The 57671-nt window shown below is 53.1% G+C and carries 50 protein-coding genes, 2 tRNA genes, 2 rRNA genes and 1 riboswitch (2 of these 55 cut by a window edge); of the genes, 25 read left to right on the forward strand and 29 right to left on the reverse strand.

Annotated features, from left to right (window positions below):
• From M2305_RS09035 to M2305_RS09060, 5 genes are all read left to right on the forward strand, one after another.
• Window positions 1–2367 (forward strand): 23S ribosomal RNA (locus M2305_RS09035) (it extends 370 nt beyond the left edge of the window).
• Window positions 2368–2447: 80 nt separating this feature from the next.
• Window positions 2448–2562 (forward strand): 5S ribosomal RNA (gene rrf / locus M2305_RS09040).
• A 48-nt stretch (window positions 2563–2610) separates the two neighbouring features.
• Window positions 2611–2687 (forward strand) — tRNA-Met (locus M2305_RS09045).
• A gap of 301 nt (window positions 2688–2988) precedes the next feature.
• Window positions 2989–4662 (forward strand): hypothetical protein, encoded by a 1674-nt coding sequence (locus M2305_RS09055; RefSeq protein ID WP_264649168.1) that lies wholly within the window; start codon window positions 2989–2991, stop codon window positions 4660–4662.
• Between the two features lie 10 nt (window positions 4663–4672).
• On the forward strand, window positions 4673–5032 hold the full coding sequence (locus tag M2305_RS09060; RefSeq protein ID WP_264649169.1) for an ArsC family reductase: 360 nt from the start codon (window positions 4673–4675) through the stop codon (window positions 5030–5032).
• A 9-nt stretch (window positions 5033–5041) separates the two neighbouring features.
• Here M2305_RS09060 and M2305_RS09065 read toward each other — a convergent pair whose 3' ends face one another.
• Window positions 5042–5947, reverse strand: coding sequence for a helix-turn-helix domain-containing protein (locus M2305_RS09065; protein WP_046900841.1), 906 nt, complete (start codon window positions 5945–5947; stop codon window positions 5042–5044).
• Between the two features lie 407 nt (window positions 5948–6354).
• Here M2305_RS09065 and M2305_RS09070 point away from each other — a divergent pair, with 407 nt between their 5' ends.
• Window positions 6355–8826, forward strand: coding sequence for a membrane-bound PQQ-dependent dehydrogenase, glucose/quinate/shikimate family (locus M2305_RS09070; protein ID WP_264649170.1), 2472 nt, complete (start codon window positions 6355–6357; stop codon window positions 8824–8826).
• Window positions 8827–8900: 74 nt separating this feature from the next.
• Window positions 8901–9791, forward strand: a complete 891-nt coding sequence (locus tag M2305_RS09075) for a transporter (protein WP_086633956.1) — start codon at window positions 8901–8903, stop codon at window positions 9789–9791.
• Window positions 9792–9839: 48 nt separating this feature from the next.
• On the opposite strand, the gene M2305_RS09080 is transcribed toward M2305_RS09075, so the two are convergent.
• Window positions 9840–10739, reverse strand: coding sequence for a delta(1)-pyrroline-2-carboxylate reductase family protein (locus M2305_RS09080; RefSeq protein WP_264649171.1), 900 nt, complete (start codon window positions 10737–10739; stop codon window positions 9840–9842).
• A gap of 83 nt (window positions 10740–10822) precedes the next feature.
• Window positions 10823–12298, reverse strand: coding sequence for an aminotransferase class V-fold PLP-dependent enzyme (locus M2305_RS09085; protein WP_264649172.1), 1476 nt, complete (start codon window positions 12296–12298; stop codon window positions 10823–10825).
• A gap of 112 nt (window positions 12299–12410) precedes the next feature.
• Here M2305_RS09085 and M2305_RS09090 point away from each other — a divergent pair, with 112 nt between their 5' ends.
• Window positions 12411–12872, forward strand: a complete 462-nt coding sequence (locus M2305_RS09090; RefSeq protein ID WP_086633959.1) for an Lrp/AsnC family transcriptional regulator — start codon at window positions 12411–12413, stop codon at window positions 12870–12872.
• Window positions 12873–12895: 23 nt separating this feature from the next.
• Entirely contained in the window at window positions 12896–14209 is a 1314-nt protein-coding gene (locus tag M2305_RS09095; protein ID WP_264649173.1) for an amino acid permease, read from the forward strand.
• Here M2305_RS09095 and M2305_RS09100 read toward each other — a convergent pair.
• On the reverse strand, window positions 14191–14589 hold the full coding sequence (locus tag M2305_RS09100) for a DUF4186 domain-containing protein (RefSeq protein ID WP_264649174.1): 399 nt from the start codon (window positions 14587–14589) through the stop codon (window positions 14191–14193). The two genes, M2305_RS09095 and M2305_RS09100, sit on opposite strands and share 19 nt — an antisense overlap.
• A gap of 93 nt (window positions 14590–14682) precedes the next feature.
• Between M2305_RS09100 and M2305_RS09105 the strand changes: the two genes are divergently transcribed.
• Window positions 14683–15720 carry an exodeoxyribonuclease VII large subunit gene (locus tag M2305_RS09105; RefSeq protein WP_099213066.1) on the forward strand — a complete coding sequence of 346 codons (1038 nt, stop codon included), beginning with the start codon at window positions 14683–14685 and terminating at the stop codon, window positions 15718–15720.
• Between the two features lie 3 nt (window positions 15721–15723).
• Here the strand turns inward: M2305_RS09105 and M2305_RS09110 are convergent, their stop codons facing one another.
• Both M2305_RS09110 and M2305_RS09115 read right to left on the reverse strand, forming a co-directional pair.
• On the reverse strand, window positions 15724–17166 hold the full coding sequence (locus tag M2305_RS09110; protein WP_264649175.1) for a glycosyltransferase family 2 protein: 1443 nt from the start codon (window positions 17164–17166) through the stop codon (window positions 15724–15726).
• Window positions 17167–17193: 27 nt separating this feature from the next.
• Window positions 17194–17730 carry a hypothetical protein gene (locus M2305_RS09115; RefSeq protein ID WP_233126168.1) on the reverse strand — a complete coding sequence of 179 codons (537 nt, stop codon included), beginning with the start codon at window positions 17728–17730 and terminating at the stop codon, window positions 17194–17196.
• A gap of 105 nt (window positions 17731–17835) precedes the next feature.
• Here M2305_RS09115 and gap point away from each other — a divergent pair, with 105 nt between their 5' ends.
• Both gap and M2305_RS09125 read left to right on the forward strand, forming a co-directional pair.
• Window positions 17836–18855, forward strand: coding sequence for a type I glyceraldehyde-3-phosphate dehydrogenase (gene gap, locus M2305_RS09120; protein ID WP_086633965.1), 1020 nt, complete (start codon window positions 17836–17838; stop codon window positions 18853–18855).
• 3 nt (window positions 18856–18858) lie between these two features.
• On the forward strand, window positions 18859–20073 hold the full coding sequence (locus M2305_RS09125) for a phosphoglycerate kinase (RefSeq protein WP_046900852.1): 1215 nt from the start codon (window positions 18859–18861) through the stop codon (window positions 20071–20073).
• Between the two features lie 49 nt (window positions 20074–20122).
• Here the strand turns inward: M2305_RS09125 and M2305_RS09130 are convergent, their stop codons facing one another.
• Window positions 20123–20311 carry a helix-turn-helix transcriptional regulator gene (locus M2305_RS09130; RefSeq protein ID WP_264649176.1) on the reverse strand — a complete coding sequence of 63 codons (189 nt, stop codon included), beginning with the start codon at window positions 20309–20311 and terminating at the stop codon, window positions 20123–20125.
• On the reverse strand, window positions 20308–20688 hold the full coding sequence (locus M2305_RS09135; RefSeq protein ID WP_064275136.1) for a hypothetical protein: 381 nt from the start codon (window positions 20686–20688) through the stop codon (window positions 20308–20310). The genes M2305_RS09130 and M2305_RS09135 overlap by 4 nt, the downstream gene beginning before the upstream one ends.
• A gap of 197 nt (window positions 20689–20885) precedes the next feature.
• Between M2305_RS09135 and M2305_RS09140 the strand changes: the two genes are divergently transcribed.
• Entirely contained in the window at window positions 20886–21338 is a 453-nt protein-coding gene (locus M2305_RS09140; protein WP_264649177.1) for a hypothetical protein, read from the forward strand.
• A gap of 4 nt (window positions 21339–21342) precedes the next feature.
• On the opposite strand, the gene M2305_RS09145 is transcribed toward M2305_RS09140, so the two are convergent.
• The 3 genes from M2305_RS09145 to M2305_RS09155 all read right to left on the reverse strand — a co-directional run bounded on the left by M2305_RS09145 (window position 21343) and on the right by M2305_RS09155 (window position 25056).
• A complete protein-coding gene (locus M2305_RS09145) occupies window positions 21343–22779 on the reverse strand; it encodes an ArnT family glycosyltransferase (RefSeq protein ID WP_264649178.1) in 1437 nt (478 codons plus the stop codon).
• Window positions 22780–22951: 172 nt separating this feature from the next.
• Complete coding sequence (rpoH, locus tag M2305_RS09150) at window positions 22952–23845, reverse strand: RNA polymerase sigma factor RpoH (RefSeq protein WP_046900857.1); 894 nt, start codon at window positions 23843–23845, stop codon at window positions 22952–22954.
• A gap of 224 nt (window positions 23846–24069) precedes the next feature.
• Complete coding sequence (locus M2305_RS09155) at window positions 24070–25056, reverse strand: RluA family pseudouridine synthase (RefSeq protein ID WP_264649179.1); 987 nt, start codon at window positions 25054–25056, stop codon at window positions 24070–24072.
• On the opposite strand from M2305_RS09155, the gene M2305_RS09160 reads away from it, so the two are divergent.
• Together M2305_RS09160 and M2305_RS09165 are read left to right on the forward strand one after the other, a co-directional pair.
• Entirely contained in the window at window positions 25055–25423 is a 369-nt protein-coding gene (locus M2305_RS09160) for a DUF6476 family protein (protein WP_264649180.1), read from the forward strand. The two genes, M2305_RS09155 and M2305_RS09160, sit on opposite strands and share 2 nt — an antisense overlap.
• A gap of 68 nt (window positions 25424–25491) precedes the next feature.
• Window positions 25492–25968 (forward strand): TspO/MBR family protein, encoded by a 477-nt coding sequence (locus tag M2305_RS09165; RefSeq protein WP_264649181.1) that lies wholly within the window; start codon window positions 25492–25494, stop codon window positions 25966–25968.
• Here the strand turns inward: M2305_RS09165 and M2305_RS09170 are convergent.
• On the reverse strand, window positions 25941–26273 hold the full coding sequence (locus M2305_RS09170; protein ID WP_046900860.1) for an ArsR/SmtB family transcription factor: 333 nt from the start codon (window positions 26271–26273) through the stop codon (window positions 25941–25943). The two genes, M2305_RS09165 and M2305_RS09170, sit on opposite strands and share 28 nt — an antisense overlap.
• 95 nt (window positions 26274–26368) lie before the next feature.
• Here M2305_RS09170 and M2305_RS09175 point away from each other — a divergent pair, with 95 nt between their 5' ends.
• Entirely contained in the window at window positions 26369–27442 is a 1074-nt protein-coding gene (locus M2305_RS09175) for an alkene reductase (protein WP_086633970.1), read from the forward strand.
• Window positions 27443–27500: 58 nt separating this feature from the next.
• Here the strand turns inward: M2305_RS09175 and M2305_RS09180 are convergent, their stop codons facing one another.
• Complete coding sequence (locus M2305_RS09180) at window positions 27501–29429, reverse strand: Hint domain-containing protein (RefSeq protein ID WP_264649182.1); 1929 nt, start codon at window positions 29427–29429, stop codon at window positions 27501–27503.
• Window positions 29430–29734: 305 nt separating this feature from the next.
• Window positions 29735–30541: a 23S rRNA (guanosine(2251)-2'-O)-methyltransferase RlmB gene (gene rlmB / locus M2305_RS09185; RefSeq protein ID WP_244974466.1), complete on the reverse strand. Its 807-nt coding sequence runs from the start codon at window positions 30539–30541 to the stop codon at window positions 29735–29737.
• Between the two features lie 70 nt (window positions 30542–30611).
• Here rlmB and M2305_RS09190 point away from each other — a divergent pair.
• From M2305_RS09190 to M2305_RS09200, 3 genes are all read left to right on the forward strand, one after another.
• Window positions 30612–30697: transfer RNA gene (locus M2305_RS09190), tRNA-Tyr, on the forward strand.
• Between the two features lie 135 nt (window positions 30698–30832).
• Entirely contained in the window at window positions 30833–32386 is a 1554-nt protein-coding gene (locus M2305_RS09195; RefSeq protein WP_249206773.1) for a hypothetical protein, read from the forward strand.
• 220 nt (window positions 32387–32606) lie between these two features.
• The gene (locus M2305_RS09200; RefSeq protein ID WP_264649183.1) at window positions 32607–33167 is read left to right on the forward strand and encodes a nucleotide-binding protein; all 561 of its coding nucleotides are present in this window, start codon (window positions 32607–32609) and stop codon (window positions 33165–33167) included.
• On the opposite strand, the gene M2305_RS09205 is transcribed toward M2305_RS09200, so the two are convergent.
• Together M2305_RS09205 and M2305_RS09210 are read right to left on the reverse strand one after the other, a co-directional pair.
• Window positions 33160–34563, reverse strand: a complete 1404-nt coding sequence (locus M2305_RS09205; RefSeq protein WP_211499338.1) for a hypothetical protein — start codon at window positions 34561–34563, stop codon at window positions 33160–33162. The two genes, M2305_RS09200 and M2305_RS09205, sit on opposite strands and share 8 nt — an antisense overlap.
• A 398-nt stretch (window positions 34564–34961) precedes the next feature.
• Window positions 34962–35672 (reverse strand): HNH endonuclease signature motif containing protein, encoded by a 711-nt coding sequence (locus M2305_RS09210; RefSeq protein WP_063903336.1) that lies wholly within the window; start codon window positions 35670–35672, stop codon window positions 34962–34964.
• A 462-nt stretch (window positions 35673–36134) separates the two neighbouring features.
• Between M2305_RS09210 and M2305_RS09215 the strand changes: the two genes are divergently transcribed.
• Window positions 36135–36857 (forward strand): recombinase family protein, encoded by a 723-nt coding sequence (locus M2305_RS09215; protein WP_249206772.1) that lies wholly within the window; start codon window positions 36135–36137, stop codon window positions 36855–36857.
• A 147-nt stretch (window positions 36858–37004) separates the two neighbouring features.
• Here M2305_RS09215 and M2305_RS09220 read toward each other — a convergent pair whose 3' ends face one another.
• Window positions 37005–37238, reverse strand: a complete 234-nt coding sequence (locus M2305_RS09220) for a hypothetical protein (protein WP_211499337.1) — start codon at window positions 37236–37238, stop codon at window positions 37005–37007.
• 437 nt (window positions 37239–37675) lie between these two features.
• Here M2305_RS09220 and M2305_RS09225 point away from each other — a divergent pair, with 437 nt between their 5' ends.
• Entirely contained in the window at window positions 37676–39505 is a 1830-nt protein-coding gene (locus tag M2305_RS09225; protein WP_338085670.1) for a site-specific integrase, read from the forward strand.
• A gap of 35 nt (window positions 39506–39540) precedes the next feature.
• Here the strand turns inward: M2305_RS09225 and M2305_RS09230 are convergent, their stop codons facing one another.
• The 3 genes from M2305_RS09230 to M2305_RS09240 all read right to left on the reverse strand — a co-directional run bounded on the left by M2305_RS09230 (window position 39541) and on the right by M2305_RS09240 (window position 42339).
• Window positions 39541–41034: a hypothetical protein gene (locus tag M2305_RS09230; RefSeq protein ID WP_264649185.1), complete on the reverse strand. Its 1494-nt coding sequence runs from the start codon at window positions 41032–41034 to the stop codon at window positions 39541–39543.
• 77 nt (window positions 41035–41111) lie between these two features.
• Complete coding sequence (locus M2305_RS09235; protein WP_264649186.1) at window positions 41112–41705, reverse strand: hypothetical protein; 594 nt, start codon at window positions 41703–41705, stop codon at window positions 41112–41114.
• A gap of 145 nt (window positions 41706–41850) precedes the next feature.
• The gene (locus M2305_RS09240; RefSeq protein ID WP_456306140.1) at window positions 41851–42339 is read right to left on the reverse strand and encodes a recombinase family protein; all 489 of its coding nucleotides are present in this window, start codon (window positions 42337–42339) and stop codon (window positions 41851–41853) included.
• 180 nt (window positions 42340–42519) lie between these two features.
• On the opposite strand from M2305_RS09240, the gene M2305_RS09245 reads away from it, so the two are divergent.
• Window positions 42520–44757 (forward strand): nSTAND3 domain-containing NTPase, encoded by a 2238-nt coding sequence (locus tag M2305_RS09245; protein WP_264649187.1) that lies wholly within the window; start codon window positions 42520–42522, stop codon window positions 44755–44757.
• A gap of 200 nt (window positions 44758–44957) precedes the next feature.
• On the opposite strand, the gene M2305_RS09250 is transcribed toward M2305_RS09245, so the two are convergent.
• Entirely contained in the window at window positions 44958–45707 is a 750-nt protein-coding gene (locus M2305_RS09250) for an HNH endonuclease (protein ID WP_264649188.1), read from the reverse strand.
• Window positions 45708–46347: 640 nt separating this feature from the next.
• On the opposite strand from M2305_RS09250, the gene M2305_RS09255 reads away from it, so the two are divergent.
• Complete coding sequence (locus tag M2305_RS09255) at window positions 46348–46599, forward strand: hypothetical protein (protein ID WP_264649189.1); 252 nt, start codon at window positions 46348–46350, stop codon at window positions 46597–46599.
• A gap of 118 nt (window positions 46600–46717) precedes the next feature.
• Here M2305_RS09255 and M2305_RS09260 read toward each other — a convergent pair whose 3' ends face one another.
• The 4 genes from M2305_RS09260 to M2305_RS09275 all read right to left on the reverse strand — a co-directional run bounded on the left by M2305_RS09260 (window position 46718) and on the right by M2305_RS09275 (window position 50895).
• Window positions 46718–47836 carry an SMP-30/gluconolactonase/LRE family protein gene (locus M2305_RS09260; protein ID WP_264649190.1) on the reverse strand — a complete coding sequence of 373 codons (1119 nt, stop codon included), beginning with the start codon at window positions 47834–47836 and terminating at the stop codon, window positions 46718–46720.
• A gap of 109 nt (window positions 47837–47945) precedes the next feature.
• Entirely contained in the window at window positions 47946–49169 is a 1224-nt protein-coding gene (locus tag M2305_RS09265; RefSeq protein ID WP_264649191.1) for a DUF2075 domain-containing protein, read from the reverse strand.
• The gene (gene ybaK / locus M2305_RS09270) at window positions 49153–49632 is read right to left on the reverse strand and encodes a Cys-tRNA(Pro) deacylase (protein ID WP_064275129.1); all 480 of its coding nucleotides are present in this window, start codon (window positions 49630–49632) and stop codon (window positions 49153–49155) included. Before ybaK ends, M2305_RS09265 begins: the two co-directional genes overlap by 17 nt.
• Window positions 49633–49836: 204 nt before the next feature.
• Window positions 49837–50895 carry a purine-nucleoside phosphorylase gene (locus M2305_RS09275; protein WP_264649192.1) on the reverse strand — a complete coding sequence of 353 codons (1059 nt, stop codon included), beginning with the start codon at window positions 50893–50895 and terminating at the stop codon, window positions 49837–49839.
• A 377-nt stretch (window positions 50896–51272) separates the two neighbouring features.
• Here M2305_RS09275 and M2305_RS09280 point away from each other — a divergent pair, with 377 nt between their 5' ends.
• Window positions 51273–53657 (forward strand): TonB-dependent receptor, encoded by a 2385-nt coding sequence (locus tag M2305_RS09280; RefSeq protein ID WP_264649958.1) that lies wholly within the window; start codon window positions 51273–51275, stop codon window positions 53655–53657.
• 106 nt (window positions 53658–53763) lie between these two features.
• Window positions 53764–53845, forward strand: a riboswitch (Fluoride riboswitch).
• Between the two features lie 36 nt (window positions 53846–53881).
• Window positions 53882–55198: a voltage-gated chloride channel family protein gene (locus M2305_RS09285; RefSeq protein WP_264649193.1), complete on the forward strand. Its 1317-nt coding sequence runs from the start codon at window positions 53882–53884 to the stop codon at window positions 55196–55198.
• A gap of 2 nt (window positions 55199–55200) precedes the next feature.
• Here the strand turns inward: M2305_RS09285 and M2305_RS09290 are convergent, their stop codons facing one another.
• The 4 genes in view from M2305_RS09290 to M2305_RS09305 are tightly spaced (each overlapping or abutting the next) and all read right to left on the reverse strand, a layout consistent with a single transcriptional unit that may run on beyond the window.
• Window positions 55201–55494: a hypothetical protein gene (locus M2305_RS09290; protein ID WP_264649194.1), complete on the reverse strand. Its 294-nt coding sequence runs from the start codon at window positions 55492–55494 to the stop codon at window positions 55201–55203.
• On the reverse strand, window positions 55491–56954 hold the full coding sequence (locus M2305_RS09295; RefSeq protein ID WP_264649195.1) for a PepSY-associated TM helix domain-containing protein: 1464 nt from the start codon (window positions 56952–56954) through the stop codon (window positions 55491–55493). The genes M2305_RS09290 and M2305_RS09295 overlap by 4 nt, the downstream gene beginning before the upstream one ends.
• Window positions 56951–57274: a hypothetical protein gene (locus M2305_RS09300; protein WP_264649196.1), complete on the reverse strand. Its 324-nt coding sequence runs from the start codon at window positions 57272–57274 to the stop codon at window positions 56951–56953. Before M2305_RS09300 ends, M2305_RS09295 begins: the two co-directional genes overlap by 4 nt.
• Window positions 57228–57671, reverse strand: the end of a protein-coding gene (locus M2305_RS09305) for a TonB-dependent siderophore receptor (protein ID WP_264649197.1). Its footprint extends 1737 nt past the window's final position; the window shows 444 of its 2181 coding nt (coding positions 1738–2181); its start codon lies off the right edge, out of view; the stop codon is at window positions 57228–57230. The genes M2305_RS09300 and M2305_RS09305 overlap by 47 nt, the downstream gene beginning before the upstream one ends.

The following is a 57671-nucleotide window of genomic DNA, read 5'->3' on the forward strand; positions in this document are numbered from 1 at the left end:
AAACCCTGTCTGAACATGGGGGGACCACCCTCCAAGCCTAAATACTCCTTAGTGACCGATAGTGAACAAGTACCGTGAGGGAAAGGTGAAAAGCACCCCGATAAGGGGAGTGAAAGAGACCTGAAACCGGACGCCTACAAGCAGTCGGAGCCTCTTATGGGGTGACGGCGTACCTTTTGTATAATGGGTCAGCGAGTTTCTGTTTGCAGCGAGCTTAAGCCGTTAGGTGTAGGCGTAGCGAAAGCGAGTCTGAATAGGGCGAATGAGTTGCTGGCAGAAGACCCGAAACCGAGTGATCTAGCCATGGCCAGGCTGAAGGTGCGGTAACACGCACTGGAGGGCCGAACCCACGCCTGTTGAAAAAGTCGGGGATGAGCTGTGGCTAGGGGTGAAAGGCCAATCAAACTCGGAGATAGCTGGTTCTCCGCGAAATCTATTGAGGTAGATCGTCGGGTGTTTACCCTGGGGGGTAGAGCACTGGATGGGCTAGGGGGGCCCAAAGCCTTACCAAACCTAACCAAACTCCGAATACCCAGGAGTATAGCCCGGCAGACAGACAGTGGGTGCTAAGGTCCATTGTCGAGAGGGAAACAGCCCAGACCACCAGCTAAGGCCCCTAAATCGTGGCTAAGTGGGAAAGGATGTGGGGATTCCAAAACAACCAGGAGGTTGGCTTAGAAGCAGCCATCCTTTAAAGAAAGCGTAATAGCTCACTGGTCTATTAGAAACCCTGCGCCGAAAATGTAACGGGGCTCAAGCCACGTGCCGAAGCTGTGGGTGCATTCTTATGAATGCGCGGTAGCGGAGCGTTCCGTAAGTCTGCGAAGGAGGCGGGGTGACCCCCTCTGGAGATATCGGAAGTGCGAATGCTGACATGAGTAGCGACAAACAGTGCGAGAAACACTGTCGCCGAAAGTCCAAGGGTTCCTGCGCAAGGTTAATCCACGCAGGGTGAGCCGGCCCCTAAGGCGAGGGCGAGAGCCGTAGTCGATGGGAACTAGGTGAATATTCCTAGGCCTGCCAGAAGTGACGAATGAGAAATGTTGTCTGTCCTTATCGGATTGAACAGGCTTTTCGACCATTCCAGGAAATAGCTCTGGCGTATAGACCGTACCCGAAACCGACACAGGTGGACTGGTAGAGAATACCAAGGCGCTTGAGAGAACGATGCTGAAGGAACTAGGCAAATTGCTCGTGTAACTTCGGGATAAACGAGACCCAATCGTGGGCAACCATGGTTGGGTGGCACAGACCAGGGGGTAGCGACTGTTTAGTAAAAACACAGGGCTCTGCGAAATCGTGAGATGACGTATAGGGCCTGACGCCTGCCCGGTGCCGGAAGGTTAAGAGGAGATGTGCAAGCATTGAATTGAAGCCCCGGTAAACGGCGGCCGTAACTATAACGGTCCTAAGGTAGCGAAATTCCTTGTCGGGTAAGTTCCGACCTGCACGAATGGCGTAACGACTTCCCCACTGTCTCCAGCATCGACTCAGCGAAATTGAATTCCCCGTGAAGATGCGGGGTACCCGCGGTCAGACGGAAAGACCCTATGAACCTTTACTGCAGCTTTGCAGTGGCATCAGGAAAATCCTGTGTAGGATAGGTCGGAGGCTTTGAAGCCGGGGCGCCAGCACCGGTGGAGCCACCCTTGAAATACGACCCTGAATTTTTCTGATGTCTAACCGAGACCAGTAAGCCTGGTCCGGGACCCTGCATGGTGGGCAGTTTGACTGGGGCGGTCGCCTCCCAAAGTGTAACGGAGGCGCGCGATGGTGGGCTCAGGCCGGTCGGAAACCGGCTGTCGAGTGCAATGGCATAAGCCCGCCTGACTGCGAGAATGACAGTTCGAGCAGAGACGAAAGTCGGCCATAGTGATCCGGTGGTCCCACGTGGACGGGCCATCGCTCAACGGATAAAAGGTACTCTAGGGATAACAGGCTGATCTCCCCCAAGAGTCCACATCGACGGGGAGGTTTGGCACCTCGATGTCGGCTCATCACATCCTGGGGCTGGAGCAGGTCCCAAGGGTTCGGCTGTTCGCCGATTAAAGTGGTACGTGAGCTGGGTTTAGAACGTCGTGAGACAGTTCGGTCCCTATCTGCCGTGGGTGTAAGAGACTTGAGAGGATTTGTCCCTAGTACGAGAGGACCGGGATGAACATACCTCTGGTGCACCGGTTGTCACGCCAGTGGCACAGCCGGGTAGCTAAGTGTGGACGGGATAACCGCTGAAAGCATCTAAGCGGGAAACCCACCTCAAAACGAGGTCTCATAGAGCCGTGACAGACCATCACGTTGATAGGCCGGGTGTGAAAGTGCAGTAATGCATGCAGCTAACCGGTCCTAATCGCTCATACTTCTCACATCAAACACATGCACAGAAATCAGCCACACTCATAAAACACCAACCTCCACCCACTCTCAAAAAGACTGGGTGGGCTAGAAGACCTGGTGGCCATTGCGAGGGCCCTACACCCGATCCCTTCCCGAACTCGGCCGTGAAATCCCTCAGCGCCTATGATACTGCACCTCAAGGTGCGGAAAAGTCGGTCGCCGCCAGGTCCCCTAGCCCACTCACCACTCCCACAATACCAACATCACCAATACCACCGCGGGGTGGAGCAGCCCGGTAGCTCGTCAGGCTCATAACCTGAAGGCCGTAGGTTCAAATCCTACCCCCGCAACCATCTGAACTTGCGATGCGAACGCATCACGAACCCTAGTCCGGAAACGGCCTGGGGTTTTGGTTTGTTCACCCGACGCAACCGTCAGATGGCCGACCAGATCCCCACAACATCGATTTGTAGCCCCTTGTCGGACGGCGGGAGAACAATCGCCTTGGTCGCTTCCTAGCGCTTCTCTTCCAGTTCGGATAAGCTGTCAGAACCTTTATTGAGCTGTCTAATTCATCAAAAATGAAAAAAATATTAAAAATTTGGCATATGAAATTATAGGTTTATTTTTGAATGTGAAGAGGGTGAGGTAATAATGAAAAATGCAATGTATTCAATCTATACGTTTGAAAGTTATCATGGGAAAGAAGTCTTTGCTGATCCTACAACTGGACGGCTCATGCAAGGAGAGGGTCAAGAATACCCTCTTATTTTAATTGAACTTCACAATTTTCCTAATGCGGGAATAATTTTTTCACCTGATCCTTCGGTTAAAGATCTTTCATTCCCAAATTCTGAAGTAATTCCAAATTTTATTTCTGTAAATATTCAGTCATATGAAGAGTTTGGAGTGTGTGCATTTCAAGAAATTCGAACGGGAAATTATCTTCGTGCTGTAAATTCAAGTAATACTATTGATAATTTTGCAGCAGAAAACAGAAATTGGGAAAAATTTTCTCTTTATAGGAAAAAAGAAAATTTCATTAATGCTGAAAATAAAGTTATTTCTATAATAAATAAAATCATCGAAGATTATACAGGCTGTATTGAAATAATAAATTCCTCAAATGATATAGAATTTTTAAAAAATATTTTTAGCGTAATTATAAGAAATACCATTTGTTTGAATAAAATAATTGAAAATAAAGAAAAAATAAATGACCAAAAAAAATATAAATTGCTAAATGAAGTGAATAATGAAAATATTTTCTTTAAATATTATAATGAATTTAAAAATAAAAATGCAATTAACGCATTTATTAATTCTAGTTTTGGTGTAAAAAGTAATGTAATAAAAGAAATTTTTGGAACATATAATAAAGATATACCAATATCTTTTTCTACATTAGAATCTTTAAATAATACTCTACTATTGAATAATAAAAATATTCAGTCAGGGTTAAGTTTTCTTTCCTTTCCAGTAGGTCTGGTAAGTGGTGATAATTCATGCGTTTTGGGGAAGGATGGACATGTTTTTCTGACTGAAGGTTCTAATCGACTCCGTGAGCTTTGTCTGATGGATAACAATGCCCCTGAAGCTCATGATATCTCGGAGAAGTGGTTAGGCCTGATTAGAGAAAGAAAAGAAAAAATTTTACGTCGAGGTAATAAATTTATTCAGGTAATTGTTCCTGAAAAAGTAAGCGCGATGCCGGATTATTTTGTGGGAGATTTTTTTGGTCCTACAGCTTATTTAAAGAACATAGAAGATAACGACATATACGAATATATAAGTTGTCTTGACATATTTTCAAATATAAACACTCAGGATGCTTATAAAAGGGTTGACACTCATCTGCAGCCATTAGGAGCATTTGCTATATTTAATGCCATTTCCGAAAAATTTTTCGGTCAAACATTTCCGACACCTCAGTTTTCTCGACAAAGAATAAGTGGAGGCGATTTGAGTTATCGTTTCTTTGGTCATGGCGTCAGAGAAGTCATTTATGAAGCAGAGATGAGTGAAGAGACTCGTTTTAGAAAATTAGTAGAAAATATCCTTCCACGGCCTGGAGCTCACAATGGGCAACGGAATGTCTGGAGAAATAGTCAGGCTCCCTTAGACTTAAAAGTTGTGGCTTTCGGGAATTCATTTTTTGGATCTGGGTTAGATCAATGTTGCCTGGGATGGTGGTTTTCTCACTTCTGTAAAGAATTTCATCATTTTTGGTCTCCTGAAATTGATTATGATTATTTGGATGCAGTAAATCCTGATTTCGTCATTTGTCAGACAGCCGAAAGATTTTTAGGTCGGGTACCACAAGCTTAAGGGAAATAGCATGAGTAATTCGATCATATTGTATGGCATCAAAGCCTGCGACTCTATGAAAAGAGCCCAGCTCTGGTTGACTAATCACGGTATTGATTACGCATTCCATGACTACAAGAAGAGTGCGATCTCAAGGACGGTTCTTGAAGGCTGGGTCGGTCAGGTTGGTTGGGAGATATTGCTCAACAAGGCTGGCACGACGTTTCGCAAGCTGCCACCAGAGCAAAAGGAAGATATGACCCAGGAGAAAGCTATCAACTTGATGCTTGCTCAACCTTCCATGATCAAACGACCTGTTCTGGAACGTGAGGGCAAGATCGTGTGTGTAGGTTTCAAGCCTGCCGAGTACGAAGAGATATTTGCGAGCTAAACTCCATGCTTACGGCATGAGGTTTAGCATCTTGATTTTGCGATGAAGCGTAGAGCGGCTGATGCCAAGCGTCCGAGCTGCTGCGCTGACATTGCCCTGCGTGGTGGCTAGGGCTGAGCGGATGACATGGACCTCGGCTTTTCGGAAACTCAGCTCATCTTCTGAGTCCAGAAAGTTCATCAGAGCAGGCAGGTGCTCCAGTTCGCCTTCCGGCCAGTGCATGCGTTCCCGGCTCGCATGCGTGGCGCCTTGCACATGTCCATCAGTATTCAGCGCAACCAGCGGTGTTGAACTCGCTGTCGCCAGACCCAGCGTAATGATCGTCTCGTTGGGAAAAAATTCCCGGAACAGCCTTTCTTCGATCTTACGAGCTGTGGTCGTCATGGTCTCCATCAGCAGACCTGCAAATGGAAGGATATCGTTCCCCGCAAAGGAACAGATGTTCAGAACACCTGCCAGTTTTCCACTAGCATTATAAAGAGGGGCCGCAATGCCGGTCAGGCCCCGGAAGCATAGCCGCCAGTGTTGGCTTTGAAGCACCATGACAGGCTTCTTTTCCTGAAGGCATGTTCCGATGCTGTTGGTGCCGGCATTCGCTTCGTCCCAGAGTGCACCAGCCTGAAAACCCCACCGACGGCATCCTGTCAGATCGTCACGGCTGGTCTGGCGTGACAGTACAACGCCGTTTGCATCAGCCAGCATCACGGTAAAGCCGAGCGCCATCACCATCGTATGCAGGCGCTCCATTTCTGGCAGGGCATGCTGGATCAGGAGGCGCGTGCGGTTGCTGATAAAACGCAACTCCGGCTGGCTCAGAAGACGTGTTTCCCACCGTTCTGCCGGATCAAGATTATAGCTGGTGGAGCACCGGATCCATGACTCGGACAGACCGGTTTGTGGCGTAATGCCGGTCATGAGTGTCTCTCGATTTTCAGATGTGTCTCAGAACTGCGACAGGTGGCGACGATGTAGTCACAATCGGGTGAAAGAGCTTCGATCATGGATAGCGTCGCGCGGGTTGTGGAAGGAACAAGGCAGTCAGAGTGCGTGACTGACTGGTGCCCGTATCTTTCAGACGAAAGTTTCGTCCACCGGTAGCTCTCACCTTTCTGTTGTAACGCTCTTGGCGAGGGGTTGGATGCATGGATGAGAAACAAGCTTTTCAAGACAATCATCCGGCCGGCAGGGACAGACCTGCGCAGCAGTTTTCTGCCCTCGCACAGTCATATGGGGGACGGATCATATCCTGCTCCTTAAGCGATTAAGAGAGACAAAATATTTCAGAAAAAGTGGTTTTCCATATTTTTGAAAAACGAGGTGTCATGTCTTCTTCTCTCCAGAGGGTGCTGTCTCCAGTAACCTCTATCCTGCTCGCGCTTGTTGGGCTGTTCCTGCTGGGTGGGGGTGGTTACCTGCTCGTGCTCGGTGGGTCCTGGTTCTATGCGCTGGCTGGTCTCGTCATGCTTGCGGCGGCTGCCGTCAGCCTGAAGAACCCGTCTCAGGCAGGCCGTATTTATGCAGGTCTGCTGCTGGTTGCCACGATCTGGTCTGTTGTTGAAGTCGGCTTCAACATCTGGGGACTGGAAGTTCGTCTGTTCACTCTGGTCGGCATCGCCTGCTGGATGCTTCTGCCATGGGTCTGGCGCTCGAATGCGTCTTGGGCTGCGGATAAGCGGGAACTGGCTGGTTCTGCCGCCATCGCCGTTGTGGCGATCGTTGCAAGCTGCTTCACCTCCTATTCCATCAATGGCACGCTCCCTGCCGAGCGTATGGCTGCATCTGGCCAGGTTGACGAAACCGGCAAGGGCACGCCCGCAGCTGACTGGCCTGCTTATGGCCGGACGGTCGGCGGTGATCGTTACAGCCCGTTGGGTCAGATCACGCCTGCCAACATCAGCAACCTGAAGCGCGCCTGGGTTACCCAGACGGGTGACGTCCAGAAGGCTGACGAAGGCGTTGTGGCTGGTCCGGATCAGGGCCACGAGTTCAACCTCGAGGTTACCCCGATCAAGGTTGATGACACGCTCTACCTTTGCACGCCGCATAACTGGGTCATGGCCCTTGATGCTGCAACGGGTAAGGTGAAGTGGAAGTTCGATCCGAAGCCTGCCGCTGAAGATCTGGCTGCCAACGTCTATCTCGCCTGCCGTGGCGTCTCCTATTACAAGGCTCCGGACGACTATACCGCTCCTGATGGCTCCAAGGCCTGCCAGAAGCGTATTTTCTCCCCGGTTGGTGACGTTCGTCTTCTTGCTGTCGATGCTGAAACAGGCAAGCCCTGTGAAGACTTCGGCGAGCACGGCTTCATCTCCCTGCGCCAGTATCTTGGTCATGTGCCGCATGGCTTCCACTTCGTGACGTCTCCGCCGCTGGTGGTGAAGGATCGTGTGGTTCTTGGTGGCTGGATCTTTGATAACCAGGCGAACTTCGAGCCGTCCGGTGCAATCCGTGCGTTCAACCCTATTTCCGGTGAGATCGAGTGGGCCTGGGATGCCGGTCACAACCCGGAAAACTGGAAGCCCAGCCCGAACGACGAGCTGACGCGTGACACCCCGAATGCATGGGGCGTTTACACGGCAGATGAGAACCTCGGCCTGCTTTACCTGCCGATGGGTAACTCCCCGCCGGATAACTGGGGTGGTTCACGCCGTCCGTTCGACGACGCAACCTCCAGCGCAACGATTGCTCTCGATATCGAAACTGGTGAGCGTCGCTGGACCTTCCAGACCGTGCATCACGATCTGTGGGACATGGATCTGGCCATTGGCCCGTCGATGGTTGATCTGCCAGGCCCGAACGGTGAAACCGTCCCGGCTCTGATCCAGACCACGAAGCGCGGTGAGTTCTTCGTTCTAGACCGTCGCACAGGCAAGCCTGTTCCGGGTTACCCGGTTGAGGAACGTCCGGTTCCGACTGCTGGCGTTGCTGCAGACGACCATGTTTCTCCGACGCAGCCGTTTGCTGTTGGTCTGCCGTCTCTGACGCCGCCTGACCTGAAGGAAAGCGACATGTGGGGCGCGACGCTGCTGGATCAGATGATCTGCCGCATCCAGTTCCGTCAGTCCGCTTATGAAGGTCAGTTCACGCCGCCGCATGTTGGCAAGACGACCATCGTCTATCCGGCATTCTATGGTGTGGTTGACTGGCAGGGTGCGTCCATCGACCCGCAGCGCAAGCTGCTGATCGCCAACGCCAGCTACCTGCCGTTCCGCATCCGTCTGGAGAAGCGTAACCACGCTGAAACCAGTGGTATCCTGCCGAAGTGGGATGGCAAGGGTGACAAGCCGGAAGCCAAGGGCGATGCGCTTAGTGTCTCTCCTGACTATGGTACGCCTTACATCGCTTACACCAGCCCGTGGCTGAATCCGCTTCAGATCCCTTGCAAGGGGCCAGTCTGGGGTACGATCACCGCTATCGATCTGGTGACAAAGAAGATTGTCTGGCAGCACCCGGTTGGTACGACGCGCGACACCGGTCCTTTCCGGACGCACAACAACCTTCCGCTTCCGACCGGCATGTACAACATCGGTGGCAGTGTCATCACCAAGGGTGGCGTATCCTTCATGGGTGCGACAGCTGACGATTACCTGCGTGCCTTTGATGTCTCGACCGGTAAGGTCATCTGGCGTGACCGTCTGCCGGCTGGCGGACAGGCAACCCCGATGTCCTATCAAATCGGCGAGAAGCAGTATGTTTTGATCGCCGCTGGCGGTCATGGGGGCCTTGGCACCCGCAGCGGTGACTATATCATCGCTTACACGATTGACGGACAGCAGGGCGCAGCCGCGCACTGATCTGGCCTTATTACTGCTGGAGCGCTTTCTTTACTGGAGGCGCTCCAGTTTCTTCTTCTACGGAAATAAAAGTCATGGTTCGCAAAATCTGGTCCGGAGGGTGTCTCCGGGCCCTGAGCATTCTATTGCCCGCTTCCTCCCTCCTGCCAGCCCTTGCGGCACATGCTGCTGATATTCCTCTGGCCATCATTGGCCCGCATGAATACGATCTGCCGGTCGATTTCAAACCGTTCAACGTGCTCGTGCAGTACGGAGATGGGAATGTCGCGGGAAACACTTATGACAGTGGTGGCCGGCGTCAGCCCACTGGGGGAAGCCACACCTGGGCGGGTATGACGAAGTACGTGCACTTCCGTAGCTTCGACGCTCTGCCGCATGTCGGTTTTGCGTTTGAAGTCATTCAGTCGGAAAGCTTCGTTCTGGCTCAGGGCAAAGATTACGGTGGCCTTGGTCCGACAATCGTGGGCCCTGCCGTCTGGTTCAAGCCGAATGCTCACAGCACCTTTGGTATCCAGACCTTCATGCAGACGCCGGTTGGCACACGGGATGCGTTGTCCCCGAGCTACTGGTCAAACCTGTCCAGCTTCATGTTCGATTATGAATGGAAGCATTTCAGCTTCGATGGGGATCTGGGTGCAATTGTAGCATCCACGAAGCACAAGACAGGCGAGCACAGCTATTCGCCAGGGACGGTCTTTCATTCCAACCTGCGTTTCAGCTGGAAAGCGAGCAAGATTGTTGAGCCGTTCTTTGCATTCGACTGGCAGAACACAGCCGGAATGCGGGACAACACTGCCAACAGTTGGGTCAGTGAATCCAGTGGGCGTGAAGTCGCACTGGGTGTGGGCGCCATGGTCAATATTTCCAAGCGCGTCTCATTAACCGGGCGGTATTCTCATTCTGTCGATGGCAGAAACGTGCCTGAGACGAATGCGTATTACATGAAGCTGGTCTATCTCTGGTAAAGACGGCTTATCCCGTCCGAGCAGTATTCTCGGACGGGGTGCCGCCTTCTAGAGGCCCAGTGTTTGCCGGGCGAGGTGACACGCTGCCAGATCCCACGCAGCACAGCCGACACTCTTGAAAAATACCGGACCTTCCGGTTTTTCTTCGCCGGATAGGTAAGCAGCCAGAGGTTGGACCTCTTCCCAGTCTTTCCCTGCCTGAATGATGTCTCCCGCCTCTGACGGTGCACCAACGGGATCATCCACGATACAGGTACTTCCGTTGACGATGGCTGGACCAATTTCAATCATTTCTGGTCGATAAGCCCCCACACCAATAATCAACCGCATAGACTTTGGTGGTGCGTCGTACAGAACACTTTGGCTGCTGGTCACGGTGATGACCACATCCGGGTCGCAGGCTTCGTCATCATTGCGAAGTCTCAAGGCGGGGTATGCGTCGCTTCTTGTCAGCGCGGCTACGCTCTCACGGGAGCGGCCACGAATGTAAACCGTGAGGCCCGGATAAAGCACATTCAGCGCTTCCAGATGAGCTTTGGCCTGTACGCCGGTACCAATGAGAAGAACCGTTTCCAGAGTGTCTGAGCGAAAGCAGTCCAACCCCAGCATGGAGATGGCAGCGGTGCGTCGCTCCGTCGTAGCAACGCCATCCAAGGCGAACAGAAACTGCCCATCGACAGCATCCATGCACATGACTTGCCCCTGAATAGCAGGAAGGCTGCGTGCGGAGTTGCCAGAATAAAGGGTCAGAAGTTTTGTCGTGAGAATATCAGGCGCACACGCAACCATCAACATGACCGTTCCGGAGCGATCAAGCGTTGGCACAACCATGCGTTCTGGGCAGAAAATCTGTCCAGCATGATAGTCCTGAGCTGCTCTCCGAAGTGTTTCCACGAGAGCGGGAAAGGGAAGCAGTTTTCGCGTTTCGGCGGCGGTCAAAGTCTTCATGGAGCATCTTCCTGCTGTTGTCCGGAAGATGCCCCGTTTTGGCTTGAAGATGAAGGGATGGCGAGAGAGCGTCCCTGTCCGGGTTAAGCAGCCGCTTTTGGACGGAACCGGGCTGTCGAGATGTCGCATTCGTAAGCGGCTGCGACCGAATGCGGGTCGAGCGCCAGATCATCGACAGCATCGAGAATGCGTTCGACTTTGGCATCATCCATCAGCACGCTGAAATTCAGCCGTGTCCAGCCGGGCTTCTCGATTTCCTGCCCAGACAGAATGGCCTGACGAATTGCATCCGAGGCCGCTTCGTCAATGTCGAGCAGGCGATGGGCATACGGTCCCGCACAAGCGCATCCGCCACGCACCTGAATGCCATAGCGGTCCGACAGCATGCGCGTGAAAAGCTGCTGGTGGATGAAGCCACCTGTGCTTTCGTCCCGGACCTGGAAGGAGAAGATGGGCAGGGCTTCAGCTGTGGCGTGACCAAGAATGCGGATATTCGGGTTTTTGCTCCAACGGGCAACAGCGCGGGCGCGAAGCTCCGCATTGCGGTCGCTCATGAAAGTCTGGCCGATGACGTCCTTGACGATAAAAGCCAGTGCCGCGCGGATGTCTCCCACCACATCGGGTGTTCCACTCTCTTCGAGAGCCGCAAGGCTCGTGGTGTAGTCATGGTTCCAAGGGGAAACGAACCGTACTGTTCCTCCGCCTGGGAGAACCGGGCCGCATCGCGTCACGACGTCATTGCGGACGATCAGGACGCCTGAGGCTGCCGGGCCACCGATAAACTTGTGACAGGACACCGCCACGGCATCTTTTTCGAAAGGCGTGCCGGACTTCATGTCGATTGGAAGATACGGAGCGGCACCCGCATAATCCCAGATCGCCAGAGCACTGTGCTTTTTCAGAAGTTCCGTTACGGCATCTACATCCGTCATGATGCCGGTGACGTTTGATGCTGCCGAGAAAGAGCCGACTTTCAGGCGCCCTTCGTCGCAGGTGATCAATGCCTGTTCAAGAATGGCAAGATCTGGACCACCATTCTCGGCTTCCGGGATCTCGATGATCTCGGCGCCACTTTCCCGCCAGGGGAGGATGTTGGAGTGATGCTCGTACGGGCCAATGAAAATGATCGGGCGATTTCCAGCAGCGCAGCGGGCAGGGATTTCCAGCAGATGTACGAGACGGTTCAGGCCTGCCGTCGCGCCGTTGCCCATGAAAATGGTCGTGAAACGATCCTTGGGGGCATGGCAAAGGCGAGCAATCGCATCACGCGCCGCATTACGCATCCGCGTCATGTATGCCCCGCACAAAGACGCTTCAGTGTGGCTGTTGGCGTAGTAGGGAAGAACTTCGTTCATGACGAATGTCTCAACCTGAACAAGCGCACGGCCTGAAGCAACATAGTCTGCATAAAGAAGCGACTGAACACCAAAGGGGCTCATGAACTTCGTGCCGTCTCCAAGGACGCCCTTGCGGAGGGCGTCACGACCACCTGCACGAAGCATTTTCTCAAATTGCTCAAGCGCTGTTGCACTGTTGTCGAGACTGCCGATCGTTTCCATGATGCCCTGTCCTCTTACCTGATCTCGTCAGAGGAAAATATCTCAATGGCGGATAGGAAACTGTCTCTTTCTTGTAGACGAAAACCGGTTTTTTGTTGTCATTTACATCATTATGAGCAGAATCATCGATCAAACGGACCGTGCCATCCTTCGCATTCTCCAGAAGCAGGGGACGCCGTCCCAGCGTGAACTGGCCGAACAGGTCGGCCTTTCCCAGAATGCCTGCTGGAGGCGCCTGAACGCCCTGCGGGAAAGTGGGATCATCAGCCACGATACCGTCCGTCTCAATGCTCAGGCGCTTGGCCTGACATTGACGGTCTTTGTGCTGATGAGGACGCGTCATCATTCACACGAATGGTTTGAAACGTTCCGCAGAGTGGTCGTTTCGATCCCAAACATCGTTGATTTTTACCGGATTGCCGGTGAGTATGATTATCTTCTCAAGGTCGTGGCATGCGACATGAACGATTTCGATCGTGTCTATCAGCAGATCATCAGCAAGGTCGAGCTGGATGCCATCACCTCATACATGACCATGGAAACCCTGGCAGATAACCGGGATCTTCCAGTCTGACAGACCACGGACAAGGACACTTCATGACCCAGACGGATCAACTCGCCCAAAGTCTCCGGACGAGACATGTTGTCATGATTGCCTTGGGCGGGGTGATTGGTGCTGGGTTTTTCATCGGTTGCTCGGCTGCCCTGTCGATGGGTGGACCGGCCGTCATCGTGTCATACGTTCTGGCGGGACTTCTGGTCTGGCTTGTGAACGGCATGATGCGAGACCTTGCTTCACAGACACCAGGGCGTGCGTCATTTCTCGGACAGATCCGCCATGCTCTTGGGGATCGCTTCGGTTTCGTCGCGGGCTGGACCTACTGGCTGACCTGGGTGACGGTCATTGGCGTTGAAGCCATTGCCGTAACATCCATGCTCACGCCCTACATTCCGGTTCCTTACGCCGTTCTGGAACTTCTCGTTCTGGGCGTGATGACCGCCATTAATCTCCTGTCCGTCAAAGGATATGGGGAGTTCGAGTACTGGTTTTCAGCCATCAAAGTGGCCGCCATCGTGCTTTTCATCGGAATTGGTATCTGGGCATTCGGGGCACATTCCATTCCCGTGCAGGAAAATCTGTTTGCGCATGGCGGTGTCATGCCCCACGGATTGATGGCACTTCTTGCTGTCATTCCGACAGTGCTGTTCTCAATGGGCGGCAGTGAGATTGCAACAGTGGCCGCAGTTGAGTCCGACAACACGGAAGTGAACATTGCCCGTGCAACACGGACCATTCCTCTTCGTATTGGTTGCTTCTACCTTGTGACCATCTCGATGATTCTGTGCCTGGTGCCCTGGAGTGACATTGTACCCGGCCAGTCACCATTTTTGTTGGTTCTGAACCGGTTCCATGTGCCTTTCGCCGGGTTGGCAATGGGCATTGTCATCCTCGTAGCGGCCCTTTCCAGCCTGAATTCCGGGATTTACGTCACCTCGCGCATCCTGTTCGAACTGGCTGAACAGGGAGATGCTCCCGCGGTCTTTCTGGCGGTTGAGCCTAAAACGCAGCTTCCCCGGCGCGCGCTTCTCGCCAGTGTTGGAAGTGCCATTCTGGTTGCGGTAACGGCTGTTCTGTCGCCGGGCGTCATTTTTGCTGTTCTTGTCAGCCTGACCGGCGGATTTATGCTTTTTAATAATGCCCTGCTTGTTCTGGGACGGTTAAAGCTTATGCCCCAGAAGGCCGTTGGAGCCTACGTAGCGCTTGCGCTGATTGCCCTTGCGATCATTGCCATGATGATTCAGGCGGAAACCCGTTCGCAAATCGAAATGGGTGCTTTTGCGATTGTTGTTATTCTGCTGGCGGAGCGGTTTCTGCCACGGGGTAAGAAAATTCAGAACAACACGCCCTGAGCTGGCGTACTGGGAACATCTGCCCCCATGTCCTTCAGAATCCAGGCTCGTAACACGGCGAGGATTGCCTCTTGATCTTCGCTGGTCAGAGGCTTTCCTGCGGCAATACCATGCCATTTCGCGAGACATCCCCGGCAGCATGAGCCCGTTGCATGCTGTGCGATGAAAACCGGATGCCCTCGCATCGGCGTCTGCTTTCCGTCCTGTGCCGGCCATGCAGGTGCCAGACGATCCCGGATGAAAGCAGCACCATGTTCCATGACAGCATTCAGGCCACGGCTTTCCAGGTAGAGGCGAGCCTGTTCATCCAGATGAAACCGTGCCCGAAAACTGGACTTTTGAAGTCGGAGGAGAAGATCCTGAGGAGCAGAACCGGTCAAGACGGACCAACCTTCTGAAAATACATAAAAAAATACTGTGAGGGCTGCTGCACCCTCTGTGAGAACATCTGTTCTTACTCCATATGGTGCGGCATGGACGCTTTTCCGAGACGCACCCGAACTGATTCTTCAGCCAGTGATATGGCTGCCATGCCAGTCCTGTCACCGCTTCAGGTTCAGGATCTGTTCACGGCCCGGCTGGATGAGATTTGTGCCCACTTCGAAGAGTGGGGTTTCCCGCTTGCGGTTGAGGGGCAACTGGGTGACGTCGCGCCTAACGCATACAAGAAATATTATCAGCTGCCCCTGGTCGATCCGCAGCTTGGGACGTCCATTTCGCTGGAAGCGACCAAGCTCGTTCTGGCGGCAGCAGATGTGCGTGCCGGAGATCATGTCCGTGTGACAGGGTGTCTGCGAGCCCGCCATCTGCGGGGACAGGTTGCCCTCCGGTTTGAAGTGCTTACCGTTGAACCACATGATCCCGGCCGTCAGAAAGTGGACCGGGCAGAGCGATCTCTGCTGGATGTTCTGAGAGGATTGAGCTGGCAGTTTCAGCCTTACCCTGACCGCCGGGACGCCCGACTGCTTCTCATTCATTCTGCGTCCTCCAGCGCACTAGTCTCGGAAGACTTCCTTCAGGCGCTGGGGGGCGGCTGGCGTTCAGAGCGTATCCGCGCACTTCCCGTAGCCATGACCGATCCGCACCGTATTGCGGACGCCATAGGCACGTGCCGGGAAGATATTATCGTTCTGATCCGTGGCGGCGGAGATGTTTCCGACTTTACAGTGTTTGAGCATCCGCTGGTGCTGGAAGCGCTCTCCAACTGTGTGGCACATCGTGTTCTGGGCGTTGGGCATACTGCCAATCGGACGTTGGCGGAACGGCTGGTGGATCATTCCGCAACGACGCCCGCTGATGCGGGCCATTACATTCGCAGAATGAGCGGTCGTGTCTGGCAGCGGCAGGAGGAAGAGCGTGCGCAACAGGAAGAAATTGTTGCACTGCGTGAGAGCGCAACGTCTATGGCAGCGCTCCCGGCGGGAGCACCATTTGGCGCCCGTTTGCGGAATGGCCTGATCTTGTTGGTCGTCGGAACGCTGGCGGGCCTGATACTGTCACGTATTCTCTGAAAGTCAGAGGAACGTTTGCAATTCTGGTACAGCGTTTCCCAGATCTTTCCGTCCCATTTCAGAAAGCAGAGCTATCACGCGCGCTACATCTCTCAATGCGCAGTGAGGGTGGCGAATAAACCACGCGCAGAACCCTTTGAAAGACAGACCTGCCGCTGTGTCGGGGGCTGGAAGGGCCGGCAGATCCAGAGAAATTGCCTCCTCGGTCGGTACGAACTGGAACAGGGTGTCACCAAACCCGCTATCATCCGCGAAAATGAATGTGTCGGCCTCAATCCAGCGTATTGTTAGAACAGGCCGCAGAAGAGACTGGTTCGCCAGTTGAACAGGATGTCCATTGAGAGACGAGAGCATCACAATTTCAGGATGGCTATCCTGATAAATGCCGACCAGTTTGTCTGTCGTTTTTATATTCGGATCGCTGGAAAAGCGGGGAGATCCATCTGTCCCTACGACCAGAAAATCGCCTGTTACATCCTGAATGAAACAGGCCCGTGTGCGCGTTGGCAGAGGAGCACTCTGAGGCGTTAGAAGGAGCCGCTCTTCGGCGGAGGGCCGGATACGATGGAAGGAAAACTGCTCATGCTGACCATGGTCCGGCATGGAGCTTCCTGCATCCGGCAGTTCAGGGAGCGCCAGGGCAGGTTCTTGCGTCAGGCTTTGAAGAAGACTTTCCAATCCCCGATAGGCCTGCGTATCCATGAGATCGTGCCGGATCATGGAGACGTCAGGCAGTCGTCGTCTTGGGGATAGATCTTCCTCATCCCGGCAGAAATAATGATCTGCAAGATGAGGAGGCATATCTGGATCTCCTGCCCAGACATAATGAAGAATGCGCGCGCCTTTCCATGAAACAGTGACACCAGGGCCGATCCGATCGACTGGCGTGCCATCCGGATGGACGATGCATTCACAGGATAAGTTCGGAGACAGGACGTCTATCGAAATTGGGAGTTTTTTCGTCCGGACAAGCAGACGGGCCATCCGGTTGTCAGGGAAAGTGACGGCACTCCGATAGGGTGACGCCTGAATGACAGCAGGGGCCGGAACAGGCTTGAGGGGCTTTCCGTAGATGCACCAGTTGATGGCGATGGCGTCAGCGTTTCCCGCTGTCGCCAGCAGGTTCTCCAGCGTTGTGTCCGGATCTAGAAATTCATCAACGTCCAGAACCAGGAGCCAATCATGTTCCTGACCCACCAGACGAGCCGCCTCGGTCGTTAAAGTCTTGCGGAGCTCTTCAGGCGAGAGCTCATCGCCGCTGATGAACTCATGAAGTTCAACCGGGCCAATATGTTCTGCTGCGAGTGCAACAGCCTGCATCTCGTCTGTGGACCCTGCATCGAGAACGAGAATGCGCTCGAAACCGAGTGCCAGGTGCCATAGCAGCCACTCCTTTAGAAGAGGAGCGGCATTATGGGTCAGGACGGCACAGGCTGCACTTGGCATAAAGTGATGTTTCCGTGGTGTCTTGTTTTAGCGAACATCCACACGGATCAGCGGACGCTGGACCGATGGATCAGTGAGAGCATGCATCTCGATCTGGATAGGCTGGGCACCGGCCGCGCTGATCCTGTGAGCAACAGGCTCCAGATCCGTTTGTGTCGCCTCTGTCATGGCTTTGGTTTGTGCTGCCGGATCAGACTGAAGCGGGACCAGAAGCCTGACGATAAAGAGGACATTTTCCTTGCGGGCCAACGCTGACTTAACTGCCTGATCCACGACAGGGCCGTATTCGGATTCCGGAGTCCCGCCTTCGATTTGCAGGAATGGTGGTTTCGCTTTCGGGGCGGGGGGCGGTGGCGGGATGTACGGCTGAGGCGGTTTGCCTGCCTGCGGGTTGAACGTGCGCTGATCAACCAGTTTGCAGCCCGCGAGCAGGGGCGTAGCCAGCAGGATGCAGCCTGCCAGAGAGAGAGCGCGTGGAGCCATGATGCCTCGGGGCGAACGAAAATGTCGGACAAATGCAGCCATATTGCGCGGGACCGTCGCAGGAACGGAAGGTTTCGGCAAGATTAAGCGCATCAAGTTCATGAAAAACTATGCCAACCCCCTGTTGCTTCGCTGTGGCGGTGCTATGGAAGAAGCCCTTTCGTCAGAATAGCGGAGTAGGCAGGCATGGCGGTAAAAATCGCAATCAACGGTTTCGGACGTATCGGACGTCTCGTTCTGCGCGGCATCATTGAGAGCGGTCGTACGGACGTTGAGGTCGTAGCCATCAACGATCTTGGTTCGGTCGAAGCAAACGCACACCTTCTGGCCTATGACAGCGTGCATGGCCGCCTGCCGGGCAAGGTCCGCGCTGAAGGCAATACGCTCATCATTGAAGCAAACGGCCGTACCTACGGTCCGATTACCGTTTCTGCCGAGCGTGATCCGTCCAAAGTTCCATTCGAAGGCATCGATGTTGCCATGGAATGTACGGGTCTCTTCACCACGCGTGAAAAGGCCGCTGCCCTGCTGGAAGCTGGCGCAAAGCGCGTCATCGTCTCCGCTCCTGCAACGGATGTGGATGCCACCATTGTTTTCGGTGTGAACGACGACGTTCTGACGCCGGACATGAAGGTCATTTCCAACGCATCCTGCACCACGAACTGCCTTGCTCCTGTCGCTTACGTTCTGGACGAAGCGTTCGGCATCGAGCGCGGCTACATGGTCACGATTCACTCCTACACCGGTGACCAGCGCACGGTGGACACCCTGCACAAGGATCCCCGTCGTGCCCGCGCTGCGGCTCTGAACATGATCCCGACGTCCACGGGTGCTGCGAAGGCTGTTGGCCTGGTTCTGCCGCACCTGAAGGGCAAGCTGGATGGCACGGCGATCCGCGTTCCGACGCCGAACGTCTCTCTTGTCTCGCTCGACTTCGTGCCGAAGACCGTTCCTGCTTCCGCTGAAGCCGTGAACGAAGCAATCCGCGTTGCGTCCGAAGGGAAGCTCAAGGGCGTTCTGGAGTATAACACGGCGCCGCTGGTCAGCACGGATTTCAATCACTCCCCTGCGTCTTCCACGTTTGATGCAACACAGACGGCACTGGTCGATGGCGGCCAGCTCGTTCGCATCTGTGCCTGGTATGACAATGAGTGGGGTTTCTCCAACCGCATGGCCGACACGGCTGCTGCTTTCGGGAGCCTCTGACCCATGGTTTTCCGCACGCTCGACACCCTGGAGGCACGCGGCAAGCGCGTGCTCGTCCGGGCTGATCTGAACGTGCCGATGCATGACGGCGTCATCACCGACGCCACGCGCATCGAGCGCGTTGCCCCGACCATCAATGAGCTTGCCGGTAAGGGCGCGCGCGTTGTGGTCCTCAGCCATTTCGACCGCCCGAAGGGTAAGGTCGTTCCTGGCATGTCCCTGCGTCCGATTGCTGAAAAGCTTGGGGAAGTTCTGGGCAAGCCTGTTGGTTTCGTTCCGGAATGCGTAGGCCCGACTGTTGAAGCTGCTGTTGCGGCTCTCAATGATGGGGAAGTGCTGGTTCTGGAAAACACGCGCTTTCATGCGGGTGAAGAAGCCAACGATCCGGAATTCGCCAAGGCGATTGCGCAGAATGGCGACATTTTCGTCAATGATGCCTTTTCGGCAGCGCATCGCGCCCATGCCTCTACCGAAGGTGTGGCGCATGATCTTCCGTCTTTCGCCGGGCGGTTGATGCAGGCTGAGCTATCGGCTCTGTCGGCTGCGCTGGAGAATCCGGAGCGTCCGGTTGGTGCCATCATCGGTGGCTCCAAGATCTCCACGAAGCTGGATCTGATTGGCAATGTCATCGCGAAGGTGGACACACTGTTCATCACTGGTGCCATGGCCAACACGTTCCTGGCGGCAGAAGGTATGAATGTCGGCAAGTCCCTTCAGGAAGCGGACATGCACGAAACAGCTCGCAAGATTGCGCATCTGGCGCAGGAAAAGGGCTGTGAAATCATTCTGCCAGTGGATGCCGTTGTGGCTCGCGAGTTCAAGGCCGGTGCAGAAACCGAAACCTGCCTGATTGGCGAAGTGCCAGCCGACGCCATGATCCTTGATGCTGGTCCGCGCACTGTTGCGCTGATCAACGAACGTCTGGCTACGTTGAAAACGCTGGTCTGGAACGGCCCACTCGGGGCGTTTGAGATCGAGCCGTTTGACCGTGCCACGGTTGAGGTTGCACAGGAAGCTGCTCGCCTGACGCAGGAAGGCAAGCTTCGCACTGTGGCGGGCGGTGGAGACACCGTTTCCGCGCTGCGTCACGCCGGGGTTGCTGGCCAAATGAGCTACGTTTCCACGGCGGGTGGTGCATTTCTGGAATGGCTGGAAGGAAAAATCCTTCCAGGCATCGAGGTGCTTCGCACAACCGGACACCAGCTTGGTCTGGATTGAGTTCTGAAAAAGCGGGGAGGGCAATCTCCCCGCTTTTTTTATGGTCGGTTTACGGGAAGAAAATTTCCTCAATACTGCGGCCAAAAAGCTGTGAAATTGTGAACGCCAACGGCAGGCTCGGGTCGTAACGCCCTTTTTCAATGGCGTTGACTGTCTGCCTTGAAACCGCCAGCTCTGCTGCCAGATCGGCCTGGCTCAAGCTTCGTTCTGCCCGAAGTTCCTTGAGGCAGTTGTTCATCGATAGCGCCTTTGAGCGACAACGCCACCGACCCACCAGAGGGTTCCCATGACCGGCCAGACTGCAAAGGCTCTGAGCTTTGGTAACCCGGCACTTTCGGCAAAGCCCCAGCCAAAGGTCAGTAGAGCGGTTCCCAAAAATGATATTGCAATGGCATCCAACTGAATCCGACGTTGTAATTCATCCATTCGCCAGATTGCACGCATGATGACCCATGCCGCTGTGACCGCTCCCACCATAGGTGTGAGTGCCAGTATTATTCTTGTTAAAGGTGCCGGGTGGAGTGCCTGTTGCAGATAATTGGCCCCGAACAGCAGCGCGAGATATAGCGCGAGCGCGCTACCGAGTTCGATGAGATATTGCCGACCATACAGCATGTCTAAGCCCTCCTATTGTAAAGCAGGCATTACTTTTTGGGCTGGAATGTCAAGTAAGCTTTACAAAATGCTCGTTTCAGACGCCTGGGCGGATCACGTTTTGTGACGTCACGAAACTTTCTAACTTTTTCAATTGTAATTTGAGGCTTCGACCCACCACACTGCTTTCAGCTCCCTGTCGTGCTGGAAACCGCCTGATGCGCCTTCTGCCTATGCTGATGAAGTCTTTTCCACTGCTTGCTCTGGCAGTAGGGACATGTAGTGCATTAGCTGCAGAGCCTGTGCAGCCAGTTCCGGCGGCAAAAAAGCCATTCTCAGCGTTTACGCATCCTTTCAACGCCTCGCTGTCACAGGAAGTATCGGCTGATCCGCGGCAAGGGGCGGCGCTGATGCGCGGTCTGGACCACCATCGGGCAGAAGTCGTGGCTCAGCAAATGACCTCGGGCTTCGGGGCGGCTCCAGTCCCCGATGAGAATATTGAAGGCCCTCAGGATTCAGCGCAGCCTGACGCCTATGTGAAGCCCGATTTCTTTTCCAATAAAGTTGGTGAAATCAACGATGCTGCTGCGGAAAATCATCCTGATCAGCATCGTAAAGGCGGCGGCGCAATGGCGGGCGGCCTAGCTTTGGCCGTGCCTCTCTCCCAGTAACAAGTTACCTATGTCGGTAGATGTAGAGTGAGTTACTTACGCTTGTGAAGCGATATACTGGCGTGTAGTCTGCTTTGATAGCCTTAAAGACCTCACGCCGTGCCGCAATATTTTCCCGTAAGGGAGAGGCATCTTCCGTGACGATATATTCAGGTTTTCTGGCAAGAACTCTATCGAGTTCCTGAAGAACATTCATCCCGGTCGCATGGGCTTCAACTGCTGTGTTGAAATGGCCCGGGAAAGGATGGTTGGTCAAAGAGCACCAATAAGGTGTGTCATACAGGGCAGGTGGCCCCTGATAAACAAAAACACAGCCCGGTTTTTGTTGGAAGACATCCAACATGGCCTGAAAACTTCGCTGATCGCCGTCGTTTATGCGGTGTCTGTGCAGACTAAGCTGTCCGACAATTGAGACGATGCAAAGAAGACCAATGAGCCATACCCGGCCGGCTTTCCAGGTCCAGAGCGATACGCAGGCCAGAGCTAGCGGGCCATAAAGCGGCAAAATGTAATGAGGATACCATCCCCCAAAAGCGATGATCCCCAAGCAGGCGGCACCGGCCCAGAGTATGAGAAAGACATAATGGGCAGGCCATGATTTCGCACGTGCGATCAGTATCGTGGCTATCAGCCCCGGCAGGAGAGGAAGGGCCGATTTCAGCATTCGAATTTCTAGGTGGTGCGCTTCTCCATCTGGAAAATGACCGCGCAGGAAAATGGAATCCAGGTTTGCGAAAACCCATGCTCCTGGATGCCCGATCGTGACATAGAAGCAAAAAGCAAGAAATGTAGGAAGAAGGCCGATAAAGGCCAGAAGACCAGTGTCTTTCAAGGCCTCTGGGATAGAACGGGAGGTTAGATACTGCCTGACGACATAGTAAATTCCAACGAACGCCCCTTCAAAGACGACAGTGTATTTTATCTGCATGGCGAGGCCGAACAGAAATATGGCGAAAAGGGCTGTTTTTCTTCGAATTTTGCCATCGGGCTGCAGAAGATCATGCAAAACAAGAGCGATGGCGGCTGTTACGAGGAAATTATAGAAAATCGGGGTCTGACCTCCTTCTCCCCGTGAGAGATTGAGGAGGGCTGGATAGAGCAAGGCTGAAAGGAAAGCAGCTTTCGTGGAAGCGACGGTTTTCCCCATGCGAAACAGAAGCCAGGCCGCACCCCAGACGGCAATTACCGCGCCGAACTGATAGGCGAAAATTCTGTAAGGGCCGAAAAGGTGGAAAAATGCGTAAAGCAGAAATATTCCAACCGGTTTTCTGTCCCAGAACTGAAGGTAGGGAAGATCTCCATGAAGAATTCTACCGCCTCCGAAGAGATAAAATTCCTCGTCAGAATAGATGAGAGGATTTCCGAATGTCTGCGTTCTGCAGAGTATGATAAAAACTAATAAACTTACATTTAATAAAAATTCGTTTCGATTTTTGGTCACAGGAAAATTTTCTGTTTATATTTTTATGAGACTTCATTCCATCACAGGTTAATTGTGTATTTTATTGTAATAAATTAGTTATTTCTATTTTTGATTAATCTCTCAGAGAGCCGACACAAAAAAAGCTGCCAGAAACATATCTGGCAGCTTTTCTGAAGAGCATTTTGTCTAGTCAGGCCTGAAGGCCATTTTCCCGACGACGAAGCTCAACTTCGGCCGACATGGCCTTTTGAAGTTTCTCCATGGCGCGTGCTTCAATCTGACGGATCCGCTCACGTGACACGTTGTAGTGGTGAGAAAGATCTTCCAGCGTAGATGGCTCTTCCTTGAGGCGACGCTCGGCCAGAATGTGACGTTCGCGCTCATTCAGGGTCATCATGGCCTGATCGAGAAGAGCTTTACGACCGCTGAACTCTTCGGACGCCGCGTAAGTCTGCTCCTGGTTTTCATTGTCGTCCACCAGCCAGTCCTGCCACTCGCCTTCGCCATCAATACGCAGGGGCGCATTCAGGCTATGGTCCGGGGCAGCGAGACGCTGGTTCATAGACACCACGTCCTGTTCCGGAACGCCGAGCGTGGTGGCAATGGAATTCACCTGCTCGGGCTTCAAATCACCATCATCAATCGCCTGCATCTGCCCTTTCAGGCGACGGAGATTGAAGAACAGTTTTTTCTGCGAAGCTGTCGTACCGATTTTAACCAGTGACCAGCTGTGCAGGATATACTCCTGCATGGCGGCACGGATCCACCACATGGCGTAGGTTGCAAGGCGGAAGCCACGCTCCGGGTCGAAGCGGCGGACAGCCTGCATCATACCGATGTTGCCCTCACTGATGAGCTCATTCACCGGGAGGCCATAGCCGCGATAGCCCATGGCAATCTTGGCCACGAGACGAAGGTGAGACGTCACCAGGCGGTGTGCCGCACTGGTGTCTTCATTCTTGCGCCATGCACGGGAAAGATCGAGCTCTTCCTGCGGCGTCAGAAGGGGGAATTTGCGGATTTCCTGGAGATAACGGGTCAGGTTGTTTTCAGGACCCACGGAGATGACAGCTGGAGATGCCATGGTCTTCGATTCCTTTCGCCCGGGGGTGTGCCTGGCTCGATGAGGAGTAGACTCATACGAACTGGCAGAGGCAAAGTTCCTCACACCCAGGTGACGCATTGGGAAGGACTATCACGTCCCCAGCCGCTTACCCCCAGATTGGGCAGTGCACGGTGGTACGATCCGTTCCGGCGGCGCGTCAGCTCGTCGGATAAGCGTGTTTATGACAGGTGGAACCGAAAAGGTCAAGAACTTTCAGAGGTTGAGCCTGTCAGGCGCATTTTCAAGGTCTGGAAGTCTTCAGGAGGCGCAGTTTCGAAAGAAAGTGGCTTTTTTGTCCGGGGATGAATGAAGCCGAGTCGGGCGGCATGGAGAGCCTGGCGTGGGAAATCGAGAGCCGCTCCTTTCGCATCCTGAGGTAAACCGCGGGCTGCGGCCGGAATACGACGCAGATACACGGGGTCTCCGAGCAGAGGGTGTCCTGCCTGTGAGAGATGAACACGAATCTGGTGGGTTCGCCCAGTGGCCAGTTTGCATTCGATCAAAGAGACGCTTGCATGGATTGGCTCCAGAAGCTTGAAGCGCGTGAGAGCGGTTTTTCCGCCTGACTGAACGACCGCCATGCGCTTGCGGTCTTTCTTGTCCCGCCCGATGGCGCCGTCAAATTCGCCGGATGAGGGCAGTAGACCCCAGGCAAGGGCCATGTAAGCACGATCGATGTCGCGCGCAGCGAACGCTTCCGACAGGGCGTTATGAGCCATGGCATTCTTGGCCACGACCATCAGGCCTGATGTGTCCTTATCGAGCCGATGTACGATTCCGGGGCGTTTCTCGCCACCAATGCCTTCAAACCCTTCGCCGCAATGTCCGAGAAGGGCGTTGACCAGAGTGCCGGTTTCGTTGCCGGGGGCAGGATGGGTCACAAGACCGGCCTGCTTATCCAGAACGATCAGGTCACGGTCTTCATATAGGATCGTCAGGGGCAGATTTTCCGCCAGGGGACGAGCCGGAAGTGGGGTAGGGAACGAAAGCACAAGCTCCATCCCGTCACGGAGTGTATCGGCGGGCTCATTGACGATCTGGCCGTTGCGGGTCAGATGACCCTCTTCGATCAGGGTCTTGACCCGGGAGCGGGAAATCGTGCCGATGGCGTCAGCAAGGGCGCGATCAACGCGTTGGCCGGCCAGGCTGGCATCAACAACAAGACGGAACGGGGTTTCAGGATCTGACATGAATCAGGGTTTAGCCGAGGATCAAGCGGGCAGCGAGTCAGGCACACCGAAAGCGTTGCTCGGTGCCGTCATTATCATGGGGGTTATGATCGTCGCCGGGGTGGCGGTCATGATTGGTGTGATCGCCCATCGCGTTATGCATCCGCATCATGATGTCAGTATTTCCGCGCCGCCATCCGGATCTTCGACGCGCCTTGCGTTGCCCTTGGGAGACGGAGAACATATTACGGCGGTAACTGCACGACCGGACGGCATGATGGCTGTAACATTAGGGCGCCCGGGCGCTGAACGCGTTCTCTTGTGGAGCCCTGAGGCAGGTCGCGTCATGGCAGAACTCGATTTCGGCGTGCCTCCCAGCGCCCCGTAAGGTCTTTCGGCTGAACATTCCAGTTCCTGATGCGTTGTTACTGACAAGATCATATCAGGACAGACATCATGGGACGCATTATTGACGCCGCTCTGGCTGCTGGAACGGTTTTCGGAGCTCAATATCTCGGCCGGGAGATCAGCCCGGCCGAAGATGGCTCAACCCGGCGCTGGTATCACCATCTGAACAAGCCAGAATTTTCGCCGCCAGCGCCTGTGTATGCCGTGGTCTGGACCTTTCTGGACGGCCTGCTGGCATGGTCTGGGTATCGTCTTCTGCGAGCTGAACGTTCCTGCGCACGGACCGCGGCACTTTGGCTTTGGGCTATCTGCGTTGCTGGCGTAGCTGGCTTTCCGTTCGCAGTTTTCCGTAAGCGGCGTCTGGACGCAGGATTGGCGATCTGCATTGGTCTGGTCGTGACGTCAGGCGCGTCGATCTGGACGGCAAAAAAAGCTGATCCGTCTGCCGCTAAGCTCCAGATCCCATTTTTCGTGTGGCTGACGTTCGCGGTGTTTGTTCAGGAAGAAGTCTGGCGCCGCAACTGAGTGGCGTCTGCCCCACCGAGGATTGATTGCATCAGCCCGGGAAAGCGTTCTTCAAGTTCCTGAAGGCGGAGGGAGTTATGGTGCTGCACGCCTTCAATTCGGGTGTGCAGAACACCGCTTTCTCTCAAAACCTGAAAATGATGGGACATGCTGGACTTTGGGCGCGCCCCGATCAGGGCGGCACAATTTGCCTCGCCCAGAACATATAGACGCTGAACAATGTCCAGACGCACGGGATCAGCCAGAGCCCTGAGGACCGTAATCAGATCGAGCTTTTTCAGATCGGGCGAGTCATGGCACGGCATACGGCGTCTTATCCCTTCCTTGAAGAATTGACGCAACACTTCTATAGTTCGATCGTTATCGAACTATAGAAGTTTCGATCAGGGAGTATCCTTTCATGCCCGATCTTTTTGATCCCATTGAACTTGGTGGATTTTCGGCAAAAAACCGCATTTTCATGTCTCCCCTCACGAGAGCGCGTGCGGGCCGGGACGCTGTTCCGACAGCGATCATGGCAAAGTATTACGCGCAGAGAGCGGAAGCCGGCCTCATCATCACAGAGGCAACAGGCATCTCCCGCGAAGGTCTGGGCTGGCCCTACGCGCCGGGCATCTGGTCAGACGAGCAGGTTGAGGCGTGGAAGCCTATCACGAAGGCTGTCCATGACAGGGGTGGGCGGATTGTCTGCCAGCTCTGGCATATGGGCCGGATGGTACATTCATCCGTCACGGGCCTGCAGCCGGTCGCACCTTCGCCCACCACGGCGCCAGGTCAGTCTCACACCTATGATGGCAAACAGCCTTATGAAGAGGCGCGCGCGCTGCGACTGGACGAAATTCCCCGTATTCTGGCGGAATATGAGCGTGCATCTCAAAATGCGATCAAGGCCGGCTTTGATGGCATTCAGCTTCACGCGGCCAATGGCTATCTGATTGACGAATTCCTGAAAGATGGAACCAATCATCGGACAGATGAGTACGGCGGATCGCCTGAAAATAGAATCCGGCTTCTCTCCCAGGTAACGGAACGGATCATCTCGACCATTGGTGGAGAGAGAACTGGGGTCAGGCTTTCTCCGAACGGAGACACGCAGGGATGCCTTGATTCCGCACCGGAAACCGTCTTCGTGCCAGCGGCTGCCGAACTGGAGCGTCTGGGTGTGGCGTGGCTTGAACTGCGTGAACCTGGACCGAACGGAACGTTCGGCAAGACGGATCAACCGCCGGTTTCTCCGCAAATTCGGAAGGTGTTCCGACGTCCGCTGGTGTTGAACCAGGATTACACGTTTGAAAGCGCTCAGGATGCTGTGCGTGAAGGGCGGGCCGATGCCATTGCCTTTGGACGCAAATTTATTTCAAACCCGGACCTGCCGACGCGCTTTGCACAAGGTCTGCCGCTTCAGGCCGATGATATGGCGACGTGGTACAGCCGCGGGGAGCATGGATATACGGATTACTCGTTCGCTGAGTAATCCTGGAAAAGCCGGGACGACGTGTCGTCCCGGCTATCTTGGCGGAAATGGATATGTCTTAGGCGAAGAGCGATTCAGCGCGCTGCTGGTCTTGATCTTCCAGCAGATACGGTCCTCCTGCCAGGACTTCGATAGCCAGCATCCCAAGGCTATTGGCTGAGCGTTCTCCCAATGGAAGAACAGCATTACCATTCGTCCAGCGAATGTTGCCCTCTTCGACAGGATACCAACCTGCAAGATCACTTTCGGACTTCTTGGCGGACAGGCAGATTGATTTGCCGGAGTCATAGAAGGTGACATCGCCAACGCAAACGCCGAGCTGTCGCCGATCGTCAACGAATGGACCGACGGTATCGCAAGGGCGGCTGGAGCGTGACACCAGTCGTACCGATGTTACGGCAGAAGGGATCATGAATAGAACACGCCCACCCGTGATGCGGGTTTGATGAATGAGCAGGCCGGTGTCCGAAACGAGATGAAAATCTGAATTCATCGTCATGGCAACAGGTGGTGTTTGACCTGGAATGCGGAGCTGTTTTGCTCGCTGTAGAATGCTCTCAAAGAGCGGCTGCACGAAACCGCGTGCCACCGTCAGAGAGGCTGCTGCATCATTAACCCAGTTTTTGGGTTGATCCGATTTTGTCCGGCCTGAAATAACAGTCACGTTTCCATTCTGGCGGAAATGATGACGATTTCCGGTGTCCAGATAACTCTCAGTTAACATGCCATCAGCCATGATAACTGAGTGGCCTTCTGTCTCTATGTGAAAGTAGGTGTAGCTGGTGATGCTGCGGTCGTAGAAAATGGATCGTCCGTTAACCAGCATGCGGGCAGGTACAAAGTTACCGTTAAAGAACAGACAGTGCTCTGGCGTTATGAGAAGATCCTTGTAGGGAACACCTTGTGCAATGGCATCTTTCAGAATACGGACAGGATATCCTGCTTGATCGTCTGGAAGACCGGCTTTTGTATTAACGTGAGTATGACCTGCCCAAATAACTTTAACGGTTTTTTGTGATTGACCGTTATAGGCCAATACGACATCGCCAACGTTAATATCCTGAACGGCCTTGTCACCAGATGGTGTTGCAATCATGGAATCTGCAAGGAAGCAGACACCGACATAAGTATTTCCGCTATCGTAGGTAACAGAAAGCGGATTATTTTCGGTTGAATTAACGGAATTGTATGTGCCGTTAGCGAGGGTGACGCCTGACGCTAAGGAAACACTATATTCAGCAACTTCTGTTCCATCGCTTCCATACAATGTTATAGTTTTTGTTGAATCTCCGGAGATTGTATATTTTGTTATGGCAGCTACGGTGTTCTGAAGCTCAATTGTGTCTTTGGATGGGTCGTAGTTCTGGATTGTTGTCGCTGCCAGCGATCCTGAAGCAAGCAGGCTGATAGCCGTTTTGCCACCGTTTAGAATAAGTGTTCCGCCGCCAGTCCCAAATGAAACGGTCGATCCTTCCAAAGCACTCGCCAGTGCGGCCCCAGTATTGAATGTACCGCCATACTCAATATTGACAGTGGAGCCATTCAGAGCGCCAACAAGTGCGCTTCCACTGCTTCCAGTAAGGGTGGCGGTACCGCCAGCAACGTTAATGGTTGATCCCGTGACGAGATTGGCCAGGCCGGATATGGATGTTGTGCCGCCAATGTAATAAGTATTTGCTGTCGCGGCACCCACGCCAATAATGAAGTCGCCCGTTGCTCCCGGTACGCTGACGTATGTTCCGACACTGAGAAGATTCAAGAGAACACTGGAATCCGATGAGCCAGTAATGACATCGCCCGACGCGAGAAGCTGGACAACTCCAAGAACGTTTACGCCGCGGTTAATATTAGTTGCATTCAGTAATTCTGTGTCGTCTGGCGCTGTAATGGTAACATCGTATGAACTATATACAAGGGGAAGTATGGAAGTATTTGTAACTGTATAAGTTACCCCAGACGTAGTTGTATAAGTTTGAGCGCTGGCCATGTTTCTTCTCCTGCTTGTTTCATGATTTCCATGAGCAAACATTAGCTGCCGACATAATAGTCGTGGCTTTCGATACATGCGTAAGCTAGCAGTTAGAAATTTATTAATGCAAACCTTAATGTGATGAAATTTGACGATAATGAGGCATTTTCACAGGATCGTGATTAGAAAGTGGCCAAATTCGTTAAAATACATTATTCGTTATCAATTTGGTAACAAATATTATCTTTGGCCCGATCAATCAGTAAGGATGTCGATGATCTCTTACTGATTGATTTTTATAGGTTATTTTCGGAATAGTCCTGTTAGTTCTGAGGACGTGCCAGTTCATACAGAGCAACAGCCGCTGCATTGGACACGTTCAGGCTTTCCATGTTCCCAGGCATATAAACGCTGGAAATCTCATCACAGGTTTCCCGAGTCAGTCTGCGTAGTCCTGCACCTTCTGCACCAAGAACCAGAGCAACACGGCGCGTACCAAAGCTGCTTCCGTCGAGCCTTGATCCGCCGGCGTCCAGTCCGACAACCCAGACGTCCTGCGACTGAAGGGTTGCGAGCGCGCGCGACAGGTTCACTTCCCGGATGATAGGAACAAGATCCAGTGCGCCTGATGCCGCCTTGGCCATGGCACCGCTTTCCTGCGGGGTATTGCGATCCTGAACAAGCAGCGCGCAGGCGCCGAACGCGGCAGCGGAGCGCAGGATGGCGCCGATGTTCCGAGGATCTGTCACCTGATCCAGCACAAGAATTGGGCCGGGCCGTTCAAGTGCTTCATGAATGGTTGGCGGTTCGAGGGCTTCGACCCGCAGGCAGACGCCCTGATGAACGGCGTCACGCTCACACAGGCGATCCAGTCGTTCGCGGTCAACGATCTGGGGTTGGGCACGGAGAGACTGACTGAATGAGGATGCGGCTTCCCGGGTTGCGAGAAACTCGAGAATGGTTCGGTCGGGATTGTTGAGTGCGGCTTCTACGGCATGGTGGCCATAGATCCAGTATCCGGAGGCAGGTTTGCCTGAACGGGAGGAGCGCTCGGCATTGCCGGAACGTTGAGGGCCTCTGTCCCCAGAGTGGGACGGGGCGGCGGATCGGGAGTTTGGTCGTCTGGACATGAAAAAATCATATAATCGACGATAGGCGATTGACATAGCCGTTCATCCGCCATATTCCAACCGCCGACCCGGAGAGGTGCCCGAGTGGCTAAAGGGGGCGGACTGTAAATCCGCTGGCGTACGCCTACGTTGGTTCGAATCCAACTCTCTCCACCAGGTCCTCTTTTTCCTAAGAAAAACAAGCACTTAGCCAAAGTCAGCGTCACGTCAGGTTAACGCTGCGTCACTGGTCTAGCGTCACCTTGATGCTATGGCTCGGTCCTGCCTTCGTTGATAGAAGGCGGCATGGATATGGCTAATCTAACCAACCGGGATGGACTCTATTATGTCCGCTTCATCATCCCGAAAGACCGCTGGCAGGATGCTGGCAAGGTGCTTGGTTCCCGGACGGGAATCCGAAAAGACATCCTCAAATCGCTCCAGACACGCACGCATAAAGATGCCCTGAGGCTTCGTGATGCCGCTCTTGAGGCAATCAGAAAGCAACTAAACAGGAAGCTGGTGGATGTAGGGCTGGCACCTCTTCATGGGGTTGATGTGCCGGATTGGCTGAACGAGGAACTGATGCTGACTGAGGCATTGGAGGCCCGGCGAAAGATCGCGTCTGCTTCTGATGGTGATGACTTCTATGACGAGCATACCGGCATCTCAGAAAGCCCAAGAGATCGCGTTGTGGAGGGCATGGACTGCTTTCTGGAAGGCAGGGCGCATAAGCTCGACCATGCGGGGAAGGACGGGGCAGAGTATCGAGCCCGCTTCCGGGAGATAGCAATGGGTGTCCGTACACCGTTCGCTCTGGTGATGGACCGTTGGATGAAGGACCGGGAGAGCGATGTGGGTCATTCCGCCATATCGTTGGATCAGGCCGCGTTTAATCTCTTCTCTCGCTATCTGGCTCATTCTCAGGACCGTGAGGAACCTGAAAACCTCATGAACTTCCTTCGCGCTCAGATTGTCGAGGATGTGCCTGAGGTGGTCTTGGGAGGCTTTTCTGAGTGGCTCCTGAACGAACGCGGATTGAGTGCAAAGACAGTCAGTTGCCGCATATCATCGCTTAAAGGTTTATGGGCGTTTGCTATCCAGAAGCACATTCTGAAAGGCCCAAACCCATGGCAGGGCGCGACCGCTGGCCTCAAGCGAAAAGCTGGCAAGAAGAAGTCTGAGGTCAGGCCCTTCAACGAAGATGAACTGGTCCTTCTCCTGCGGGCGGACCCTGATGAGAAACGCAGATGGGCGTGGGGTCCGGCTATCCGTGACCTGATGCGTCTCGCTTTGCTGACTGGTGCAAGACAGAATGAACTTGCTTCGCTAACCGTTGGCCGAGTTCTCAACCAAGACGGGACTGAAGGGGAACTCTGGGGCATCCAAGTGACCGATGATGAAGCCAAGACAAAGAACTCTGTCAGACGCATACCGCTCCATCCTCTTGTACAGCCAATCATTGCCAGACGCCTCAAGGAAGCCGGAGAGGGGAATGTCGACGCTCCACTGTTCCCTGAGTGCAAGCCGGGAGGAACAGGAATGAAGCGTAGTCATTTCTTTTCCCAACGCTTCACGGATTTCCGGAGAGACGTTCTTGGGAGAGAGTCTGACGGTGAAGTCAACTTCCATAGCTTCAGACGATGCTTCGCTACCTTTATGGCAACGGCTTTGGCCAATGGAGTGTCCGAATGTTCTGAACTGGTCCGAGACCATCTAATCGGACACAAACCTGTGGCGCTGGGCTCTAATACTTATGCGGCTAAGGATCTAGGGTGGAACCTGTATTGCCGGTCTGTGCTAGGGATGGTAGAAAATGGCATCCCTGACATGGTTCGAACCGATATTTACTACAACTTTTTGTAGTGACGCTTGTTGTGTCTGAAGAGGTGTGGAAAAGTAAATTTTTGGACTCTGAGAGTAGAGTAAGAAATGTATTATTACGTAATAGTCGAGACTAGAAAAACACCCTCTCAAGCAGGAAGAAGCGGCTTTAGAAGACATATTCTTTGGGATAGAACAAATTTGGGTGAAATAGAAAGACAGATAATTGTTCCCTTTTTCCGTAAGGAAATATTTCATATTGATGGGAAATTTATTGACCCGAGACGATATGGAGGATATCTCTACGAAAGTTCTAGAAGGAATCGAAGAAAGTATTTCTCAAGGAATAAATCCTAATGATGTTGTCGCTCATAAAGATAACAAAAGCGTTTTCATTGTGCATGGACGAGACGGTGAAGCGCGAGAGTCCGTGGCTCGATTTATTTCAAATTTGGGACTTGTACCTGTCATATTACATGAGCAGGAAAATCTCGGGAAAACTATAATTGAAAAGTTTGAGGAACATTCGGTTTGTGGCTTTGCAATTGTTCTGTATACCGCCTGTGACGAGGGAGGATTAATTGGAAGTAAAAATTTAAAGTATAGGGCACGACAAAATGTAATATTCGAGCATGGATATCTTACTGCAAAGCTTGGTAGAGGAAGAGTGTGCGCAGTTGTGAGGGGCGATATTGAAATTCCTAATGATATAAGTGGCTTGGTTTATGTTGGCATGAACGACGGCGACGGATGGAAGGTGGGTGTTGCAAGAGAATTAAGGTCGGCTGGCTACCCAATTGATATGAATAGAATAGTCAACTAACTTTTATTCTTATTTTTCTGTGAAAGCGTTTTTTGTAGGCACTTTGGATTATCTTTCCAGCAATTTCCATCTGAGAGCGGGGGACGATAAGACTGTCATGCACGGGCAGGACAATGCCGCCTGCTTTCATGATGGAACTCATAGCCTCCCGCATGATGCCCGCTTCCACGCCTGTCAGATATTGCCCGACTGCCCAGCTTCTCATGGGTTTCTCGACGCTCTTTAGCAGGGCTTCCGGAACAATGGATTTGATGTCCTTCAGGGCCGGATAGCGCTCGAACGCTGGGCCTGTAATGTCCATGGGCGGGATGCTGTTCCGGATGACCTGAGGCGTCTTGTCGGACCATTTGTTGGGCGCTTTTCCAGTCTGCCAGAAGACGACAAACCACTGTTTGATGGCCGCACGGTGAGCCTCTTCCAGCCCAGGAAGAGCATAAGGATCGCCCTCAGGAGCAGGTTGGCCCAGAAGAGCCAGAGCGATGGACAGGAACGATGCGGACAGGTCCAGCTCTGCTACGGGCTCGCCGTTGATGGTAATGTGTTGGCGTTCGTCTTTGCTGATGCCGTTCTGATAGTTGTCTGGGCCTTGGGCATAGATGCGGCCACCAAACTCTCTCACTCCACTGAAGCGAGCCTGAAAGACAGGTTCTGCACATCCTGTAAACACGACAGTAGCCAAGGAGCTTGTCAGGGCCTTCATGAACGCCTGAAGGTCCTCACAGCCAGCCGGAATAGCTATTTTGCTTCTGCTGGCAGGGTCTATCCGTCCGTTTCTTTTGCGTGGAATAGTGGTGAAGGACAGCAGTTCATGAGTCGCCATGAGTTCAACAGGGGCAGGGTTTATCAACTTCCAATCCTGTGCAGCGGTTTGTGAGAGGCAGCCGTACTGCTCCGCGAGTTCGAGTAGTTTCTTGGACGGACGCAGACGGGCAGCATGGCCCTGATAATCTCCAAAGGCACCTTTGAAGCTTTTGCCAGGAACATGGTCTAGCAAGCCCAGCGCCTGCATGGCATCGACCTTGGTCTGAAAGGCTGTGTGCTTCACGGGTAGCTTACGGGATGCCTTCCAGAACCATGTGCTGGGGCTTTCATTGACAGCGGACCAGTGGCCTTTCAGACCTCTTCTGAGGAGCCCGGCGAGGATAATCCCTGTCTCACGGACACGCCTTTCCTTGCCTTTGTCACGGTTTCCTAGAGCGGCTTTGGTGCGGCTGCCGAGGTGAGGGCGAATGTCTTCCGCGATGCGGGCCACGAGCGCATGGGCAGCTTCAGTGTCCGGGACACGGCCTAGAGAGAGCCAGTGTGCGGCTTCCAGATCGGCAGGAGCATACTGATGGGATGGAGGAGAGAACGGGCGCTGTTCTCTTGCGTGTGTGTTTGTCAGGCCATCGCCCAATGTCCGAAACCTTTCACCTTATACCCTATAGGGATGCCATGTAGAGGTCCTGTTCGTTGATTGCAAGTCAGTCTTCTTTATCAGGGCATTATACATATGAGATGATGTTAATGATGATGAAGGCAGGTGAAGGAGATGGCAGTCATAGAAGACAGTACCACCTCCATCGTTGGAAGAGACCAGACATTAGGACATAGAGAACGGTATTACCCCAGAAGGGAACTATGAGGCGTCCTGTTTATGAAGAAGGCATTTCTTTCTTCTTTTTGGATGGCTTCTTATTGGTTGCTCTGGGCACATATCGCACATTTGGAATAATCTCGCAGGCTATCCATTCTAAAGGATTATCATAGACACGACGCGAGTAAGAAGGCTTGGCATCCGTGTCCTTCTCCTTATTAGGCGGCTTCGTCAATTGCTGCCTCCTCTGCTTGCAGTTGCGCCAAAACCTCTGCCCACTCTTCGGGTGGAATAGATGAAATAGTGGGGTCTTCTGGTTCTGGGTCGGTGGGGTTTTGCCAACCGTCCTGAACACACAAACCTTTTGCTTCAAGAATGGCTCGAACATCTGGGGGCTCGGGTCGCATGTTGATGTCCAGATCGCCGAACAACTCCCAAGCTGCTAGCCAGCGCTTTTTGCGTGCAATGCTGTTGACCATCCAGGGCGTGATATCAAGCTCTTCAGCCAATTCCTTAGTAGGAAGCCGAAACGCTTTCTCCTGTGCAGCATTGCGGCGAATGGACCACAGAGCTACCGCAGTCCAGAACGGGCCGCGTCGCACACTATCGGTAATGGCTTTGTCAGCCTTGTTCTCTTGCGGCGTCCCTATCTTAAGGTGGGCTGGATTGCAGCACATCGGTTGATGAATGCACAGATGCCGAATTTCCATACCATCAGGGATAGCGCCCTTTGCGAGCATATAGGCAAGTCTGTGGGCTCTTATATTTTGGCCATTGGTTTTGAATCGGCCATACAGTGCGTTCCCGTCCTTGTCGGTTTTTGCCACTGTGCCCGTCCACGGCCAGCAGGCGTTTGGCCCTCCGGTGGTGTTCACTTTGGAGTGGAAGCGTTCCGTATCCGCTTGGCTCAGCATGACTAGGTCGGTCAAATGGCGTTCCTTTCTGTAAAATTGAATATTCATTTGGAATTACGAATTAAAACTAACAATGCAAGTCGTTACAAAACTATTTTATTGTGCTATTCGCGATGAATACCCGGTCACTCAATTTGAGTGAGTGGTCCTTCTACATGGTTCTTAATGGAAGAATTGCATGTGCAGAGACTAGAGCCTCCACGCCGCTCGTCTGGATTGAACAACAAAACAACGAACGGTTTAGGCCCTGAATCGAAACCGATCTCGGAACTGCGTCATGCCCTCGCGGTGGCCCGTTTGGAGTCCCGTTTCCTGCCAAAGCAAAAGGTGTTCTTCCGTCTGCCTCATTTGTGCAGGCTTGAATCAGCTCTGAGATGGAAAATCAGGTTTGCGGGACTTGGCCGAAGCTATGCGTTTTAGGAATCGTCGGGATTCCGAAACTGCAAAAGTCATGCTTGCGCTGGGTGTGTATCACCAATGTCAACGAACGATGACAATGAGCGAACACAGGACGACATGACCACCACGGCCCCACTCTTCATCAGTTACTTTCGCGTTTCCACAGTCCGCCAAGGCGCTTCAGGGCTTGGTATCGAGGCCCAACAGAGAGCCGTTGCTATCCATGTGGCTCAGACAGGCGGACGAGAGCTTGCATCCTTCACGGAGATTGAGAGCGGGAAGAATAATGAACGGCCCAAGCTTGCAGAGGCGATGGAGCGTTGCCGTCTGACGGGTGCCGTCCTGCTGATTGCAAAGCTCGACCGTCTCAGTCGTGACGCCCATTTCCTTCTTGGACTGGAGAAGGCCGGGATAGACTTCATTGCAGCGGACATGCCCAATGCTAACCGCTTGACAGTCGGGATTATGGCTCTGGTCGCCCAGCAGGAGCGAGAAGCTATCTCAGCACGGACCAAGGCCGCTCTTGCTGAAGCAAAGGCTCGGGGCCAGAAGTTGGGTGGTTATCGGCCCGGCGCTCGTAAGGTGGATTATCGGCTGTCCATAGAAGCACGTCAGAAAGCTGCTGAAGCGTTCCGTGCAAGCATTGGTCCAATGGTCGCCGGGCTACGGGAGGAGGGCATGAGTCTTCGCCAGATTGCAGGCCGGATGACAGAGCAGGGCATCAAGACTTCCAAAGGCGGGACGTGGACCGCTGCTACTGTATCTCGAATTTTGGATGGTAGTATCTATTCAAGAATCTAGTGTGCAATCTGAGTCAACGAATCTTTTCGATAAATGTCTTATTGAAATTTACTCTGTTCCTGCAAATATCATTCAGTGGAAGGAGAATTGAATTGTCAAAGTCAGTTTATGTAGAAGCTCGTCCTAAGGGGCGAGACGGTGACCCGATTACGCATTGGGTTGTTGAGGATCAGGCGGACAGTGTTCTGCAAAAAACTCATACTCAGAAAGAGGGAATTGATTGGGCAAAAAGGCAAGGTTACGTGCCTCATGTAGCGCGTTCTCGTCACTTGGATGATAAGCGTCGGCCAGATTATTGGCGGGCAGTGTAATTTTTCCATAGTGAGCCGATTTTAAGGTTTGCATTATCAGTGCTGGCTGCTTGGCGCGTTCCTTATTCATTATGATACTCGCTAAGCAGCTTTATTCGATAGAAGTGTAAACGAAGACCGAAGATGGAAAGCGCGGTCTATAACTGGGCGCTGGCGTTATTGATCCCAGTGGGTGCCTAAGATGCTAACAAAAATTACAGGCAGTTCATGTTTGACTTATTTGTCAGTGGGAGCATGAGCGTCACTAAAGAAAATCGGGCCTCATAAGGATTTCCTTGAGGAAACTCTAAGGCTCCGTTATGTCCTGACCAAAGCAGGATCGAACGTCAGTGACGTTGAGTTAACTTGCGAGTGTCACTGGATTTTTGGCAGTTTTCTGCGGAAAATGACCGATTTGTGGAAAGTCCAACTCTCTCCACCAGGTCCCCTCCATCTAACTGATTGTTTTGACCGTTTTTTCCCTGATGGGTCAGTCCGTGCTCACTGTAGCACAAGGCTGTAGCACCGATGGGCATCGGCAGCTTTGTCTATCGTCGTGGTGATACCTATTCCTTCCGGTGTAGGGTGCCTGCCGGGCTGCGGAGCCGTGTGGCAAAACAGGATATCGTGTTCGCGGTCGGAACGCGGGATAAGGACGTTGCACGTGTCCTGTGTGCCGCGCTTGGTCTGCGGATCAAGCGCCTATGGATGGAGTTAGAAGCTGTGTCTGATTTCGAGGAAGTGAACCGGCTCCTCCAGGAATGGTTCTCCACCTCCATCCAGCGCGCGTGGGCTGACAATTTCTTGGATCCCGGACGAGACAAGATCATTTCCGAGCGGATTTCGGCTCTTCAACATGACAGGCCCGGCGAAAACCTCGATTTCAGGGAAGAAAAGGCGAGGTTCGCGGCTGACTGTGCGGATCATACCCTTCGGCAACTTGAAGAAGGGACGCTGAATATCTCTTCCTTCCGAAGCGCAGCGCGCTCTTTGGCTGCCAAAGCAGTTCCTCCCATCCCAGAGAATGACAGGCGGATCGAAGTTATCGCCGGGCAAATCTTGGCTGGCGAAAGCGAGGTTGCCGAGACAGTGCTTGAGTGGGCATCTGGAAGGACGGACTTTCAGCCTTCTTGGAAGCCGTCGCTGCCTCATGACCTGTTTCCACGCGCGGAACCTCCCCTGGAGCCAGCGGCGAGGGGCAAAAGTCATCCGCCAGTGGAAACATCTGGCTTGACGATATCCGGGGCTTTGCAGCGATATATTGATGAGCGCAAGCCTACGGTTTCCACTGCGGCGAGTTTCCAGACGTCCATCCGGCGCTTTGTTGAAGTGTTTGGGGATTTAGATGTCGCTCACATCACGAAACGGCAAATCGCTGGCTTCAAAGACGTGCTGCTGACGATACCTGCACGCCTGAAGCCATCGGAGCGCCTGCTGACGGTGGAAGAGGTTACGACGTTATACAAAGATCAGCCTGATATCCCGTGTCTGTCATCAGCCACGATTAACAGCAAGCATCTTGCTGCCGTATCCGTCGCTCTAAAATGGGCTTCTGATAATGGCTATGTTGATCAGGTCGTATCGCGAGAGGTTCGCGCAAAGGGTGGAGTGCCGACAACCAAGGCGGCGCGTTTTCCATACAGCCTTGAAGATCTGAAGGCCATTTTCGCGCTGTCTGTGTTCGTGAAGGGTGAGCGGTCAGCGGCTGGAGCGGGTGAGGCGGCTGTGTGGCTTCCGATCTTGGCCTTGTATTCTGGCGCACGCCTGAACGAGCTTGGCACGTTGAGAATTGGCGATGTTATTCGGGAAAGCGATATCGACGCGCTCCGTATTCGGGCTGGGAAGACAGTAAATGCCGTCCGGCGTATCCCCATCCATAACGAGGTGAAACGCCTTGGCTTCCTGCGCTACGTCGAGGAAAGGCGTTTATCTGGTGACGGGGAAGACGCCCCTCTGTTTCCTATGATTCGCGCTGAGACGTCCAAGGGCAAAAAACCCACCAGTCCATTTTCGAACTGGTGGGGGCGAGAGGCGCGCAAGGCTGTGCCAGAGCTGAATAAATCGTTTCATTCTTTTAGGCATACCGCGAAGCGCGCTCTCCGTAATGCTGGCGTGGACAAGACGCTGCGCGATGCTGTCATGGGGCACGAAGCGGGTGATGTGGCAGAGGCTTACGGCCTGGATGAAACTGGTAGCGGTTTTGAGTTGGCAGTTTTGAACAAAGCGATTCAGGCAATCCAGTACCCCGGGTTAGAAATTAAGCTGGCACCCGCGAAAAAAATGAGCATGCGCGGCGTCAGAAAGCTCCACCTTGACCCCAAGAACCCTCAAAAGCGTTCTGTTCTGACAAAAAGTTGATAGGGAGCAGATAGCTTTTATCACGGTCGTAAGTCTTAGCTATCAAGGCGCTTCCGCCTTCCCCGTTCTGCCTTGGAGAGCCATCCGGCATCTTCGGCATCGTGGAGCGACAGGCCCTGCGCTTTAAGGTTTCCCCAGCTCAGGTCCTTAGAGAAGCGCAGACGCCGCGTGATACCCATCTTCGGTACTTGGGGTTGGTAGGAGCGAATATCCTGAAAGGCTCTCAGGTGCCCATCCTCGTCTTTCTCAGGGCGGATCTGCGCTAAAGTGAGCTGCTGCCCACCGATTGTGACGCGGACATCCTGAGCAGCACTCTTGCAGAAATAAGCGGCGGTTCCCCAGCGGCGTTCCAAGGACATAAAGCGGCTGTCGGGATGCCGAATGAATGATTCCTCTCCGCGAACATCGAACGGCAGCTTATGGGCGCTGATAGCCTTATTAAGCTTGTCGGGATCTTGACGATAATCGGCAAGAAGCTTTTCCCCTCCGTCAAACAGGCGTGAGACGGCACGCAGGACGATCTCTGCGGCAGCTTGGTTGGGAAGGTGGCAAAGAATATGGGCGTGGATGCCTGCGCCGCCAGCCAGAGGACATTCAAGCACCTGAATAAAGGACAACGGACTGCCCAATGACTGCGCAAGGTTATTCAGAGTGCGAGCGAGTTTTTCGGTGGCAACTTTGCGCGCCCGATCTCGTGCGGCGTGTTCTACTTGCGTCCGGGGTTCTCGCTGGGCAGACCCGTTCCAGTGCTCACGATATGTGGTGCTTTGATCCAGTCGGACCAAGATCGCTGCATTCAGAGGCTTGCCGTTCTGTTCGGCTGCCATCATCGCCACTTGAATATGGGCGATATCCTGCGCTGTCAGATCGGATGTCTCTCGGCGCTTATGGCTGGGAGTAAGGCTCGTTGTCCGTTCGAAGGAAACTTCAATTGCTGGCGCCGGGCGTTCAAGCTCATCAAGGAGCGCTAGATCGCGCTCGGTAGGGGGAGCACTCTGTGACTGTGGATCCCAGTCTGGGCTGTAAACTCTGTGCTCACTTAATGAACAAGAAGGATATGGTAATAATAATACCCCCCAGCGTGAAGACGTAGATAAATCAATGGATTTAACCGAGGATTTTTCCCCGGAAAACTCCGTTTTTTTAACCTTCGAGGCTGGCAGCGTTGGGGGTGGGGGTAATTCACTTAAATTTTTCGTGGAGATATCGCTTTTTAAGTGACTTTCCACCCTTGCAGCATCCAGAACTGGCTTGAACGGAGTGACCGTGATTTCATGCCTGCAGGCACGCTTTAAGACATCTAGAGCCGCTTCTGAGGCTTCCACCGGATGCCCAAGGTGATAATGGAACCCCAGCCCCATGCCTTGCACGAGACGGTCTTCCATCGTCAGGCCCTCCTTGCGGTTCTCTTCAAGCGCCAGCCGAACAGCGGAGAGGGTTCCGTCCTGTCGAGAATATGCTCGTGTCAGGAGATGGGCTTCAAGGCTGTGGAGGGCAGAGCTGACGTCTATATGAAGAGCTGGCATCATTTGCGCTTTTGGAATTCCTGGTCTGTAGAGAATGGGATGGATAGGACTATTTTCAAGGACTTTCTAAGACTTCGGTCTCATTCGTCCTCAACGATAATCTCCTGGCATTCCGTTTCCTCGGGAGATTCCAATGAGAGTATGTCTTCAGCGGCAGCAAGCGGATCTTCACGTCGCTGGCGGTCTCGGATTTCAGCCACTTCTTCAGGAGTTATCTCTCTCACAATTAGTTCGGGAATGATTTCGTCTGCTGCATGATGATCGACTTCGAGAACATTGCGGCCGATGGCGATCAGGGTCTTCAGCGCATCTGCCCCAGCGCTTAAAGCCCGGATCGCACGTGCATCCGGTGATGGCGCGTTGATCTCTTCTCTCAGGCGCGTCTGGAGCGCCTGACTGTCGGTCCATGCCGCCTGTCGCCAGCGGCGGGTTGCCTCTTCTCGATCTTCTACGTTCGGAATAGAAGCCGCTACAAAGGTAGGCTCTTCGCACGTGGCAGAGACTGCCAAGGCAAGGCGGCGGCGTTCTAGAGCGGCAGGAAGATGGCTTGCGATGCTCCGAACACTCACATCCCAACGATCAGCGAGAGTGCCGTAATCGTCGCCCTGACTGTTTTGCTCCGCCGCTTGGTCCCATTCTGCCTGTGTTAAAATTTTGTACTGCCGCCGTGCCATCCCGTTCTACTCCATGCAATCATCCATCTTTGTCGATAAATAATTATACCACATAATATAGTGATTCGCAGATTGCATTTTCAGAATGCTGCAAGGATGCAAAGACTGTCATCGGTCACGAAACCTGAACCGAAATGGAAAGACGCTATTTCTCAGCCGCCGCCAAGGCTTCTTTCGCGATGCGATGAACGGTCATGCGGGTGATGCCTAGCGCAGCGGCAATGCTGCTCTTACCTTCACCAGTGGTCAGACGGCGCATGATCTCTTCACGATCCACGGAGGCTTTTCGTCCTTTATAGATGCCTTTTGCCTTCGCAGCAGAGATGCCTTCCATCTGACGCTCTTTGCGCAAGTTGGTTTCGAATTCTGCGAACACTCCCAGCATATCCAAGAACGCCTTGCCTGCTGCTGTGCTGGTGTCGATCGGCTGTTCTGTGCAGCGTAATGCAATACCTTTTTGTTTTAGGCGGCTGATGATGGTTTGAAGGTCTGCAACAGAGCGGGCGAGGCGATCGATGCGCGTGACGGTCAACGTATCTCCGTCGCGAGCATAGCTTAAAGTAAGAAGAACTTTGTCTGAAAAAAATTGGTTTGGGGTCTGAGCAGCATGGCTGCTTATTGACGCTAAAATAATATTTTTTAGATAGCTGGCATATGGAAAATATTTGAGAAAATTGACTTGGATTGCTGATAGGGAAAAAATCGATCATTGTGATATGGATACTGGATCTATCTACTGTTTTGATTAGTATTTAGCGACCGAGGGAGTGCCTCTTGGCATCATGGTTAATATATCTCAATCGAGAGGCCTCGAATGACCGGCAGCTATGCAGAGAGTATTGCTAAGCTTGGATGGAAAGCGTTTCAAGACCTTTGCATCGCTATTGTAGAACAACGGCTCAAACGACCCGTTCAGACTTTCTTACCGACGTCTGATGCGGGTCGAGACGGTGCGTTTCTTGGTAACTGGGATTCACTGAGTGGCCAAGAGTCAACGATTCAATGCAAGTTTACTCATAGTCCTGATAGCAATCTTACGCTCTCAATGCTTACTGACGAGGTGCCAAAAGCAGCAGCTTTAGCGGCACAAGGTCTTGCCGAAGATTATATAATCCTCACCAACCATGGGGTCACTGGTAAGAGCGAGTTGGCCATTAAGGCTGCTTTCCAAAGCGCGGGTGTTGGCCGTTGTCGCGTGTATCATCGAGATTGGATCATTGAGCAGATTCAAAACTCGTCAGAACTACGCATGATGATGCCGAGACTTTATGGCATGGTTGACCTGGCTACTACGCTTGATCAGCGAGCATATGAGCAGGCGCGGCTTATACTGAGCGAGATGGCGGACAATTTACAGAAACTGGTCATCACAGATGCGTATCGAGAGAGCGTTCGCGCGATCAGTCAGTTCAACTTAGTGCTTCTCCTTGGCTCTCCCGCTGCTGGGAAGTCAACAATCGGTGCGAGCTTGGCGCTTGGTGCAAGTGATAGGTGGCAAAGTTCTACGATTAAAGTAACCTCGCCGGAGCAGCTATCCCGCCATATTGATCCTAACACAAAACAATTCTTTTGGATCGACGATGCGTGGGGGAGCACTCAGTATCAACGCGAAAGGACGGAAGATTGGAATAAGGTTTTTCCGCTGATGCAGGGTGCCATGCGGCAAGGCAGTCGTTTTCTTATCACGTCGCGAGATTATATCTGGGAAGCGGCGCGTAGAGAGCTCAAAATTCATGCGTTACCCGTTATGGGTATAAGTCAAGTCATCATTAACGTACAAAAACTTAAAGTCGATGAGAAGGCGCGTATACTTTACAATCACATTAAGTTGGGAGACCAGCCCTCGGCGGTTAAAGAGATCCTGCGGCCCATGCTTCCGGGAATTGCCAGGGGGCAAGACTTTTTGCCCGAGTCCGCACGTCGATTAGGTACACAGTTATTTACGACGTCGCTTCCCTTACACGTTCAGTCCGTTCAAGATTTCTGCGCACGTCCGAAAGAATTCTTGGAGCAGACTATCACCAATTTGGCCGCGGAATGCAGGGCGGCGATTGCGCTCATCTTTCTTAACGGCGGCTCTATCAGGTCGCCAGTACCAAACGCCATGTTGGTCGAACCTGCTACAACGTTTGGCGTGGAACCTGCTTTAATTCGCCATCAATTGGAAGCGCTTAATGGAAGCCTATTAAACTTAGCAGAAGACGAAGAAGGTCCGTACTGGACATATCATCATCCAACAGTTGGAGACGCCTTTGCATCCCACATAGCAAAGAGTTCTGAACTCGTGGAGCTATATCTGGCGGGAGCAAAACCTTCTTCGATTGTGAACGAGGTTGTTTGCGCTGGAATTCAGCTGGAGGGAGCTCCTGTTATTGTTCCAAATAGTCTTGGGGACTTGCTATTAACTCGAATTTCGTCTTTACCTAAACCATCGTTGAGTAATTTTATCATCAACCGAGCGAACAAACTCGTAAGTGAAAAACTTTTAAAGATCAGACCTGATATATTGACGGATATTAGTTCCTTCACCGTACCGATTAAAGATGATGCCGATGTGCGCCTTCTTGCGGTTATTAACCATTATGGACTTTTGCCCGAAGAAAGACGCTTACAGTTCGTTGAATCTTTGAGAAGAGCAGCCACTGAGGAGGGGGATGATAGCTTTCTTGAGGATAAGACAATTGGATCATTAATAAAAGATAGTGAAATAAAAAGTATTTTAGGAGAAATGTCTAAAGTCATAATTAATAATATAGATAACTACGTGGATCAGATCAAATCCTCCTGGAGTAGTGACTATGATCCTGATGAGTATTTCGGTGTTCTAAGAAATTCTTTAGATAATATACATGAAGCTTTAGGTGATAAAATTGATAAAGATGATCTAGAAAATTTATTTGATTGCTCTATTGGTAGATTTGTTGGTGAGATGCGGGAAGAATATTACCGATCTATTGATACGGAGTGGGACCACGATTGGCCTATAAGCTCCTCTGGCACTCCTTCGGAGGAGGATACTTTGTCGGCCTTATTTAGAGATGTGAGTGCTTGAGGTTGGGGATTGGTAGCCGTAAAATAATAGTGAAGCGTAGTGTTTTCGAAAACAGCTGAAAGTAGCGGTATGCTGGGCGTTATAGTCAGTACTTAATGAGGGACATGGAGATACCCGAAGCTAATTACCGCCTAATTGAAGAAAAACCTAGTTAATTCAATATATTGGAAAGTTATATCCAATTGAAAATGCGTTTCCCCTCAACTTTCTCTCCCGGATTCCAGAAGGGTGCAAAGTTCGTCCACGCTCAGCCAGGGCCGCTTCGCATGGATCATCCTGTGGCAATTGGCACAAAGAAGCGCCAAATCGGCTAAGCGCGTATTTCCTGCTTCGGCCAAGTCTGCCAGCGGCTTTATATGATGGCACTCTATAAACCCATCTCCGCGAGCACCGTATCGTTCGGCGAAATCAAAGCTACAAGCCTCGCAGGTCAGGCGGCCCACCTTTTTCAAGACATCTTGCTTCTTTGCCTTAACGATCTTTCGCGACCGCTCCCGGCGATGATGCATGACTGTTAGAAGCCGTCCTTCTGGAGCTTCCACCTCGTTTGGATCCAGAACTTCATCGCTTTCGACCTCAATGTGGATAGCTTTTCCCGACACAATCGCTTGCCGAATTGCATCAGCCGTCTCTTTGAGATGTCGAGGATCATCTGCGAAGTCAGCCCATACCTCACGCTCTATATGATTTCCTGCTTTCAGGCCTGCCTTGTCAGCATGTGCGGGATCATGGGCGCGAAGGTTCATGAGCTTCATTCTCACGCCATTAGCATTCCGCAGTGTCGCTCCTTCATGGCCCTGGGCACGCCAGAAGCTGTTAAGGGTATCGCTAAGTGCCGCGACGCGAGGGTCACTTTCTCGGGGCCAAGCTCCTTGAACTTGGCGATAGAGGTCCAACGCTAAGATGATCTCGTCACGGGTCCAAGGAGGGTTCTGCTTCTTTTCCGCCATATTCAATTGGTTGCATACTATCCTCAAAGATGTCCCATGATACGTTCTACTGGCAGAGAAAACTATTCTGCAGATTGACAATTCGTCTCTATCACGGGACGGTCTGCGACGGCTGATATGCTGCTCGCCGGGCTGTAGCACAATGAGAGTCAGTGGTCAGATTTTCTTTGCGATAACTATATGTTTTGTATGGTGTTTTATGACGAATGAGAGCTGTTTCCAACTCTCTCCACCAGGTCTTTTTTTCAAGAAAATCAATTATTTTGCAGCGTGGACCCCACTCAGTTCTCGCTGTGCGTAAGGTCTGACGGGGGTGTAGCTTCGTCGAAGGTTGATTAGTGCGAAAGACGCACATTGAATCGCTCAACTGCACATTTCATCATGACGATAAAATCGAGATGCCTGAGTTAGTCGCTGAGGGCAACATCCAGTGTCGCGTTATTAAGTTTTTTGAGCGCCGCTGGTTTGAACCTGCATATCGGACTTCAAAGTCCGCATCGGCCGGTTTCTTCTGCCGGTATTGTTTGCGAGTATTTCCTGCGGTCTTGCGAAATTTGTGTGACACAGGCCATTCGCCTTGACGTGTGCCGCTGCGACCCCCCAATTTTTCACGGGATATTCTTTTAGGGGGGCACCACTCATGGAAAGACCTTGGTTTGCGGCGAAGCAATATGGTTATGGAGCAGCGCGCGCAATAACATGGGAAGGACGTGTGACCATTCTTGTGTCTATCGGCACGATCCTTCTGAGCAATATGATCATGATGTGGGCCAAGAGCGTTCCCGTTTTTATTATTTCCCTTATCGTGGATCTTGTGTCGGTCGTCGGACTGCTTTGGATTTGCTCGGCTAAAACGGAAGGCGGATGGAAGTGGCGATGGAAAGGCGAATAGCTGTTTCATCCACTGCTCAAATATCAGTTCGGTCCCAGCGCATTATGCTGCCAAAAAACGAGTAGGCCGGTGCCGCAGAGCCCAGTGTTTCATTTGGATGCGGCCCCGGAATTAAGAGTTACTTAGGTAAAGTGATTTTTACGACAATATACGGTAATTCCTGCATGTCTTTTCCATTGTGGAAGTCTGGCAACCGCGCCCATTGTCCGATCGTGCAGTACAGGCCGTCTTTTCCGTAGGTCAGGCCATCTGGTTCAATCATACGCGGATCATGGGCCACGACTGACAATGTGCCATCAGGGGCATGCTTCAGGATTGCGTGGCGTTCGTCATCGGTAATGTAGAGAGAGCCGTCAGGTCCGGTTGCCATGCCGTCTCCCATCCCGCTTTCTCCTTTATCGAGGACGGAGACTTCGATGCGCTTTTCTGTGGCTTTCCAGTCCGACAGAACTGACGTGGGGGCCGCATAGAGGCGACGGCTTGTCTGCGGTTGCCAATAGAGCGTTTGCTGATCTGGGCTGAGGCCAATGCCATTGGCGCCCCCTTGGGGCATTTCAGCTTTGGTTGGATTGTACCGGGCTGCTCTGCCATCCATGACAGCGACAAAACCGTTCTCGGGCATGACGGGTTTCGTATTGGCCAGAATGCGACGCTGGTGCCCGGAGGCAAGATCCACGACGATCAGCGCCGGATGGGTACCCGTTGAAGTGTCAGTAATAAACGCAGTTCCAGACTTTCCATGTGTCAGGTCAATCCGAACGTCATTGACGTGACTGTCTGGCAAAAGAGTTGGCGCCGACAGGGTCAGAACGTTCAGAACCTTGTTGGTCGTAGGATCGATTTCAAACAGCTTTTGCGCGTCTGTGATCGTTCCATTGCCTGCCAGCATTCCTTCATCTAGCACCCAGAAGTACCCTTTTGCATCAACGGTCATGCCGAGAGGGGACACGAAATCCTGTTGTGTTTCGGCATTTGGGAACGGCGTCAGGTGGCCGTCAGCATATGTGGCGAGACGTGGCCCTGAGTGGTCTTTGACGCTCCGAGGGAAGCCAAGGACGAGCCGGCCATCTGGTAGTGCGGCAATGCCGGAGGGCTGCGCATCGGTAAAGCGCCCGATGATTTCGACGTTTCCGGACGCGGTGAAACCTTTGTCCGTGGTTTCCGCAGCATGGGCAGTGGAAGCAATTAATGGGGCGCCAACGAGTGCGGCAAGAAGGGCTGGATAGCGAAGTGTCATGAACCAATCTCCTTGCCGCACTGGATCAGAACGCTGTGCGGGTAACAATTCAAGTTAAGTTGAGCGTTAAAGTTCCGAGCCGGAAAGTCATCATGCAGCAGGCTGGCTCCTAGCTGTTTCGTAGTCGCTCTCGAAGCGCGGGGTCATGCGCGTAAAGGTAAAGACCTTTCATCCCGCGGGTGAGCAGGACATTCAGCGCATTCAGAATGATGCGTTCTTTCGCCATCTGGGGTGCAACAATGCCGCTTTGTCCCTGAAAGGCAGCGCTGTCTTCGTAGCGGGCTGGATCGACGCGGATACTGTCAGTCTGAGCATCATAGGACAGGGAAGGGCCTAGAATGACGCCAGCATAGTTCAGGTCAAAGCCCTGGATTGTATAGACCGATCCAACTTCGTCGATCGTATCAGGGCGTTCAGCCCAGGGAAGCTTTTCATCGGGTTTTGAGCGATCCCATCGCAGGCGGAAACGTCCTTCCTCGATGAAGTGGTCTTCTCCATCCAGCCGATAGGGGTAGTCGTAAGTTGAGAGCAATCGGCATAGGCCGACTTCGTTATTCCGCTCTTTCAGGTCATCGTAAAGCTGGGCGCAGTCGTCATAAATGCGCAGATCAAAGTCTGGGTCTTGAGGGCGCTTTCCGATGTGTCCCTCTGCAAGTTGGTCCAGCCAGTGTCGAACTTCTGGACCCGCCTCGACGCGAAATTGCGTGGTTAAGTGCAGGGTTTTGGCTGGCTGACCCTTTTTGAAGCGATCAAGCAGATCCGCAGACCAGTAACTCTTAAATTTCAGCACCTGTAACGGGTCAAACACCACAACGACTACGCGGGCCAACGCCAGAATTTCTTCGAGATGGTTTTGTTGCTGGAAATGATTGTACCGGTCAGCCCGGGTGAGAAGCAGATGGGCTTCATCGACCAGAACAATGTCTGCCGTCTGATTGGCTTTGTGCAGGCGGTTGATGAACGTCGTAGGTCTGTCGAAATCGGCCTTGCGAAGAGTGGGCGTCTCCGCAGCGACATTACGGTAAAGCTTCAGCATTTCCGGATGATTGACCAGCAGCATGTTGCGGGTGCCCGTCATGGGATCATCTGGGTTCTTTGAGCGTGCGCGTGTCTGAATTGCATTGAAAATTGCATTGAGGACAACGCTCTTCCCTGTGCCGGCAGCGCCTTCAATGATGAGGAGCGCGCTTTGATCTGACAGATGCGCGGAGCAGAAAGAGAGGACGTCGTTTAAAAGATCCTTCTGCTCAGCCGACAAGTGACGCGACAGGGAAAATTTTGTGACTGCGGCGTTTGTTTGCGCTGAAGAGGGCGTCTCAGTCTGCGGCAACATCGGCCACCTTGGCATCGGTGATACGCTGAGCGTCCGCGGGAGAAATGCGCACCACGAACCCTTGATGACCAGCGTTGATGTAGACGGCTTCCTGTCCCATGGCGTCCTGAGACAGGACAACAGGAATGGGGGAGCTCTGGCCGAAGGGGCTTGTGCCGCCGGATTGATAGCCTGTCAGTTCGTGGGCCTTTTCCGGATTCATCATTCTTGCGTTCCGGCCGCCGAATAAGGCTGCGACCTTCTTCAAATTCAGCTTCTGATGAGCAGGAGCCACGACACAGGCTGGCTGTTTCTTGTCAATTTCGACCACGAGCGTTTTGAGCACACTGCCTGGATCAGCGCCGATGGCATCAGCCGCCTGCATACCGATCAGGCCGCCATTTGGATTGTATTCGTAGTCATGCAGACTGAACGGCACGCCCTGTTTTTCAAGAAAAAGAGTGGCGCTGGTTTCTCGGCTCATGTGTGATCCCCTGTCTGGCCGCGAAGCACCTTGCAGGAGCCGTCGAAGGGGGCACGATCAGTCGATAAACATGTCCGGTCGGCGGCTGAAGCGGATAGGCGCTTCCATGTCAGGCTCTCTCACGGAAAAGAGAGTCTGACATGCTGTATGAACCCTTCAGAAAGACTTCGCAATATTATGCCAGCAACAGAAGGTGAGGCCAGTTCAGGGCGTTTGGGTGCCGAATTTGTTCCAGTGTTGCAGCAGTTCATGAATGATGCGGGAACCCACACGGTATCCATTATCCAAGGCTACTTTTTCTCCGTCATAGCCGCTGTTCATGGATTGGACGGCTGTCATGCCGTGAGGCTGCTCAGTGTAATTTGAGGCGCTGCGCAGAACCAGAACACGGCTGCTGTCCACGCGACCGGCCTGCCCAAGACGTGTCAGTGCTTCGAGAATGCCAGAATCTTCCATGTCACTGGACACAAAATGGCTCTTGCCCTGTGTGAGAAGATGTACCCAGTCCCGAGCAAAACCGGTCATGATCTTGCCGTGCCAGAAGGTATCCGCGCCGAAGTCTCCGCCCGTCACGACAGCTGGGCGTCCAGCAGCGACGTCGGTAGGTTTGTAGAGCTTGCGCTGGGCTTCGAGTTGCGGCGGATCAGACAGTGTGACGGTCTGGGTCAGGTCATAAGCCCAGTGCACCAGAGAAGGATTTAGCTGGAATGCATTATTGTGCTGAATGCTACCATCGGGCGCATCCCCGCCCGACAGAGCGTATTGATTGGGCTTCTGAGCGGTGATCATGAAATAGCCATATGGCCACTCTTTCGGTGCTTCCCGCTTGTCGATGTAACGCGTGATGTCTCCAACCACATAGTCCGCGATTGAAACTGAACCGACGGACGCGACGGTGGGGTCAAAGCCGGAAATACCATCCACCATCCAGTAAGCATGGCGCAGATCGAATCTCGGATCCGTTGCGAGGGCCATGACGGATGTCGTTGCCGGGGCAATCGGTGTTCCCGTTACGACGACCAATAAATGATGTTGCGCATCCGTGTAGATTGGATGAATGCCGAGCGGGAACGGAACCTTCTCTGTCAGATGCTCTCCTTCAATCCAGGGCTGGAATTCTCCTGCCCGGTCTCCGGTATCTTCACCAATTTCGTATGTGGTGAGTACGACGGCGCGGATATCCCAAGGCTGTTCTTTGGCTTTGGCTGGCGCTGTTGTGAGTGCGAGTGAGGCCAGGCAGCCCATGGAAAGGGCGTGTGGCATGATTTGTTGCACAAAAGAGATAAGTTTCATGTATTTCTACCGTCGTTCCGCTCTCATAATGAGGACACCATACAGGAAAGATGTCGAAAAGAAATATTCATCTCCGATAGGTGTTCTATTATAGGCAACGGATTGATGCCATTTATAGGTACAGTAATATTTTAAAGTATATATTGGAATATTTGATAATTTACTGCTGTATAAATGAATTATATCAAAATATATATTGTCTATATGTGTGATTTAAAAGACACATACGATAAAAAACCAGAATAAAATTCAAAATATAGGATCAGTAAGTTCTTCGCCTGACTTGCTTTGATCGACGTTCTGAATATTTTCTGCCGCAAAACGACACATCTTAGGATCGCGTGAAGATGAATTTTGGTGCCAGACGTCTCACACTGCTGACAGCCACTGTGCTGGCCGGAGTATTTTGTGATGCAGCAGCCTATGCTGCGGTCTCGCAGGCTCGGGGTAAGCATGCTGCGCCAGTTCATCCTCATGTGGCACCTGTTCATCATCGCACGGCTGTTGATGCCAAGGACGCGGAAGCAATTTCTGTCCGTGTGTCCCGTCAGGCGCTGAATGGTGGCGGTGGCATGATGCGCCACGAAATGGCATCGCACTCGGTTCAGACCGTCACGCGCCAGTATATCGAGATGCAGAGTCCGGCCAGTACGGCGCTGGACATGATCAAGAACCTGCCCAGCGTCACGGTTTCTACTGTCGATAGCTCTGGTATTCTTGGTGGCAAGATCAACAGCCGAAGCCTGACCGATTCAGACATGGGCATTCTGTTGAATGGTGTGCCTGTCGCGACCGCGTATTACCTGAATCAGAACGTTGATACTGAAAACGTCAACATGATCTCCGTTACGCCGGGATCGTCTGCCATTGATCTGCCGGTAACGTCCGCGGCCGCTGGTATCATGGACTCCCAGACCATGACGCCGTCTCATAAGTTCGGCGGCCTGATGGATTTCTCGTACGGGACAAACAACATGTCCCGTGAGTTCCTCCGTGTTGAGAGCGGTGACATCGGCAACTCCGGCATCCGCACGTTTGCGTCCTTCTCCCATACACATGCCCGGAACTGGAATGGGCCAGGAACGAACGAGCGTCGTCATCTCGATTTTGGTGCCGCGAAGGACTTTGAAGATGGCTCTTCCGTCAACCTCTTTGTCTCATGGAACCACCAGTTCACGATGGAGCCGCTTAAGCCGACGGCAAAGCAGTTCTATGACAAGAAAGACGGGATCGGGACGTATAATTACTCGTCCAGCTATGATTCGTCGAACCCGTCAAAATACGGGATGCTGAATGGCAATATGTGGGATCAGGTCTTCGTAACGCTGCCTGTCCACATTCATCTGCCGGCTAAATTCTCTTTCGATTTCAAGCCATATTATGTTTACAACGGTGGCTATACCTATAACGGAAGCCTCTTCAGCGGAGCGGGTCGCAACGCGACCATTGGTCAGGGTGGAACGCCCATTTCTGGCAGTGTGCCTTCAGCCTCCTACTACAGCGTTTATCGTCCACACGCTGGGACGGTGGCGAAGCTGAACTATGATCCGGTTAGCTGGGATCATATGGAGCTGGGATATTGGTTCGATTATCAGGATAATCAGGTCAACAACATGTATTCCGTGTTGCAGACCAATGGCAGCCAGTACTTCCCGTACAACACCTCCAAGGGGCTGTACGTGAATGGAACGCGCTATATGCCGTACCAGGGGGATGCCGGGTGGAAGATCCATTCGCTGTTCTTCCAGAATACGGCCAAGTTCCTGCATGATCGCCTGACGCTGAATGGCGGCATCAAGGTTGCCATGATCAATCGCTGGACGGTCAATGGCGCATCCTCAACGCCGCGCACCGAGCAGAACCAGGTTGTGCCTCTGCCGCAGGTTGGCATCAGCTATCGGATTGATCAGCACAACCTGATCTACGTGAATGCCGAAGGCGACTTCCGCATGCCAGATCCGGGATCGCTGGGGCAGGTCTATGATGCACAGACGGGTGGCTATGTTGGCAATCCGTACAACCCGAAGCCGCAGTATTCGATCAAGGAAGAGCTCGGCTGGCGCTTTGATAACGATTACTTCATGACGGATCTGGAGCTGTTCAACTACTCCATTACCAACCGTCTGTTGTCCACGAGCGTTTACATCAACAATCAGGCCATCAGTTCCACCATTAACGCGGGTAACCAGACTGCGCGTGGTGTGGACTTCATGATCTCGGCACATCCGTGGCACCATCTCAGCCCGTATGTTTCCGTCGAGTATCTGAACGCCACGATGGATTCCAATATCCTCACGACGGGCACCCTAAATGGTCAGACGGTCAGTGATCTGCTGCCGACCAAGGGCAAGACGGCCGTTCAGTCTCCGCATGTGCATGCGAGTGCGGGCCTGACGTATGATGATGGCCATTTCTTTGCGAATGGCAGCGTCAGCTACGTGTCGTCCCAGTATTCGACGTTTATGAACGACGAAAAAATCCCAGGGTATCTGACGGATAATCTGTCACTGGGTTATCGCTTCAACTCCTACGGCCGGTTCAAGGCACCGAAATTCCAGCTGAATTTCAGCAATCTGGGCGGCGATTTCGTCCGGACTGGCGCCTACAGCCTCGTGTCCAATGCCAAGGCAGCCAAGGGTGTTTATGGCAGCACGATCAGTGCTAGCGGAACGCCAACCTATTACCTCTATCCGCGCTTCAGCGTGACGGGTAACATCTCTGTCGGGTTCTGATCTGGCGCCGATATGCATTTGAGAGAAAGACGGCTCTTCCTTGGAAACAGGGAGGGCCGTTTTTTTGTATTGCGAGGATGACAGCGCTGGCTTTGAACGCTAGCATTTCGGTAACGGCAATGGATTCTGCCTGGCCATACTGGTCGAACCGCTCTCCTCCGCGAGATGCTGATGATTCCTGTCAAACTCGCTTCTTCAGAAGCATGACAGGAGAATTGCGTCCGATGCCTGCTTTCCATAATTTCCCCCGCGTGGCTGTGACGACATTGCGATGGGGTTTTCTGCTTCTGCTGCTGGGCGGAAGTGTCGGATCTGTTTGTGCCCTGTTTCTCTGGTTGTTGGATCAGGCCACGGACATACGGTTTGAGGCCCCTTGGCTGATCTTTGGCCTTCCGCTGGCCGGAGTGGGCGTTGCGCTGCTGTATCAGTGGTTCGGCGGGAAATCAGCCGCAGGCAATAACCTGATTATTGATGAAATTCATAAGCCGGGTGGGGGCGTCCCTTTCCGCATGGCGCCTTTGGTTTTGTTTGGAACGGTTGTCAGTCATCTTTTCGGCGCATCTGTTGGTCGGGAAGGAACGGCCGTTCAGATCGGAGGAAGCTTCGCCGCCGCAATTGGGCGCCTGTTCCGGCTACACGTGCAGGACATGCGCCTGTTGCTCATGGCGGGGGTTGCAGCAGGTTTTGGCGCCGTTTTCGGAACGCCTGTTGCGGGGGCTGTTTTTGGACTGGAAGTGCTTACGCTCGGCCGCCTTGATTATGCGGCTCTGCTCCCGGTCGCGGTGGCCTCGATTGTCGCAGACTGGACGTGTCATGCGTGGGGTATCCACCATGCCGTTTATCATGTCGGCTTTCGGGGGATCGCCGCGGCAGACGGTTCGATGTTTCACGTCAACGCCATTTTGCTGGTGAAGGTCGGTTTTGCTGCCGTGTGTTTCGGTCTCGCAAGCCGGGCGTTTGCGGACGGTGTTCATCGCCTGGCAGGCGTCTTCCAGCGCCTTTGCCCATCAGCCTGGATACGGCCTGCAATTGGTGGCGTGCTGACGTTGCTGCTGGTCTGGATATTGGGAACACGGGACTACCTTGGCCTCGGCACTGTCTCACATGTGGAGGGCGGGGCGAGCATTCTAAACTTCTTTGGGGCTGGATATTATCCCTGGAGCTGGTTCTGGAAATTGGTCTTTACTCTTGTCGCGTTGGCAACTGGCTTCAAAGGCGGAGAAGTGACGCCCCTCTTTTTCATCGGGGCGGGTTTGGGAAACGCATTGTCCCCTCTGCTGGGTGTGCCGGTTGATCTTCTGGCAGGGGTGGGGTTCGTGGCCGTGTTTGCCGGGGCAGCCAATACACCTCTCGCCTGTACATTCATGGCGGTGGAGCTCTTCGGCGCGACAGATGTGATTTATTACGCGACTGGTTGTTTCATCGCCTATCTCGTGTCCGGCCACACGGGCATCTATCTTTCCCAAAGGATCGGGACGCCTAAACTGGCTCTTTTCTCGAAGGAGCAGGGACAGTCGCTGCGAGATGTCTGCAGTCGTTGATGCTATTTCCGGCGGGGCGGATTTTTCTTGGCGTTCAATGTCGTGCAGAGCAGGGCTGCCAGCAACATTTCTACGCTGAGCAGGCCAAGCCATGTGATGACATCAATGATGGGCGTTTGCGATTCATTGAGCTGAAGCATCAGGCTTAAACCCAGCAGTGCAAAGCCTGTCAGTCTAAGGCCGAGCAGATAGGACGCAGACGTGGCTTTTTTGAAGAAAATTCCGCTGCCACGAGCAGAACCCGCCGCCATCAACAGAATGGAAATCTGCCCACACAGCAGCGTCGCCCCCATCATGGGAAAAATCTTCTCTTGCGATAGGTATTGATGGCGGCATAGGCGAACGACCCGGCAAAAAGTGCGGCCGTTACACTTGTCGCGGCGCTGACACTATCACGCCATGGTGCCCCCAGTGCAGCAATGGCCAGACATGCCAAAGCGCAGGCAGCCAGAAGTTCGGTCCAGGCGGCTTCTGATTTACGGAACAGGGCAAAAATTAGGGCGAGAGCCCAGATGATGAAAACACACTGAATTTCATGATCTTCCCGTCCCGGAAGGCCAGCCGGGAGGATACGGTTTGCAAGGAAATAGGATGCAAACGCCAGCGAAAGCCCGGCCAGAACCCCGACATTCAGGCGTTCTGTCAGCACATGTCCGAGATGAGGGTTGCTTCTCAGGCGTTTGATCGTCCAGAGGCGCATTCCGCTTCCGATGACGGCCGTCAGCATCAGCCCGCATACAAAATAAAGCCAACGCGTCACACTTGGCGCAAAACGTGCGACGTGAAGACCGTACAGGAATGTGTAAGCACCAATGAGCGGTCGCTTTTCGACATGCTCACTGAGAAGATGGCCGTTCGTGCCATCAAAATTCAGGGTGTGGGATGTCGTGCTGACGGTATTCGTGTTGCCTGATGTGATGGTGATGACTGACGCCTGATCGGTCGGATTGAAGATATAGATCTGTGCGATGCCGGCTTCACCGATGCGTCTTTCTGCATCCTGAAGAACGGGAAGGATGGGCGCGAGATGGCCCGGATGGCCGCTGGGCGGACGGGCATCAAGGGCCGGATTCAGGTCCGTGTAAGTGGCCATCAGGTCATGTTTGTAAACGGCCTGCGTGCTCCATGGAAGAAGCAGGGTTCCGAGGGTGACGGCGCCTGTGAAGGAGATCATAAGATGAAATGGTAGCGCCAGAACGCCGAGAAGATTATGTGCGTCCAGCCAGCTTCTTTGTCCCTTCCCAGGGCGGAATGTGAAGAAATCCGCGAAGATCCTGCGGTGAATAATGACGCCTGAAATCAGGCCAACGACAAGGGCCAGCGCAGCGATGGCCGCGATCAGGCGCCCAAACGGGTAGGGGAGTTGAAGCTCGAAATGGAAGCGGTAGAAAAACTCGCCGCCAAAGGTTTGTCGAATGCCATCAGGACTGCCGGTTTGTGGGCTGAGTGCTTTCTGCAAATACACGCCCTTGGGGTCAGACCAGACCCCTAGCGTGAATGGCTCCTGCTGTGTTGGTGCATTCAGATACCATGCCGGAGATGTCGGGGCATTTTGTGTGAGCCACTCTACGGCGTGAGCGCTTGCTTCAATGGGGGAGATACTGGTGGCGCTCAGTTCTGGCCGCATCCAGACGCTGATTTCCTGCCGGAACACACTTAGCGTTCCGGACAGGGCAATTGCGAAGAGAACCCATCCAGTTATCAGCCCAAGGCCTGTGTGCAGCCAGGCCATGGAAGCGCGAAAATTACTTTTCACGGCCTCCAGCCCTCTAAAAGAGCCAGTCCTCCCGTAAGGAGTGTCGCAAGCAGCGTGACGCCAAAAGCTTTGCGTCCATCGGCAACGCCAAAGCAGGCCATGAACGTAACCGGCCAGACCAGCAGGCCGACAAGGATGCCGGCCATAGCGCAATCTGCGCGGGAGAGGGGGAGCCAGAGGCTCAGGCAGATCCCTCCAAGCGCTGACAATGTGTATCCGCCGGGCAATGCCGCCAGTAAACGCAAGGTCAGATGCTGGCGCGCCGGACCGGACTTACCAGGTGTAGCCAACGCTCGCCTGTGCGTTGCGGCGTTCGCCATAATAGCAGAATTCCTGATTGTAAGAGGCGTAAGCAAGGCAGTTCGCCACATAGTTCTTATCAAACAGGTTGCGGACACTGGCAGCAACTGTCCAGCCATGCAGTCTGTGAGACAGGTTATTGAGATCGTAGCGGATGGAACCGTCAAAGAGCGCATACTGCGGAATCCAGACGCTGCCATAGGATGCTTCGCCACCATAGGTCTTGGCAGAATATCGCATACCGCCGCCAAAGCCGAAGCCCTTCAGAGGGCCGGATGGCATCGTGTAGAAAACAAACAGGGAGGAATTCCCTTTGCCCGATTGCATCAGGGGCTTGCCGGTTGAATCGTCATGGACTTTCTGGAAGCTGACGGATGCTGTGACCATAAGGTTCTTATATGGCTCAGCATGTGCTTC

The sequence above is a fragment of the Gluconobacter cerinus genome, from assembly GCF_025961355.1.
GTDB classification, from domain to species: domain Bacteria; phylum Pseudomonadota; class Alphaproteobacteria; order Acetobacterales; family Acetobacteraceae; genus Gluconobacter; species Gluconobacter cerinus.

Bases quoted from the DNA above. Each gene is read 5' to 3' on its own strand.
- M2305_RS09055 (WP_264649168.1), top strand. From the start codon at position 2,989: ATGAAAAATGCAATGTATTCAATCTATACGTTTGAAAGTTATCATGGG.
- M2305_RS09060 (WP_264649169.1), top strand. From the start codon at position 4,673: ATGAGTAATTCGATCATATTGTATGGCATCAAAGCCTGCGACTCTATG.
- M2305_RS09065 (WP_046900841.1), bottom strand. From the start codon at position 5,947: ATGACCGGCATTACGCCACAAACCGGTCTGTCCGAGTCATGGATCCGG.
- M2305_RS09070 (WP_264649170.1), top strand. From the start codon at position 6,355: ATGTCTTCTTCTCTCCAGAGGGTGCTGTCTCCAGTAACCTCTATCCTG.
- M2305_RS09075 (WP_086633956.1), top strand. From the start codon at position 8,901: ATGGTTCGCAAAATCTGGTCCGGAGGGTGTCTCCGGGCCCTGAGCATT.
- M2305_RS09080 (WP_264649171.1), bottom strand. From the start codon at position 10,739: ATGAAGACTTTGACCGCCGCCGAAACGCGAAAACTGCTTCCCTTTCCC.
- M2305_RS09085 (WP_264649172.1), bottom strand. From the start codon at position 12,298: ATGGAAACGATCGGCAGTCTCGACAACAGTGCAACAGCGCTTGAGCAA.
- M2305_RS09090 (WP_086633959.1), top strand. From the start codon at position 12,411: ATGAGCAGAATCATCGATCAAACGGACCGTGCCATCCTTCGCATTCTC.
- M2305_RS09095 (WP_264649173.1), top strand. From the start codon at position 12,896: ATGACCCAGACGGATCAACTCGCCCAAAGTCTCCGGACGAGACATGTT.
- M2305_RS09105 (WP_099213066.1), top strand. From the start codon at position 14,683: ATGGACGCTTTTCCGAGACGCACCCGAACTGATTCTTCAGCCAGTGAT.
- M2305_RS09110 (WP_264649175.1), bottom strand. From the start codon at position 17,166: ATGCCAAGTGCAGCCTGTGCCGTCCTGACCCATAATGCCGCTCCTCTT.
- gap (WP_086633965.1), top strand. From the start codon at position 17,836: ATGGCGGTAAAAATCGCAATCAACGGTTTCGGACGTATCGGACGTCTC.
- M2305_RS09125 (WP_046900852.1), top strand. From the start codon at position 18,859: ATGGTTTTCCGCACGCTCGACACCCTGGAGGCACGCGGCAAGCGCGTG.
- M2305_RS09130 (WP_264649176.1), bottom strand. From the start codon at position 20,311: ATGAACAACTGCCTCAAGGAACTTCGGGCAGAACGAAGCTTGAGCCAG.
- M2305_RS09135 (WP_064275136.1), bottom strand. From the start codon at position 20,688: ATGCTGTATGGTCGGCAATATCTCATCGAACTCGGTAGCGCGCTCGCG.
- M2305_RS09140 (WP_264649177.1), top strand. From the start codon at position 20,886: ATGCGCCTTCTGCCTATGCTGATGAAGTCTTTTCCACTGCTTGCTCTG.
- rpoH (WP_046900857.1), bottom strand. From the start codon at position 23,845: ATGGCATCTCCAGCTGTCATCTCCGTGGGTCCTGAAAACAACCTGACC.
- M2305_RS09160 (WP_264649180.1), top strand. From the start codon at position 25,055: ATGAATCAGGGTTTAGCCGAGGATCAAGCGGGCAGCGAGTCAGGCACA.
- M2305_RS09155 (WP_264649179.1), bottom strand. From the start codon at position 25,056: ATGTCAGATCCTGAAACCCCGTTCCGTCTTGTTGTTGATGCCAGCCTG.
- M2305_RS09165 (WP_264649181.1), top strand. From the start codon at position 25,492: ATGGGACGCATTATTGACGCCGCTCTGGCTGCTGGAACGGTTTTCGGA.
- M2305_RS09170 (WP_046900860.1), bottom strand. From the start codon at position 26,273: ATGCCGTGCCATGACTCGCCCGATCTGAAAAAGCTCGATCTGATTACG.
- M2305_RS09175 (WP_086633970.1), top strand. From the start codon at position 26,369: ATGCCCGATCTTTTTGATCCCATTGAACTTGGTGGATTTTCGGCAAAA.
- M2305_RS09180 (WP_264649182.1), bottom strand. From the start codon at position 29,429: ATGGCCAGCGCTCAAACTTATACAACTACGTCTGGGGTAACTTATACA.
- rlmB (WP_244974466.1), bottom strand. From the start codon at position 30,541: ATGTCCAGACGACCAAACTCCCGATCCGCCGCCCCGTCCCACTCTGGG.
- M2305_RS09195 (WP_249206773.1), top strand. From the start codon at position 30,833: ATGGCTAATCTAACCAACCGGGATGGACTCTATTATGTCCGCTTCATC.
- M2305_RS09200 (WP_264649183.1), top strand. From the start codon at position 32,607: ATGGGAAATTTATTGACCCGAGACGATATGGAGGATATCTCTACGAAA.
- M2305_RS09215 (WP_249206772.1), top strand. From the start codon at position 36,135: ATGTCAACGAACGATGACAATGAGCGAACACAGGACGACATGACCACC.
- M2305_RS09220 (WP_211499337.1), bottom strand. From the start codon at position 37,238: ATGAATAAGGAACGCGCCAAGCAGCCAGCACTGATAATGCAAACCTTA.
- M2305_RS09225 (WP_338085670.1), top strand. From the start codon at position 37,676: ATGGGCATCGGCAGCTTTGTCTATCGTCGTGGTGATACCTATTCCTTC.
- M2305_RS09230 (WP_264649185.1), bottom strand. From the start codon at position 41,034: ATGATGCCAGCTCTTCATATAGACGTCAGCTCTGCCCTCCACAGCCTT.
- M2305_RS09235 (WP_264649186.1), bottom strand. From the start codon at position 41,705: ATGGCACGGCGGCAGTACAAAATTTTAACACAGGCAGAATGGGACCAA.
- M2305_RS09245 (WP_264649187.1), top strand. From the start codon at position 42,520: ATGACCGGCAGCTATGCAGAGAGTATTGCTAAGCTTGGATGGAAAGCG.
- M2305_RS09250 (WP_264649188.1), bottom strand. From the start codon at position 45,707: ATGGCGGAAAAGAAGCAGAACCCTCCTTGGACCCGTGACGAGATCATC.
- M2305_RS09255 (WP_264649189.1), top strand. From the start codon at position 46,348: ATGGAAAGACCTTGGTTTGCGGCGAAGCAATATGGTTATGGAGCAGCG.
- M2305_RS09260 (WP_264649190.1), bottom strand. From the start codon at position 47,836: ATGACACTTCGCTATCCAGCCCTTCTTGCCGCACTCGTTGGCGCCCCA.
- M2305_RS09265 (WP_264649191.1), bottom strand. From the start codon at position 49,169: ATGTTGCCGCAGACTGAGACGCCCTCTTCAGCGCAAACAAACGCCGCA.
- ybaK (WP_064275129.1), bottom strand. From the start codon at position 49,632: ATGAGCCGAGAAACCAGCGCCACTCTTTTTCTTGAAAAACAGGGCGTG.
- M2305_RS09275 (WP_264649192.1), bottom strand. From the start codon at position 50,895: ATGCCACACGCCCTTTCCATGGGCTGCCTGGCCTCACTCGCACTCACA.
- M2305_RS09280 (WP_264649958.1), top strand. From the start codon at position 51,273: ATGAATTTTGGTGCCAGACGTCTCACACTGCTGACAGCCACTGTGCTG.
- M2305_RS09285 (WP_264649193.1), top strand. From the start codon at position 53,882: ATGCCTGCTTTCCATAATTTCCCCCGCGTGGCTGTGACGACATTGCGA.
- M2305_RS09290 (WP_264649194.1), bottom strand. From the start codon at position 55,494: ATGATGGGGGCGACGCTGCTGTGTGGGCAGATTTCCATTCTGTTGATG.
- M2305_RS09300 (WP_264649196.1), bottom strand. From the start codon at position 57,274: ATGGCGAACGCCGCAACGCACAGGCGAGCGTTGGCTACACCTGGTAAG.